General features: G+C 71.2%; 50 protein-coding genes (1 of these 50 running past the window's edge). 27 read left to right on the forward strand and 23 right to left on the reverse strand.

Annotation, left to right across the window (positions count from 1 at the left end):
• Positions 1–354 precede the first annotated feature (354 nt).
• The 7 genes from H504_RS0128065 to H504_RS0128095 all read right to left on the reverse strand — a co-directional run bounded on the left by H504_RS0128065 (position 355) and on the right by H504_RS0128095 (position 8,602).
• Positions 355–795 carry a response regulator gene (locus tag H504_RS0128065; RefSeq protein WP_026425506.1) on the reverse strand — a complete coding sequence of 147 codons (441 nt, stop codon included), beginning with the start codon at positions 793–795 and terminating at the stop codon, positions 355–357.
• Entirely contained in the window at positions 792–2,381 is a 1,590-nt protein-coding gene (locus H504_RS0128070; protein WP_084468305.1) for a sensor histidine kinase, read from the reverse strand. The genes H504_RS0128065 and H504_RS0128070 overlap by 4 nt, the downstream gene beginning before the upstream one ends.
• On the reverse strand, positions 2,378–3,541 hold the full coding sequence (locus H504_RS0128075; protein WP_157440682.1) for a PP2C family protein-serine/threonine phosphatase: 1,164 nt from the start codon (positions 3,539–3,541) through the stop codon (positions 2,378–2,380). Before H504_RS0128075 ends, H504_RS0128070 begins: the two co-directional genes overlap by 4 nt.
• A gap of 323 nt (positions 3,542–3,864) precedes the next feature.
• Positions 3,865–4,146: a hypothetical protein gene (locus H504_RS0128080; protein ID WP_157440683.1), complete on the reverse strand. Its 282-nt coding sequence runs from the start codon at positions 4,144–4,146 to the stop codon at positions 3,865–3,867.
• Positions 4,147–4,265: 119 nt separating this feature from the next.
• Complete coding sequence (locus tag H504_RS0128085) at positions 4,266–4,862, reverse strand: hypothetical protein (protein ID WP_157440684.1); 597 nt, start codon at positions 4,860–4,862, stop codon at positions 4,266–4,268.
• 70 nt (positions 4,863–4,932) lie between these two features.
• Positions 4,933–6,378: an SDR family NAD(P)-dependent oxidoreductase gene (locus H504_RS0128090; protein ID WP_026425511.1), complete on the reverse strand. Its 1,446-nt coding sequence runs from the start codon at positions 6,376–6,378 to the stop codon at positions 4,933–4,935.
• 985 nt (positions 6,379–7,363) lie between these two features.
• Positions 7,364–8,602, reverse strand: coding sequence for a GAF domain-containing sensor histidine kinase (locus H504_RS0128095; RefSeq protein WP_026425512.1), 1,239 nt, complete (start codon positions 8,600–8,602; stop codon positions 7,364–7,366).
• 188 nt (positions 8,603–8,790) lie between these two features.
• On the opposite strand from H504_RS0128095, the gene H504_RS0128100 reads away from it, so the two are divergent.
• Positions 8,791–9,234, forward strand: a complete 444-nt coding sequence (locus H504_RS0128100) for a DUF6319 family protein (protein WP_026425513.1) — start codon at positions 8,791–8,793, stop codon at positions 9,232–9,234.
• 179 nt (positions 9,235–9,413) lie between these two features.
• Positions 9,414–10,706, forward strand: coding sequence for a cytochrome P450 (locus tag H504_RS0128105; protein WP_026425514.1), 1,293 nt, complete (start codon positions 9,414–9,416; stop codon positions 10,704–10,706).
• On the opposite strand, the gene H504_RS0128110 is transcribed toward H504_RS0128105, so the two are convergent.
• The 3 genes from H504_RS0128110 to H504_RS0128120 form a co-directional block, all read right to left on the reverse strand.
• On the reverse strand, positions 10,693–11,901 hold the full coding sequence (locus H504_RS0128110; protein ID WP_245614502.1) for an NAD(P)/FAD-dependent oxidoreductase: 1,209 nt from the start codon (positions 11,899–11,901) through the stop codon (positions 10,693–10,695). The two genes, H504_RS0128105 and H504_RS0128110, sit on opposite strands and share 14 nt — an antisense overlap.
• Positions 11,902–11,965: 64 nt before the next feature.
• Complete coding sequence (locus H504_RS0128115) at positions 11,966–13,033, reverse strand: HAMP domain-containing sensor histidine kinase (protein ID WP_026425516.1); 1,068 nt, start codon at positions 13,031–13,033, stop codon at positions 11,966–11,968.
• Entirely contained in the window at positions 13,030–13,716 is a 687-nt protein-coding gene (locus H504_RS0128120) for a response regulator transcription factor (protein ID WP_026425517.1), read from the reverse strand. The genes H504_RS0128115 and H504_RS0128120 overlap by 4 nt, the downstream gene beginning before the upstream one ends.
• A 633-nt stretch (positions 13,717–14,349) precedes the next feature.
• Between H504_RS0128120 and hrpA the strand changes: the two genes are divergently transcribed.
• The gene (gene hrpA, locus H504_RS0128125; protein ID WP_026425518.1) at positions 14,350–18,255 is read left to right on the forward strand and encodes an ATP-dependent RNA helicase HrpA; all 3,906 of its coding nucleotides are present in this window, start codon (positions 14,350–14,352) and stop codon (positions 18,253–18,255) included.
• A 923-nt stretch (positions 18,256–19,178) separates the two neighbouring features.
• On the opposite strand, the gene H504_RS0128130 is transcribed toward hrpA, so the two are convergent.
• The gene (locus H504_RS0128130) at positions 19,179–20,099 is read right to left on the reverse strand and encodes a sensor histidine kinase (RefSeq protein WP_026425519.1); all 921 of its coding nucleotides are present in this window, start codon (positions 20,097–20,099) and stop codon (positions 19,179–19,181) included.
• Between the two features lie 188 nt (positions 20,100–20,287).
• Complete coding sequence (locus tag H504_RS0128135; RefSeq protein ID WP_026425520.1) at positions 20,288–20,923, reverse strand: DUF427 domain-containing protein; 636 nt, start codon at positions 20,921–20,923, stop codon at positions 20,288–20,290.
• A gap of 58 nt (positions 20,924–20,981) precedes the next feature.
• On the opposite strand from H504_RS0128135, the gene H504_RS0128140 reads away from it, so the two are divergent.
• A complete protein-coding gene (locus H504_RS0128140) occupies positions 20,982–21,755 on the forward strand; it encodes an ion transporter (protein WP_026425521.1) in 774 nt (257 codons plus the stop codon).
• 863 nt (positions 21,756–22,618) lie between these two features.
• Positions 22,619–23,665: an aminotransferase class V-fold PLP-dependent enzyme gene (locus H504_RS0128145; protein ID WP_169735475.1), complete on the forward strand. Its 1,047-nt coding sequence runs from the start codon at positions 22,619–22,621 to the stop codon at positions 23,663–23,665.
• On the opposite strand, the gene H504_RS37375 is transcribed toward H504_RS0128145, so the two are convergent.
• Both H504_RS37375 and H504_RS0128155 read right to left on the reverse strand, forming a co-directional pair.
• Positions 23,659–23,898, reverse strand: coding sequence for a hypothetical protein (locus tag H504_RS37375; protein WP_051386340.1), 240 nt, complete (start codon positions 23,896–23,898; stop codon positions 23,659–23,661). The genes H504_RS0128145 and H504_RS37375 overlap by 7 nt on opposite strands.
• The gene (locus H504_RS0128155) at positions 23,895–25,082 is read right to left on the reverse strand and encodes a S8 family serine peptidase (protein WP_026425523.1); all 1,188 of its coding nucleotides are present in this window, start codon (positions 25,080–25,082) and stop codon (positions 23,895–23,897) included. Before H504_RS0128155 ends, H504_RS37375 begins: the two co-directional genes overlap by 4 nt.
• 172 nt (positions 25,083–25,254) lie before the next feature.
• On the opposite strand from H504_RS0128155, the gene mshC reads away from it, so the two are divergent.
• Positions 25,255–26,481: a cysteine--1-D-myo-inosityl 2-amino-2-deoxy-alpha-D-glucopyranoside ligase gene (mshC, locus tag H504_RS0128160; RefSeq protein WP_026425524.1), complete on the forward strand. Its 1,227-nt coding sequence runs from the start codon at positions 25,255–25,257 to the stop codon at positions 26,479–26,481.
• Here mshC and H504_RS0128165 read toward each other — a convergent pair.
• Positions 26,461–27,630, reverse strand: a complete 1,170-nt coding sequence (locus tag H504_RS0128165) for an MFS transporter (protein ID WP_026425525.1) — start codon at positions 27,628–27,630, stop codon at positions 26,461–26,463. The genes mshC and H504_RS0128165 overlap by 21 nt on opposite strands.
• A 999-nt stretch (positions 27,631–28,629) precedes the next feature.
• A complete protein-coding gene (locus H504_RS0128170; protein ID WP_026425526.1) occupies positions 28,630–29,526 on the reverse strand; it encodes a PAC2 family protein in 897 nt (298 codons plus the stop codon).
• Between the two features lie 125 nt (positions 29,527–29,651).
• On the opposite strand from H504_RS0128170, the gene H504_RS37380 reads away from it, so the two are divergent.
• A complete protein-coding gene (locus H504_RS37380) occupies positions 29,652–30,359 on the forward strand; it encodes an HAD family hydrolase (RefSeq protein WP_035306586.1) in 708 nt (235 codons plus the stop codon).
• Positions 30,356–30,619, forward strand: coding sequence for a phosphoribosyl-ATP diphosphatase (locus H504_RS0128180; protein ID WP_026425527.1), 264 nt, complete (start codon positions 30,356–30,358; stop codon positions 30,617–30,619). Before H504_RS37380 ends, H504_RS0128180 begins: the two co-directional genes overlap by 4 nt.
• A 326-nt stretch (positions 30,620–30,945) precedes the next feature.
• Here the strand turns inward: H504_RS0128180 and H504_RS0128185 are convergent, their stop codons facing one another.
• Positions 30,946–31,821, reverse strand: a complete 876-nt coding sequence (locus H504_RS0128185; RefSeq protein WP_026425528.1) for a RecB family exonuclease — start codon at positions 31,819–31,821, stop codon at positions 30,946–30,948.
• 168 nt (positions 31,822–31,989) lie between these two features.
• Here H504_RS0128185 and H504_RS0128190 point away from each other — a divergent pair, with 168 nt between their 5' ends.
• Together H504_RS0128190 and H504_RS0128195 are read left to right on the forward strand one after the other, a co-directional pair.
• A complete protein-coding gene (locus H504_RS0128190; protein WP_026425529.1) occupies positions 31,990–33,120 on the forward strand; it encodes a site-2 protease family protein in 1,131 nt (376 codons plus the stop codon).
• Positions 33,121–33,187: 67 nt separating this feature from the next.
• Entirely contained in the window at positions 33,188–34,021 is an 834-nt protein-coding gene (locus tag H504_RS0128195; protein ID WP_026425530.1) for a tRNA (adenine-N1)-methyltransferase, read from the forward strand.
• A 54-nt stretch (positions 34,022–34,075) separates the two neighbouring features.
• On the opposite strand, the gene H504_RS42700 is transcribed toward H504_RS0128195, so the two are convergent.
• The 3 genes from H504_RS42700 to H504_RS39085 form a co-directional block, all read right to left on the reverse strand.
• Complete coding sequence (locus H504_RS42700) at positions 34,076–34,894, reverse strand: hypothetical protein (protein ID WP_051386341.1); 819 nt, start codon at positions 34,892–34,894, stop codon at positions 34,076–34,078.
• A gap of 3 nt (positions 34,895–34,897) precedes the next feature.
• Positions 34,898–35,596 (reverse strand): hypothetical protein, encoded by a 699-nt coding sequence (locus tag H504_RS39080; RefSeq protein ID WP_026425531.1) that lies wholly within the window; start codon positions 35,594–35,596, stop codon positions 34,898–34,900.
• Between the two features lie 229 nt (positions 35,597–35,825).
• The gene (locus tag H504_RS39085; RefSeq protein ID WP_026425532.1) at positions 35,826–36,593 is read right to left on the reverse strand and encodes an Rv0361 family membrane protein; all 768 of its coding nucleotides are present in this window, start codon (positions 36,591–36,593) and stop codon (positions 35,826–35,828) included.
• Positions 36,594–36,882: 289 nt separating this feature from the next.
• Between H504_RS39085 and arc the strand changes: the two genes are divergently transcribed.
• Both arc and H504_RS0128220 read left to right on the forward strand, forming a co-directional pair.
• Positions 36,883–38,703, forward strand: a complete 1,821-nt coding sequence (gene arc / locus H504_RS0128215) for a proteasome ATPase (protein ID WP_026425533.1) — start codon at positions 36,883–36,885, stop codon at positions 38,701–38,703.
• A gap of 247 nt (positions 38,704–38,950) precedes the next feature.
• Complete coding sequence (locus tag H504_RS0128220; RefSeq protein WP_026425534.1) at positions 38,951–39,628, forward strand: hypothetical protein; 678 nt, start codon at positions 38,951–38,953, stop codon at positions 39,626–39,628.
• On the opposite strand, the gene H504_RS0128225 is transcribed toward H504_RS0128220, so the two are convergent.
• The gene (locus H504_RS0128225; RefSeq protein WP_026425535.1) at positions 39,625–40,119 is read right to left on the reverse strand and encodes an NUDIX hydrolase; all 495 of its coding nucleotides are present in this window, start codon (positions 40,117–40,119) and stop codon (positions 39,625–39,627) included. The genes H504_RS0128220 and H504_RS0128225 overlap by 4 nt on opposite strands.
• A 76-nt stretch (positions 40,120–40,195) precedes the next feature.
• Here H504_RS0128225 and dop point away from each other — a divergent pair, with 76 nt between their 5' ends.
• The 5 genes from dop (at position 40,196) to H504_RS37400 (ending at position 44,838) form a co-directional block, all read left to right on the forward strand.
• A complete protein-coding gene (dop, locus tag H504_RS0128230; protein ID WP_026425536.1) occupies positions 40,196–41,710 on the forward strand; it encodes a depupylase/deamidase Dop in 1,515 nt (504 codons plus the stop codon).
• A 101-nt stretch (positions 41,711–41,811) separates the two neighbouring features.
• Entirely contained in the window at positions 41,812–42,006 is a 195-nt protein-coding gene (locus H504_RS0128235; protein ID WP_026425537.1) for a ubiquitin-like protein Pup, read from the forward strand.
• Positions 42,007–42,065: 59 nt separating this feature from the next.
• Complete coding sequence (gene prcB / locus H504_RS0128240; RefSeq protein WP_026425538.1) at positions 42,066–42,914, forward strand: proteasome subunit beta; 849 nt, start codon at positions 42,066–42,068, stop codon at positions 42,912–42,914.
• Positions 42,915–42,950: 36 nt separating this feature from the next.
• Positions 42,951–43,724 carry a proteasome subunit alpha gene (prcA, locus tag H504_RS0128245; RefSeq protein ID WP_026425539.1) on the forward strand — a complete coding sequence of 258 codons (774 nt, stop codon included), beginning with the start codon at positions 42,951–42,953 and terminating at the stop codon, positions 43,722–43,724.
• Positions 43,725–43,881: 157 nt separating this feature from the next.
• Positions 43,882–44,838, forward strand: coding sequence for a LysR family transcriptional regulator (locus H504_RS37400; protein ID WP_051386342.1), 957 nt, complete (start codon positions 43,882–43,884; stop codon positions 44,836–44,838).
• 464 nt (positions 44,839–45,302) lie between these two features.
• On the opposite strand, the gene H504_RS0128255 is transcribed toward H504_RS37400, so the two are convergent.
• The gene (locus tag H504_RS0128255) at positions 45,303–45,857 is read right to left on the reverse strand and encodes a GNAT family N-acetyltransferase (protein WP_245614485.1); all 555 of its coding nucleotides are present in this window, start codon (positions 45,855–45,857) and stop codon (positions 45,303–45,305) included.
• Positions 45,858–45,882: 25 nt separating this feature from the next.
• The gene (pafA, locus tag H504_RS0128260) at positions 45,883–47,241 is read right to left on the reverse strand and encodes a Pup--protein ligase (protein WP_026425541.1); all 1,359 of its coding nucleotides are present in this window, start codon (positions 47,239–47,241) and stop codon (positions 45,883–45,885) included.
• 130 nt (positions 47,242–47,371) lie between these two features.
• On the opposite strand from pafA, the gene H504_RS0128265 reads away from it, so the two are divergent.
• The 10 genes from H504_RS0128265 to H504_RS0128305 form a co-directional block, all read left to right on the forward strand.
• Entirely contained in the window at positions 47,372–48,877 is a 1,506-nt protein-coding gene (locus H504_RS0128265; protein WP_026425542.1) for a bifunctional phosphatase PAP2/diacylglycerol kinase family protein, read from the forward strand.
• Positions 48,878–48,967: 90 nt separating this feature from the next.
• Positions 48,968–49,942 (forward strand): helix-turn-helix transcriptional regulator, encoded by a 975-nt coding sequence (locus H504_RS0128270; protein ID WP_026425543.1) that lies wholly within the window; start codon positions 48,968–48,970, stop codon positions 49,940–49,942.
• Positions 49,939–50,910, forward strand: a complete 972-nt coding sequence (locus H504_RS0128275; protein WP_026425544.1) for a helix-turn-helix transcriptional regulator — start codon at positions 49,939–49,941, stop codon at positions 50,908–50,910. Before H504_RS0128270 ends, H504_RS0128275 begins: the two co-directional genes overlap by 4 nt.
• A gap of 93 nt (positions 50,911–51,003) precedes the next feature.
• Complete coding sequence (locus tag H504_RS42185; protein ID WP_084468315.1) at positions 51,004–51,249, forward strand: bacteriophage holin; 246 nt, start codon at positions 51,004–51,006, stop codon at positions 51,247–51,249.
• Positions 51,246–51,545 carry a Sec-independent protein translocase subunit TatA gene (gene tatA, locus H504_RS0128280; RefSeq protein WP_026425545.1) on the forward strand — a complete coding sequence of 100 codons (300 nt, stop codon included), beginning with the start codon at positions 51,246–51,248 and terminating at the stop codon, positions 51,543–51,545. Before H504_RS42185 ends, tatA begins: the two co-directional genes overlap by 4 nt.
• 106 nt (positions 51,546–51,651) lie before the next feature.
• The gene (gene tatC, locus H504_RS37405) at positions 51,652–52,581 is read left to right on the forward strand and encodes a twin-arginine translocase subunit TatC (RefSeq protein WP_084468362.1); all 930 of its coding nucleotides are present in this window, start codon (positions 51,652–51,654) and stop codon (positions 52,579–52,581) included.
• Positions 52,582–52,650: 69 nt separating this feature from the next.
• A complete protein-coding gene (locus H504_RS0128290; RefSeq protein WP_026425546.1) occupies positions 52,651–53,538 on the forward strand; it encodes a YegS/Rv2252/BmrU family lipid kinase in 888 nt (295 codons plus the stop codon).
• A 59-nt stretch (positions 53,539–53,597) separates the two neighbouring features.
• Positions 53,598–56,369 (forward strand): DEAD/DEAH box helicase, encoded by a 2,772-nt coding sequence (locus H504_RS0128295; RefSeq protein ID WP_026425547.1) that lies wholly within the window; start codon positions 53,598–53,600, stop codon positions 56,367–56,369.
• 216 nt (positions 56,370–56,585) lie between these two features.
• On the forward strand, positions 56,586–57,266 hold the full coding sequence (locus H504_RS0128300) for a DUF4333 domain-containing protein (RefSeq protein ID WP_026425548.1): 681 nt from the start codon (positions 56,586–56,588) through the stop codon (positions 57,264–57,266).
• Between the two features lie 37 nt (positions 57,267–57,303).
• Positions 57,304–57,671, forward strand: the start of a protein-coding gene (locus tag H504_RS0128305; protein WP_026425549.1) for a GNAT family N-acetyltransferase. The gene runs 832 nt beyond the window's last position; the window shows 368 of its 1,200 coding nt (coding positions 1–368); its start codon is at positions 57,304–57,306; its stop codon lies beyond the right edge, outside the window.

Raw genomic sequence — 57,671 nt, forward strand, 5'->3', positions numbered from 1 at the left:
ATGAGGGCCGACACAGGGGACTCTGAGCCTCGGCTGCGCCTCGGGTTTCGGCCTGGTCGCCTGGCGGCGACGCCGGCCCCGGGCGCCAGATAAATGCGAAGTGCCCGTTGTGGTGAAGTTGTTTTGTTTGGGGCCCCTAGCGGCAGCCTGGGTAAGGCAAAAAGGCGGGGCCACTGGAAAGCGTGGCCTTACCCGCCAGCCGGCTTAGGCCACCGCTCCCCCCAAACAAAACAACTTCACCACAACGGGCGGTTGGTGTCGGCGGGTCCCGAGGCGCGTGGGGTGGGTTGGCGGCCTTCGTCGATGTGGGGTGGCGGGTTTGTTTGTTTGTTTGGGGGACTGTGTGTTTTTTGTTTATTTTGGCAGCTTGACCACGGTGACGAAGAATTCGTCGATTTTCCTGATGATTTCGATGAAGCGGTCGAAGTCGACTGGTTTGGTGACGTAGGCGTTGGCGTGGAGTTGGTAGCTGCGGAGGATGTCCTCCTCCGCCTCTGACGTTGTCAGGACCACTACCGGGATCATTCGCAGTTCGGCGTCCGCTTTGATCTCCGCCAGTACCTGTCGTCCGTCGAATCTGGGGAGGTTGAGGTCGAGGAGGATGAGGTCGGGGCGGGGGGCGTCCGCGTATTGGCCTTCTCGGCGGAGGAATTGGACGGCTTGTTCGCCGTCTCGGACGACGTGGAGTTGGTTGCGGATTTTGTAGTGTTCGAACGCCTCCCGGGTCATCAGGACGTCACCGTCGTCGTCTTCGACGAGGAGGACGTCGATGACTTTGATGTCGGGGTCGTTCATGGGGTCTCCGATCGGGGGGCGTCGGGGGTGGCTGGGAGGGTGAAGCGGAAGGTGGTGCCGGTGTCCGCGTGGTCGAGCCAGATGCGTCCGCCGTGGTATTCGATGATTTTTCGGCACAGGGCGAGGCCGATGCCGGTGCCGGGGTAGGCGTCTTTGCCGTGCAGGCGTTGGAAGATGACGAAAACGCGTTCGGCGAACTCGGGTTCGATGCCGATTCCGTTGTCCGACACCGTGAACACGTGGTTGTCGCCGTCGGGTTCGGCGGAAACGTGGACGACGGGTGGGGCCTCGCCGCGGAATTTGACGGCGTTGCCGATGAGGTTTTGGAACACGGCTGTCAGCAGCGGCGCCTCGGCCAAGACCACGGGCAAGTCGCCGACCTCGACCACCGCGCCCGCGTCCTCGATCGCCTCGGCGAGGTTGGTCTGGGCCTGCGCGACCAGTTCAGCGCAGGACACCGGTGTCCGGTCCCGCGCGTGCCGCCCGACCCGGCTGAACGCCAGCAGGTCGTTGATCAGCACCTGCATCCGCTTGGCGCCGTCCACCGCGAAAGCGATGTACTGGTCGGCGCGTTCGTCGAGCTGGCCGGCGTAGCGGCGTTCCAGCAGTTGGCAGAAGCTGGCGACCTTGCGCAGCGGTTCCTGCAGGTCGTGCGAGGCGACGTAGGCGAACTGCTCCAGTTCCGCGTTCGACCGCTTGAGGTCCTCGGTGCGGGAGTCCAGCTCGGCGTTCACCTGCCGCTGCACCGACACCTCCGCCAGGATGCGCTTGCGCATCGAGTCGACGTCGCCCGCCAGTTCGGCGACCTCGCGCGGCCCGGTGACCTCGAGTTCGTGCTGGAAGTCGCCGTCCGCGACCCGCCGCACGCCCCGGGCGAGCTGCGCCAGCGGTCCGGCGACCGCGGCCCGCAATGCGATGGTGACCAGCAGGAACACGATCAGCAGCACCGCCGCGATGGTCACGCACACGACCACCAGCCGGGTCGCCGCGCTCGCCAGCGCCGCCCGGCCGTCGGCGCGGGCCACGTCCAGTTCGTGCTGCAGGCCGCCCACTGCGGCGCGGATCGCGTCGAACCGCTGTTTGCCCTGCTCCGACTGGTCGTCGCCGGGTGTGCCCGACGCGCTGATCCGGTCGATGGCGGGTTTGGCGTAGTCCGCGCGCCAGCGCTCCACGTCGGTCTCGATGCCGCGGATGCGGTCGAGCAGGTCGGTGCGCACCACGATGGTCTGCCGCAGCCGGTCGGTCGCGGCCCGCTGCCGCTCGATGCCGGAGTCGTACGGATCGAGGAACTCGGGTTTCGCGGTCAGCGCGTACCCGCGCAGCCCGGTCTCCTGGTCGACCAGGGCCGTGTCCAGCCGCAGCGCCTCTTGCACCGCCGGGTCGATCCGGTCGACGAGGGTGGTTCGCGCGTCGTTGAGGTCGACGATGGCCAGCGACCCGGCGATCACCGCGCCCGCGAACACCGCGACCAGCACGCCGATCGCCAGGGTCAGCCAGCGCCGCAGCGGCCACCGGGCGCCACCCCGGCTGGTCCGCGACCAGCGCGGCGCGATCTCCGCCGAGTCGGTGTCCTGCTCGGTGCTCACCGGTCGCCCACCCGGGTCAGCAGCATGGCGGCCACGTCGTCGGCCAGGTCGCCCTCGTTGAGGGCGCACACCTCGCGGATCAGGTCGTCGAGCACGGTCGTCCGCCAGTCCGGGTTCGCCGCGGCCAGGGCGCCCACCAGGTCGGTCAGCCGGGACACCCCCAGCCGCTCCGAGCCCGCGCCGGTCCGGCCCTCGATCAGGCCGTCGGTGTAGAGCAGCACGGACCACTGCTCGCCCAGGTCGATCGTCGCGGACGCCCAGGTCGTCGTCGACCGCACGCCCAGCGGCACCCCGACCGGCGCCGACAGCAGCCCCACCCGACCGCCCGCCACCAGCACCGGCGGCGGGTGACCTGCCAGCCGCAGCTCCGCGGTCCGCCGGTCCGGCGCCACCGACAGCATGCACACCGTCGCGAACAGGCCGTCCAGGTGCCGCTCGTGCACCAAGACCCGCTGCATGGTGGTCAGCACCTCGTCCACCGGCCGCTGCGCCAGCACCAGCGCCCGCCACGCCACCCGCAGGTACACGCCCAGCGCCGCCTCGTCCGGGCCGTGCCCGCAGACGTCGCCGATCACCGCGTGCACGGTGCCGTCCTCGGTCTCCACCAGGTCGTAGAAGTCGCCGCCGAGCAGCATCCGCTGCCGACCCGGCTGGTAGGTGAAGTCGCGGTCCAACCGCGGGTCGGACAGCACCGGCGTCGGCAGCAGGCCCCGCTCCAGCCGGGCCTTCTCCATCGCGTACAGCCGCTCCTCGCGCAGTTGCCGCTGGATCTCCTCGCTGCGCGCCCGCTCCACCGCGTACCGGATCACCCGGCTCAGCAGGTCACCGTCGACCTGCCCCTTCACCAGGTAGTCCTGGGCGCCCGCGGCCACCGCCGCCACCCCCTGCTGCTCGTCGGCCAGGCCGGTGAGCACCACGACGGCCACGCCGCCGCCCGCGTCCTCCAGCCTGCGCAGCGCCTGCAGCCCGGACGCGTCCGGCAACCCCAGGTCCAACAGCACGCAGTCCTGCCCGGCCAACAACGGCTGTGCCTCGGCCAGCGAGTGCGCCCTGGTCAGCCGGATCGGGGCGTTGACGTCCGCGAGCAGCTCCTCCACCAGCAGCGCGTCCCCCGCGTCGTCCTCGACGAGCAGGACGCGGACCACATCCCGCGATGCCACGACAGCATCCATACACACCGGCTTCCAGGCACTCTGGGCGTCAGTTCAGTCGCCAGATCGTAGCCGTGGACCAACCGGGTGGCCGCCGCGCACACGCCGAACGTGAACCAACCAACGGTCCAGACCACCTCGGAGCCCGGTGCGGGTGTGGGCCCGTGGCCCGCGGTGCTCCGCCGCGGTGCGTCCGCTCATCGCCGCCCGGACTCGTATTCCACTGAATCCAGGCGAGGAGCGTGTTTCGCTGTCACCGAAGACCTTCGGATTTCGCGCGATTCCCGGGGCCATTTCGCCAACGCGGGCGATGCCACTTTTGTCGGCTGAACTCAGCCCGCGTCGCGGCTCGGGGTCGGGCTGACCGCGGTGGCCGGGCTGCTGGCGAACGGGCGGCGGGCGCCCAGCCTGCGCGGGCCGCGGTGGCGGGGGCGGGGCGCCGGGGTGTGGGCGGCCGACCGGGGGTGCAGGCTCGCCGCCAGGCAGGCCACGGCGACACCGCCGAGCAGCATCGCGATCACGATCCACACGGTGGAGCCCGCGTGGACGGCCAGGGTGGCGCACGCGGCGGCACCCGCCGCGGCGAGGAAGCCCTCAAGGAAATATCTGCGCACGGTGACCACTGGCCTCTCGGTTCGTCTCGCCGAGGGAGTACCCGGTTTGCCGTGGTTCACGCGTCCCACTTTGGGTCCACTGTGGATGGACCTGGGCCGGGTCGGGCTGTGCACGCCGCTCATGTGTTGTTGGTCGCCGAGACGGTCAGGTTCTGCGACACCGTCTTCGCGTCCTTGGGCCAGACGGTGTACACGTGCGTGGTCTTGCCGGGGGTCGTGTCGCACGGGAACTGGAGCTCCAACTGGCCCGACGCCGGGTAGTCGCTGCCGTACGAGCCGTACATGTTCGGGCTGTCCACCGAGATCGCCACCCCGCTGGCGCCGGAGACCTTCCACGAGATCACCACGGGGGCGCCGGGGTTGGAGTACGGGGCGCCGGGCTTGGCCAGCACCGGGCACGCGGGCTTGCTCACCACGGTGAAGCTCAGGATCTTCGGGCCGCTGGTCGCGGGCTTGGTGGTGGTCGTGGTCGTCGTCGTGGTGTGGCGCGTGGTCGTGGTGGCGGTGGTCGGGCGGTGGCTGCCGGACACCGCCGAGTTGTCGCCGGAGTCACCGTTGTTGTCGACCGCGCTGTTGTCCACCTGCTGCGCCGTGCCCGCCGTCGTCGTTGTGGTGACCGCGGGCTTGGCGTCGGCTTCCTGCACCGTGGTGCACCCCACCGCGCCCGCCGCCATTACCGCGCCGATGAATAAACCCCCGAGTGCGCTTTTCCGCATGGTCCCCACCTCGCTGTTTCGTCCCTGCTTCCGTCCACAAAGACGCGTCGGGGTGGGCGAGGTTGCGGATCTACCAGGGCGAGGGCGCGTAATCCTTCAGGAAGCAGCCGAAGACGTCCTCGCCCGCCTCGCCGCGCACGATCGGGTCGTACACCCGGGCGGCCCCGTCGACGAGGTCCAGCGGCGCGTGGAACCCCTCGTCGGCCAGCCGGACCTTCGTCGGGTGCGGCCGCTCGTCGGTGATCCAGCCGGTGTCGACGGCGGTCATCAGGATGCCGTCGGTCAGCATCTCCTGGGCGCTGGTGCGGGTCAGCATGTTCAGCGCGGCCTTGGCCATGTTCGTGTGCGGGTGGCCGGGCCCCTTGTAGGCGCGGCCGAACTGGCCCTCCATCGCGGACACGTTGACCACGTACTTGCGGCGCGCGGCCGCCGCCGCCATCGCCGGGCGCAACCGGCTGACCAGGATGAACGGCGCCGTCTGGTTGCACAGTTGGACTTCCAGCAGCTCCAACGGGTCGACCTCGTGCACCCGCTGCACCCAACTGTTCACCGGCAGCAGGTCCGGCACCAGGCCCCCGGCGTCGATCGCGGTGTTCGCGGCGATCCGCTCCAGGCTCGCCGACCCCGCGGTGAGCGCCAGCGCGGTCACCGGGTGCACCTCGTGCGGGGTGTGGTCGACCGCCCCGACCAGCGCGGCCGGGTGCGCCGCGCTCGACTCGCCCAGGGTCAACACCTCCGGCAGCGGGCCGTGCGGCAGCGGGTCGGACTCGGCGGCGGCCAGCGGACCGTACGAGCCGGGGGAGCGGCGCACCGTCTGCGCGGCGTTGTTGATCAGGATGTCCAGCGGGCCGTTCGCGGCGACCACGTCGGCCAACCCGACCACCTGGGCCGGGTCCCGCAGGTCGACCCCGACCACCCGCAGCCGGTGCAGCCAGTCCGCCGAGTCCGGCATCGCGGCGAACCGGCGGACCGCGTCCCGCGGGAACCGGGTGGTGATCGTCGTGTGCGCGCCGTCGCGGAGCAGCCGCAGCGCGATGTACATGCCGATCTTGGCCCGGCCGCCGGTGAGCAGCGCGGTCCGCCCGGACAGGTCGGCGCGGGCGTCCCGCTTCGACCGGTTCAGCTCGGCGCAGTCGGGGCAGAGCTGGTGGTAGAAGGCGTCAACCCGGTGGTAGCGGCGCTTGCAGGTGTAGCAGCCGCGAGCCCGGAGCAAGGTCCCCGCCGAGGCACCGGGGACGGTGGAAACCAGCGGAATGCCCTGCGTCTCGTCGTCGATGCGATTCGGCGCCCCGGTCGCGGTCGAGGCGGTGACAGCCCGATCGGCCGCCGTCACCGCGGCCCGCTTCGCCGACCTCCGACGCTTGCGCACCGACTTGAACACCCCCGCCGTCGCCCGCCGCACCGCCACCGCGTCGGGGTGCTCGGTGGGCAGCTCATCGACCTCGGCCAAAACCTCCAGGCACAGACGCAGCCGCTCCGGATCGATCCCCGGCCCGAGGTCATCGGGCTCGTCCACTGCCGTCACCACTGCCCATCCCCACGTTCGACTGAAGCCCCAACTGTAGAAGCGGCACACCCGTGATCGACCGCGCACCCCTGCTCCCGGCGCCTTTGACTTCCTTCTTGTCAGAGGCCGTGATCCACATTCAGCTATCAAGATAATGGACTTTGGTCCGGTTGGTGGGCGCTGCCGGGGACGGGGGATCGAGCTGCCAAAGACCGACCCGGACGGGGAGCCAGTGGACTTGGAGAGCCCGGGTCTGTTGGACGCGGACTAGGCGGAGGACGCCGGTGGTTCGGTGAACCTGGAGAGCCGGGGTCTGCTGGAAGCGGTGTGGATGCGCTGCCTGGTGTTCCGGTGAGATCCGGGGAGCCTGGGTCTGCTGGAAGCGTGGGCGAATACGACCGGTGTTCGGTGAGACCTGGAAAGCCAGATCCACTGAGCGGGCCGGAGGCGGCGGCTGGTGGTCCGGTGGGACCCGGACGGCCCGGATCTCTTGGAAGGGGAGTGGATGGGGCGGCCGGTTGTCCGGGGAGCCGGGTCTGCTGGGAGCGGAGTGGCTGGCCGGTGTCCGATGAGGCCCGGAAAGCCTGAGTCCGCTGAGTGCGGAGTGGGTGACGGCGCCGGGCGGTTTGTCAGTCCTGTCGAGGAAACTGGATTCGGGGGCCGCTCCGCACGGTTGATCTTGCCGAGGCCTGCATGCGGTGCTGTCGCTGACCAGTTGACGCGGCGGAGATGCTCAGGAGTCAGGACCAGGATTGCTGGTTGTCAGCGGCGAGCCGAGACCTGAGACGGTCGGGTCCGGCGAGCCGGGAAGCAGCACGACTGTCAATGAGCCAGTACGCGGTCAGTGAACCCGACTCGCCTCGCGTCTGCTGAGAGCGGAGTAGGTGACGGTACCCGGCGGTTTTGTCGGTCCCGCTGAGGAGGCTGGATTCGGGGGCTGCTCAGCGCGGTTGATCTTGCCGAAGCCTGCTCACTGCTGTCGGAGAGCAGAGCGTCACCACCAGGGGCGGTCCTCGTCCTCCGGCCCGTTCGCGGGCACCAAGACCTCGAACACCGCCCCGCCACTCGGCGCCGGGAAGGCCCGGATCGTGCCGCCGTGTGCCTCGACGATGCCGCGGGTGATGGCGAGACCGAGGCCCGCGCTGCCGGAGGCCCGTTGCTGGGGGACGTCGAACTGGACGAAGGGTTCGAAGATGGCGGCGAGGCGGTCCGGGGGGACGCCGGGCCCGTGGTCGCGGACGCTGATCGTCGCCCAGTTGCCGTGCAGTTCGCCGGTGACCTCGACGGCTGTGTCCGGTTCGGAGACGCGGACGGCGTTGGCCAGCAGGTTGGTCACGACCTGCACCAGCCGGTCGGCGTCGCCGCGCAGGTAGATGCCGTCCGGGCAGGCGACGGCGACCGGGACGTTGGCGGTGCGGCTGGCGTGGCCGACCGAGTGCATGGCCTGGTCGAGCACGTCGACCAGGGCGACCTTGGCCAGCCGGAGCCGCAGGTCGCCGCGGCGCATGTGGTGCAGGTCGAGGACGTCGGCGGACATCCGGACCAGCCGGTCGGAGTTGCGGGCGGCGATGTCGACCAGCTTGTGCAGCCGCGGTGACAGTTCGCCGAAGTCGCCGGAGAGGGCCATCTCCAGGGAGCTCTGGATCGACGTGAGCGGGGTGCGCAGCTCGTGGCTGACCACGGACATGAAGTCGGCGCGGTCGCGGTCGGTGTCCTGCTCCCACTGGGTGGCCTGCACGACCGCGCACTCCAGTTCCACCCAGGCGGCCAGGTCGCGCAGCAGGCCCCGTTCGGCCTCGTCGAGCCTGCGCGGGACGCGGTCGACGACGCACAGCGTGCCCACCAGGTGACCGGACGGGGCCGCGATCGGCTGACCGGCGTAGAACCGGATGTGCGGGTCGCCGAGCACGTGCGGGTTCTGCGCGAACCGGGGGTCCTCGGTGGCGTCCGGGACCTCCATCAGGGTCGGCTGGGCGATGGCGTGCGAGCAGAACGACACGCCGCGGTCGGTCTGGTCGGCGTCGAGGCCGACGCACGACTTGAACCACTGCCGGTCGACGTCGACCAGGCTGACCAGGGCGATCGGCACCCCGAGCAGCTTCTGGGTGAGTCTGGTGATCCGGTCGAACCGCTCCTCGCGCGGGGTGTCCAGCAGCCGCAGCGCCTTGACCGCGGCCAGCCGCTGGATCTCCGAGTCCCACCCGGCGGCGGCTTCCCACCCGGCACCTGCCACGCCGTGCTCCCTTCCCGACGACTCCCCGTCGTTTCCGAGTATCAAGGCGCTGACCAGGCCATTCACCCCTCAGCCGCAGATGCGCCCGATCGAGTGAACCCGGGGAGACGGCCACCCGGCGATCTCGAACAGGCGAACGAGTGTTCTAATTCACCGGATTCACCAGGCGTCGTGAGAGGGAGTGGATCTTGTCCACCGAGATCGAGACCGAGCAGGCGGAGAACGCGGTCGGACCGGCCGAGTCGACCGGGTCGGCGGAGTCGCCCGCGCCGCAGGCCGCGCCCGAGCAGCCCGCCGACGAGCAGGCCGCGCCCCCCGCCAGGAAGCCGAGGGTGCAGCGCGCCCAGAGCACCGCGAAGAAGACCCGCACCGTCGAGCTCACCCTCACCGTCACCGGCACCGCCGATGGCGAGTGGCAGGCCGAGCTCAGCCAGGGCGGCAAGCGGGTCCTGCAGGGTCTGACCATCCCCGCGGCCGCCGTGTCGCGGGCCGCCGCCGAACTGCACGAGGACATCGCCAAGACGATCGAGTCGGTCCTGGACACCGCGCGTGAACAGCACCGGGCTCGGATGGAGGAGCTCGAGGCGGAGTTGTCGAAGGTCAAGGCGGCCCTGGCCGAGCTCCAGGACTGACCCCCGCACGATCACGGGCCGCCCACCGGGGAACCGGTGGGCGGCCCGTGTCGCGTCTTCGCACCGGCGGGTCCTCGTTGGCCGGAATCGGTCGTCGGGTTACTCGACCCGGTTGATTCCGCGTGCGTCTGCCCGTGCACTCGTGGGACGGTGGGAAACCCCAAACCGTGGAGACGGCGATGGTCGTGCGTGGTCGGGCCGGTGGGGCGTTGCCGTTGGTCGGGCACGCCCACCGGTTCCTGGTTGATCCGTTCCGGTTCCTGCGTTCGCTGCCCGCCCGCGGCGACATCGTGGACCTCAGGCTCGGGCCCCAGCGGGTGGTGATGGTGTGCGAGCCCGCGCTGGTGCGCCAACTCCTGGTCGATGACCGGGTTTACGACAAGGGCGGCCCGTTCTTCGACCAGTTGAACGCGGTCCTCGGCGAGGGGATGGTCAACTGCCCGCACAGCGCGCACCGGCGGCAGCGGCGGATGGCGCAGCCCGCGTTCCGCCGCGACCGGTTGCCCGGGTACGCCGAGGTGGCGCTCGACCGGGCGGTGGCGTTGGCCGGGTCGTGGCGGTCCGGCCAGGTGGTCACCGTGTTCGACGGGTTGTTCGCGTTGATGGCGGAGGTCGCGACCGAGACGATGTTCGGTGGTCTGCTCACGGCGGCGGACCGGGCCGCGGTCGGCGCGGACTCCCGGATGATGATGGACGCGTTGCTGGTGCGGATGTTCACCCCGCCCGGCTTGCGGCGCCTGTTGCCCGGGGCGCGTCGGTTCGACCGCGCGTCGGTGCGGTTGCGGCGGCGGGCCGTCGAGTTGGTCGCCGCGTACCGGGCGTCCGGTGTGGACCACGGTGATCTGATGTCCGTGTTGGTCGCCGGGGAGGACTGGGGTTCCGACGAGGAGTTGGTCGACCAGGTCGTGACGTTCTACGTCGCCGCGACCGAGACCACCGCGAGTGTCCTGACGTCCGTCCTGCACGTCTTGGCGCACAACCCTTCGGTACAGGGGAGAGTCCGCGCCGAAGTCCTGGCGAACGGACCGGCCACAGTGGACTCCTTGGACCGGTTGACCTACACCGCGAACGTCGTCAGCGAGGTGTTGCGGCTGTACTGGCCAGGCCTGTTGCTGACCCGTGAGGTCACCGAGGACACCGAGTTGGGCGGGCACCCGCTGCCCAGGGGAACCTGTGTGGCATACAGCCCATACGTCCTGCACACGAGAGCAGACCTGTTCCCCAGTCCCGATTCCTTCGACCCCGACCGGTGGGCGGGTGATCACGGCAGGCCGCAGGACCGGTTCGTGCCGTTCGGGGCCGGTGCGCGGATGTGCATCGGGGACCGGTTGGCGCGGATCGAGGCGGTGGCGGTGTTGGCCGCGGTCGTGTCGCGGTGGGACGTGCACCCGGTGACCGGTCCGGCGTTCCGGCCGTCGCACGGGATCACACCGCACCGGCGGGGGTTGCGGGTGCGGGTCACCGCGCGCTGAGGACCGCCTTGGCCGCGCGCCTGCCGGACACGAGGGCGCCCTGGATGGACGGGGTGTCGCGGTGGTCGCCGCAGACGTACACATTGGAGCCGAGCGCGACCGGCTGCCGCAAAGGTCCTGTGTGGACGGGTAGGGCGTCCGGAACCCGGTATGTGCGGACGTGTTGCCACGCCGAGGTGTCCTGGTGGTACATCGCCGCGAGGTGTTCGCGCACAACGGCCTCGCCGGGGTCTTCGTTACCCACCACAGTGGACGACACGAGCACCGCTCCCGGCGCGTATTCCGGTGCGGCGTTGGTGAGGACGATGCTGTTGGTCACCGGTCCGCGTTTCTCCGCGTCGAGCACCAGCGCCGCCTCGGCGACGGGCGGGAAGTCCGCGAGGTGGTAGTAGGTGACGCAGCCCCGGGTCCGTGGCGCGGGGATGCCCAGCAGGGAGTGCGCCGCGGGCCCGCCGACGGCGACGACCACGTGTCGCGCGGTGATGGTGCCGAAGTCGCCGGTGACCTGGCCGGGGGTGACCTCGCGGATCGGGAAGCTGTACTTGACCGCGTCCGTCGGGAGCGCCGCCGCCAACTGGTCGGGGACCGCGCGCATGCCACCCGCCGGGATGCCGATCGTGCCGCGGGCGAAGGAGCGCACCACGAACTCGGCGAACCGGCTGGGCACGGTGAGGTCGGGGTCGAGGAACACCCCGGACAGGAACGGGCGGACGAACCGTTCCAGGATCGGCCCGGTGATGCCGTACCCGGCGAGTCGGGCGCGGAAGGGGCGGTCGTCGCGGTCGCGGATGGTCTTGGCGGGCGCGGCGGCCAGAGCGGCGGCGTAAGCGCCGAGCATGAACTTGCGGGTGAGTGAGCCGATGGGGGCGCGCAGCGTGTCGCGCAGGCCGCCTGGGTCGCGCCGCGGGTCGGTCACCAGGTGCAGCCCGGCGGAGTCGCTGATCAGGGCGCCGTGCACGAACGGCCGCAGCCGCAGGGCGTCGACGTCGAGCAGGTCGCGCACGGCCGGGTAGCCGATGTTGAGGACCTGGAAGCCGCGGTCGAGGTGCAGGCCGTTCACCCGGTCGGTGCGGACCCGGCCGCCGGGTGCCTCGTCGCCGTCCAGCACGATCACCTCGCGGCCCGCGTCGACCAGGGTCTTGGCCGCCGCCAGTCCGGCCAGTCCGGCTCCCACCACGACGATCTCGGTCTGCATCGGCACGTCGCCACCGTAGCCGAGACGATCGTGGTTCCCCGGTTATCGCGGTGGGACGGTCGCGTCAGGTCGGTCGCGTCCCGGTTGGCGCGGCAACGGTCGGCGGGTCGGTCGGCAGGGTGATCCGAATGCGACAGCCGCGGTGGGAGTCGACGACGGCGATGGTGCCGCCGTGCAGTTCCACCACCCAGCGGGCGATGGACAGGCCGAGCCCGGTGCCGCCGCCGCGGGCCTTCTCGCCGCGGGTGAACCGGCGGAACACCAGGTCCCGTTCGGCGACGGCGATGCCCGGCCCCTCGTCGCGCACCTCCAGCGCCAGCCCCGCGTGCGTCCGGGCGGCGGTCAGCCACACGTTCCCGTCGGCCGGCCCGTGCCGCGCGGCGTTGTCCAGCAGGTTGACCAGGACCTGGTGCAGCCGTTCCCGGTCGGCGACCACGGCGGCCGTGCCGACCGCGGTGGTGAACCGCACCGACCGCCCGGCGCCGACGGCGTTGACCCCGGCCTCGGCGACGACCTCGTCGAACAGTTCGGCGAGGTCGATCCGCTCGCGGACCAGCGGCTGCGCGCCCGCGTCGATCCTGGACAGGTCCAGCAGTTCGGTGACCAGCCTGCTCAGCCGCACGGTCTGGGCGAGCGCGGTGCGCAGGGTGGCCGGGTCGGCGCTGCTGACCCCGTCGACGACGTTCTCCAGCACGGCCTGCAGTGCGGCGATGGGGGTGCGCAGCTCGTGCGAGACGTTGGCGATGAGCTCGCGGCGGTTGCGGTCGGCGGCGTCGAGGTCGGCGCTCATCTGGTTGAACGCCCGGCTGAGCTCGCCGACCTCGTCGCGGGCGGTGACCCGGATCCGGCGGGAGTAGTCGCCGCGGGCCATCGCGCGGGCCGCGGTGGTCATGTCGCGCAGCGGGCGGGTCATGCCGTGCCCGAGGACCTGGGAGACGAACACGGCGCCGAGGACGGCGACGGTGGCGGTGGTCGGCGGGATCCAGCCCTCGTTGAGCCAGAAGTAGAGCAGGCCGGTGACGCCGGAGGCGACCAGCAGGATGCTGATCTTCAGCTTGATCGAGCGGACCGGGTCCAGCGGCCGGGGCAGCCACTCCAGCAGGGTGGCGGCGTGCGCGCGCAGGGTGCTCACCGGGCGACCTCCAGGGCGTAGCCGACGCCGTGCACGGTGCGGATGAGGTCGGCGCCGAGCTTGCGGCGCAGCGCCTTGACGTGGCTGTCGACGGTGCGGGTGCCGCCCGCGTCACCCCAGCCCCAGATCTCGGCGAGCAGCCGCTCCCTGGGCTGCACGGCGCGCGGCCGGGCGGCCAGGTAGGCGAGCAGGTCGAACTCGATCGGGGTCAGGTGCGCCTCGACCCCGGCCCGCCGGACCCGCCGCTGCACGGTGTCGACCTCCAGGTCGCCGACCACGGTGGGACCGGTGTCCGGCTCGGCCGCCGCGGCGCGCTCGACCCGGCGGAGCAGGGCGTGCACCCTGGCGACGAGCTCGCGCGGCGAGAACGGCTTGGTCATGTAGTCGTCGGCGCCGACCCCCAGGCCGACCAGCAGGTCGGTCTCGTCGTCGCGGGCGGTGAGCATGAGCACCGGGACCGGCCGCTGGGCCTGCACCCGGCGGCACACCTCCAGCCCGTCGAAGCCGGGCAGCATGACGTCGAGGACCAGCAGGTCGGGGCGGACCCTGGCGGCCGCGTCGACCCCGCCGGGGCCGTCGTGGGCGAGGTCGACGTCGAAGCCCTCGGCGCGCAGCCGGGCCGCGATCGACTCGGCGATGGTGTGCTCGTCCTCGACCACCAGGACCCGTCGTCTGTTCCCCATGGGGTGACAGGGTAGGCAGCGGGTGTGTGGTCCGGTGGCGTGACTTGTGCAGGTTGTGTGCGGGGTGACCCGGTAGGCGGAGCCGGGCGGGTGACAGACGGTGCACATCCGGTTCCTTGCCCGTGCCGCGCACGCGCTCGCGCAACAGCACCGCCGTGGCAATTCGTCGCGGAGGTTCCAGGAGGCCAGAGGAGTCCAGCCCGCAGGAGCGGGCTCGGGGTATCTACAGCAGGTCGACCTATTTGTTCTCGATTTTCGTCCCTCTAGGCGACTGGCGTAGTGCTGAAAGTCTGATCCCCACGCTCACCGCATATATCTCCGAGGTAGGTTCCGGTCGAACGGCGAGAACTCTCAATCGGGCACTCGTCCTCGGCGAATCGAACCTCGACACAGCGGGCCGAGGCATATCGGGCAGTCTGCGGGCGGGCGGAGTCGGCTTGACGTTCCAGGAGGGTGTGGCGCACCTTCGGCGCTTGCTCGTGTCGGCCCAGCCCGGGGCTCCTGCCGGGTAGGTTTCGACCGGCCGTGCGTCCGGCCCGGCCCCTGATGCGCGGTGTGACCGACCTGGCCACACGATCGAGCGGGGAAACCGAGGTGAAGCGCGGGCGGTCCATTGCCTAGGCTGGGGGGCAAATGAGTACCGACACCCCGCTTGCCCAGGCCGACCTGCGCGCCGCCCTGCCCGAGTTGATGCTGCGGGACGAGCGGCGGCTGGCGCGCAGGCTGGACGGGCTGCGCAAGACCCGCGACCCGGCGCGCAGGCAGGCCGCGCTCGGCAAGCTCGCCGAGGAGGTCGAGGCGGCCCGGACGCGGGTGGCCAACCGGCGCGGGTCGGTGCCTGCGGTCAAGTACCCGGAGGAGCTGCCGGTGTCGCAGCGCCGGGCGGACATCCTGGCGGCGATCCGGGACAACCAGGTCGTGATCGTGGCGGGGGAGACCGGGTCGGGCAAGACCACGCAGTTGCCCAAGATCTGCCTGGAGCTCGGGCGCGGGGTGCGCGGGTTCATCGGGCACACCCAGCCGCGGCGGATCGCGGCGCGCACGGTGGCCGAGCGGGTCGCCGAGGAGGTCGGCACGCCGCTGGGGGAGACGGTCGGCTGGAAGGTGCGGTTCACCGACCAGGTCGGCGACCGGACCCTGGTGAAGCTGATGACCGACGGCATCCTGCTCGCCGAGATCCAGCACGACCGGCTGCTCTCCGCCTACGACACGATCATCATCGACGAGGCGCACGAGCGCAGCCTCAACATCGACTTCCTGCTCGGCTACCTGGCCCGGCTGCTGCCGAGGCGGCCGGACCTGAAGATCGTGATCACCTCGGCCACCATCGACCCGGAGCGGTTCGCCCGGCACTTCGGCGACGCGCCGATCATCGAGGTGTCCGGGCGGACGTACCCGGTGGAGGTGCGGTACCGGCCGCTGGTCGACCCGGAGGACCCGGACGCCGACCCGGACCGGGACCAGACCCAGGGGATCCTCGACGCGGTCGATGAGCTGTGCGCCGAGGGGCCGGGGGACGTGCTCGTGTTCCTCTCCGGTGAGCGCGAGATCCGGGACACGGCGGAGGCGTTGGCGGGGCGGAACCTGCGCAACACCGAGATCCTGCCGCTGTACGCGCGGTTGTCCAGCGGTGAGCAGCACAAGGTGTTCCAGGCGCACACCGGTCGCCGGGTGGTGCTGGCCACCAACGTCGCGGAGACGTCGCTGACGGTGCCGGGCATCAAGTACGTGGTCGACCCGGGCACGGCGCGGATCTCCCGGTACAGCAACCGGTTGAAGGTGCAGCGGCTGCCGATCGAGCCGGTGTCGCAGGCGTCGGCGAACCAGCGCAAGGGCCGCTGCGGCCGAACGTCGGACGGCATCTGCGTCCGGCTCTACAGCGAGGACGACTTCCTGGCGCGGCCGGAGTTCACCGACCCGGAGATCCTGCGCACCAACCTGGCGTCGGTCATCCTGCAGATGAGCGCGGCCGATCTCGGCGAGATGGCGGACTTCCCGTTCATCGACCCGCCGGACCGCAGGCACATCGCCGACGGCGTGCAGTTGCTGCAGGAGCTGGGGGCGTTGGACCCGGCGGAGAAGGACCCGGGCAAGCGGCTGACCCCGTTGGGGCGCAAGCTGGCGCAGTTGCCGGTCGACCCGAGGTTGGCGCGGATGGTCGTCGAGGCGGACAAGGCGGGGTGTGTCGCCGAGGTCATGGTGATCGCCGCCGCGCTGTCCATCCAGGACCCCCGGGAGCGGCCGCAGGACAAGCAGCAGGCGGCGGCGGAGAAGCACGCCCGGTTCGCCGACCCGGACTCGGACTTCCTGAGCTACCTGAACTTGTGGGAGTACGTGCGGGAACAGCAGAAAGAGCTGTCCGGCAACAGGTTCCGCAGGCAGTGCAAGGCGGAGTACCTGAACTACCTGCGCATCCGCGAGTGGCAGGACGTCCATTCCCAGCTCCGCCAGATCACCCGCCAGCTCGGCGTCACCCCGAACGAGGTGCGGGCCGATCCGCGCAACGTCCACATCGCACTGTTGTCGGGTTTGTTGTCGCACATCGGGTTCCGCGACCCGGCGGGCAAGGAGTACGTCGGCGCCCGCAACGCGCGGTTTGCGGTGTTCCCCGGGTCGGCGCTGTTCAAGAAGCCGCCGCGCTGGGTGATGGCGGCCGAGCTGGTGGAGACCACCCGGTTGTGGGGGCGGATCTGCGCCCGCGTCGAACCGGAGTGGGTGGAGCCGCTGGCCGAACACCTGGTGCGCCGCGTGTACAGCGAGCCGCACTGGGAGGCGCGGCAGGGGTCGGTGGTCGCCACCGAGCGGGTCACCCTGTACGGCCTGCCGATCGTGGTCGACCGCAAAGTCCACTACGGACGGATCGACCCGGAGGTGTCGCGCGACCTGTTCATCCGGCACGCCCTGGTCGAGGGCGACTGGCAGACCAGGCACCACTTCTTCCGGGACAACCGCGCCCTGCTGCGCGAGGTCGAGGAGCTGGAGAACCGGGCCCGCCGCCGCGACATCCTGGTCGACGAGGAAACCCTGTTCCAGTTCTACGACCAGCGCGTCCCCGCCGACGTCGTCTCGGCCCGGCACTTCGACACGTGGTGGAAGCAGGCGCGGCGGGAGACCCCGGACCTGCTCACGTACTCGAAGTCCATGCTGGTCAACGACACCGCGGGCGACATCCGCGCCCAGGACTTCCCGGACACCCTGCGCCAGCACGGGCTCGCGCTGCCACTGACCTACCGCTTCGAACCCGGCCGCGCCGACGACGGCGTGACCGCCCGCGTCCCGATCGCCGTCCTCAACCAACTCGACGGCGACGGGTTCTCGTTGCAGGTGCCGGGGCAGCGGGAGGAGGTGGTGACCGCGCTCATCCGGTCGCTGCCGAAACCGCTGCGCCGCAACTTCGTCCCCGTCCCGGATTTCGCCAAGGCCGTCGTCCGCCGACTCGCCGACGACGAGGAGTCCCTCACCGACGCCATCGCCCGCGAACTCAAGGCCCTGACCGGCGTGGTCATCCCGCGCGACGCGTGGCAGTTGTCCGCCGTCCCCGACCACCTGCGCACCACGTTCCAGATCGTCGACGGCGACAAGACCTTGGCCCAGGGCAAGGACTTGGTGGCACTGCGCGACCAGCTCAAATCGCAACTGCGCGCCTCGCTGGCATCGGCCACAGTGGACCTGGAGAAGACCGGCCTGACCTCGTGGACCATCGGCACCCTGCCCAAGGTCGCCCGCACCGAGCAGAACGGCCTCGTCGTCACCGCTTACCCGGCCCTGGTCGACGAGGGCGACACGGTGGCCGTGCGGATGCTCGACACCGCCGCGGACCAGCAGGCGGCCACGTGGCAGGGCACCCGCCGCCTGCTGCTGCTCAACGTCCCCTCCCCGACGAAACACGTCGTCCGCGGCCTGTCCAACCAGGCGAAACTCGCCCTCTCGCACAACCCCCACGGCGGCGTCCCCGCCCTCCTCGCCGACTGCGTCAACGCCGCCGTCGACCACCTGATGACCCGGGCAGGCGGCCCCGCCTGGGACGAACAAGCCTTCACCCGACTGCGCGACACCGTCCGCCAGGGTCTCAACGAGACCACAATGGACACCCTCGACCAGGTCCGCAAGGTGGTGATCGTGTGGAACGAGGTCCAAACCAGACTCTCCCGCACCCGAGGCCCGATCTTCACCCAGCCCCTGGCCGACATCCGCGAACAACTCGCCGGACTCATCTACCCCGGTTTCGTCGCCGCCACCGGCACCCCCCGCCTCCCCGACCTCGAACGCTACCTCCGCGCCATCGACCGCCGCCTCGACAAACTCCCCGAACGCCCCGACCGGGACACCACGTGGATGCACACCATCCAAGACCTCGAAGACGCCTACCACGACCTCCTCGACCAATTACGCCCCAGCACCCACGACACCCCCGAAGTCCGCGCCATCCGGTGGATGATCGAAGAACTCCGGGTCTCCTACTTCGCCCAGACCCTGGGAACCCCAACCCCCGTCTCCGACAAACGCATCCTCAAAGCAATCCAACAACTAACCCCCTAACCCGCAGGCCCCCGTTCTGAGCAGCCCCCAAATCCAGCCTACCCCCCCCCCCCGACAAGCCCCGCCCACCAACCCACCCCTGTGCACCCCCGACAACCATGTGGACAACCCCACACACCGATGTGCACCGCCCACCCACATCTCCATGTGCACCGGTTGCCCACACAACGCATCTGGACAACCAGCCCACACCAGCATGTGCACGAACTCCCATGTCACACACCAAATGTTGGCCCCGAACCACCCGCGCCCTGACTCCCTCCAACCCATGTGTGCGAACTATCCACTCCGCACATCAATGTTGCTCCCAAGCACACGTGCATTCGTTGCCACAGCCACATGTGCGTGAACTATCCACACCGCTGGCAAATATCCGACCCAGTTCACATGTGCACCGGTCGCCCACATCGCAGGTAACGGTATTCACCCCGCCACATGTGGACGAGCAATCCACATCCGCCGCACCCATCCACCGCTCGTCCCCGTGCGCCCCGCCGCCCATTGATCACCACTAGACTCGATTCGGGGGCTGCGCAGCCCGGTTGATCTTCGCCGCGATATCGGTCCGAGCCCCGCCCGGCGACCCGACCGCGTATGTGGGTAGACCGCCCACATGCCCCCAGTTCGAGCACCGGATCGCCGGCGAGTTGTCCACATCTGCCCAACTCATCCACCGGTCGGCTTTTGGTTCTGCCTCGCGGGTTCGGCAGTCGTTAGGCTGGATTCGGGGGCTGCGTTGTGCGAGTTGCACTCCGCCCTGACCGTGGGCCGCCGGACGGCAGTGGTGGACGAGTTATCCACATTCGTCTGGGCTATCCACTGGTCTGCCGCGTTGTCTGCTCGTGCTGGCGAGCGCTACTAGGCTGGATTCGGGGGCTGCTCAGACCGGGCCGATGTCGCGCACCCCAGGTCCGCGACCGCAGTCAGCGGCGGACGGCCAGGCGGACGACGGTGCCGCGGTTCGGGGTCGAGCGGATGCTGACCAGGTCGCACAGTTGGTTCGCCAGCCACACCCCCCGGCCGCCCTGCACCGACGGCTGCGGCGCGATCCGCCCGACCAGCGGGTTGGTGATGTGGCCGCTGTCACTGATCTCGCAGACCAGGGTGTCCGCGTCGGTCCACAACCGGAGGGTGCCGCGCTCGCCGCCGTGGCAGATGCTGTTGGTGACCATCTCGTTGGTGGCCAGCGTCAGGTCGAGGGCGCGGTTGCGCGGCAGGCCGAAATCGCGGGCGCGGACGCTGACCAGGTCGCGCAGCTCCGGCAGGTCGTCCAGGCAGAAGTGCACCATGTCGCTGACCGGACCCGGGTCCGGTAGGCCCGCCACGAACACGTCGAGCGCGAAGCCGTGGTCGAACGCCGGGCTGACCGCGCGGGCGCCGTCGGTCACCACCGGGTGCGTGTTGGCGACGGAGCCGAGCACCTCGCCGGGGACGCCCGTGCCGTCGAACAGGCACAGCAGCCGCGGGCCGGGCTGTTCCTCGAACGCCAGGTTCACCAGGGCCTCGTGCAGCACGACCTCGGCGTACTCGGCGGCGGCGCGGCCGGGCCAGGCTGACTCGCCGAGACCGCGGACCGGGCGGTCGCCGATCTCGGCGACTTGGGCGCGGATGGTCGGGATCAGCCGGGCCGGGTTGCGGCCGATCTCGGTGGCGTCGACGAACCGCACCTCGTCGGCCTGCGCGCCGAGCGCGTCGCGCAGCAGCTTGGCGCCCGTGGGCGGTAGCAGCGCGAACACGGCCTCGCCGGAGTCCAGGCCGGCTCGGGCGAAACCGGCGGCGCCGTCGACGTACCCGGGTTCGTCGCGGTAGACCAGTGCCTCGTGGGCGAAACCCGGTGCGCTCATGCGGTCACGTCCTCGAACCTGGATGGCCGTCGGGGGCGCGGAGACCGGGTTCCCACCGCCCGCCGCTCGGGCACGTCACGTACCCGGCGAATCCTACCCGGGTGGTCACCGCCGGGGCGACCGGTCCGCGAGCGATCCACGACTGTTGTGTGGAAACAACATAGGCGGTTGGTTGGTTATCCGGTGACCTACTTGTCCACAGTGGACTGATCGACGCCGTCGACGACCAGCCGGGTCCGCTCCGGGTAGAAGCACACCAGCCCGGCGACCTTCTGGCTCTCCGGCAGCGGCGACCGGTAGCACCACACCGCGTCCCGGTGCGCGACCCCGTCGACCACCACGTCCCAGTACGTCGCCGTCCCCTTGTACGGGCACCTGGTCGTGGTCGCCGACGGCCGCAGCAGGTCCATCCGCACGTCGACCAGCGGCAGGTAGAACCGCGCGGGCAACCCTGTCTCGAACAACACCTTCGGCCGCCGCGACTCCGCCACCCGCGTGGCGCCGACCTCGACGACAACGTGCCGCGACGACTCCAGGACGTCGACCCTGGTGTACGGGTCGCGGGCGTGCACGTAGACCGGCTCGTCCTCCTCGAACCAGTCGTCCACCGCGTCCCAGGCGACCCGCACCAGTCCCGCCAACTCCGGCTCGTCCGGCACGTGCAGCGCCCCCGGCGGGACCAGGTCCACGCGCACCTGCGCCACCGGGAAGTAGTACGTCGGGTACTGCCGCTCCCACACCAACCGCGGCGCGGCCGAGTCCACCACGACCACACCACCGCGCACCGCTCGCACCCGCTTGGGGGACCGCTCCACCCTCAGCACCCCACCGACGGTACCCGTGAAGTGGCCTGCGCGGAGCGGTCGTGGGAGGTTTCCACCCATGGTGATCGCCCCGCCGCCCCGCAGGCACCGCGTCTCGCTGGACGACTGGCTGATGCTCCTGCTGGGCGCCGCCGCCGTCGGACTGCTCGTGTACCGCGCCTTCTGGCACCCGCCCGCCCACGTCGAGCGGATCGTGTTGTGGACCGACCGCGGCCTGTGCGCTGTGTTCGCCGTCGAGTTCGTGGTGCGGTGGTGGCAGTCCGGTTTCACCCGCCGGTTCGCGCTGGTCAACTGGTACGACCTGGTCGGCATGATCCCCGTCGCGCACGTGTGGGTCCGGGTGTTCCGGCTGCTGCGCGTGGTCCGCATCGGCGTGCAGTTGACCCGGCTCGCGCGCCCTGTTGACCGGTCGGTGGGGGAGGAGTTGGCCCACCGCGCCATGTCCCGCTTCGGCGGCACCCTGATCGACGTGGTGAAGAAGCCGCTGACGGTGGCGGTGCTGGCGGAGGTCGCCTCGGTGCTGCGCACGGGCCACTACGCCCGCAACCTCGCCAGCGCCCTCGACGAGAACCGCGCCGAGATCCGGGCCATGGTCCTCGACAAGATCCGCCAAGACCCCACCGCGGGCCGCCTCCGCCGCCTCCCCTTCCACGACGAGATCATCGGCGCCGTCACCGACGCCACCCTGCGCGTGGTCCTCGAAATGCTCGCCGACCCCCGCACCGACGAACTCATCTCCGACCTCCTCCGCGAAAACCTCACCCAAATCCGCGAAGCCGTCCACACCGACGCCCACCGCAACCTCCCCGACCCCACACCCCCCGACCGCTGACCCGCCGCCCCCACCCGCCACAAGATCAAACCGACCAGAACGCCCCCAAATCAAGCCTAGCCCCGAAAAAGCGACCAAGGCACACCCGACAACCACGGTGGACAAGACGCCACGATGTGGACAACTCCCACGCAACGCGTTGTGGACGAATCATCCACAACGACATGTGGACGAGTCGCCCACAGCGGAATGTGCATGAATCATGCACACAGCGAATGTGGACGAGTCAGGGCGCCGGGCAATGTGGATGAGTAGTGCACAACCGAAATGTGTGTGGGGGTGCGGCAGAGGATGTGGATAGGTCGTGCACCGGGGGATGTGGGTAATCGACCCACAGGGGGAAGTGGAGATGTCGCGTGCCTGGGATCTGCGGTGAACGGTGTACGGCTGGGATGTGGGCAAGTCGCGCACCGGGAAGGTGGATGTGTTGTGCACGGCCGGATGTGGATGTGCCATGCACAGGGATGTGTGAGTGGTCCGCGGCCGGGTGTGGGCGGGTGGTGCACAAGGGTGTGCCGGGCGGTGCCTGGTGGGTGTGGATGGGTGGTGCACAGGAGATGTGGGTGAGCGGTGCGCGGCGGGGGTGTGGGTGTGTCGTGCACAAGGATGTGGGGGAGGGGGTGTCGGTGGGGGGAGGTTGTCCACATGGCGGTTGGTGGTGCACGGCTGGTCAGTGTGTGCGTTGAAGTGTCGGGGGGTGTGGGTAGGCTGGAATTGGGGGCTGCTCAGGGTGAGGGGATCTTGGGGAGATCACCCGGATGCGGGTTTCGGGGTGGCGAATCCCTGCCAGGATGGGCCGTGTGGTTGACAATCGATTCCCGTTGGACCCTGGCCGCCGCCATCTGAACCTGGGGGCGATCGGGGTGGCGCCGCATGAGGTGTTGGCGGCGAAGGCGGATTACCTGCGGCAGGCGAACACCAATCCGATCCGTTTTCACCAGGTTGACACCATCCCGCTCGTCGAGCGCGCGCGGGAGGTGGCGGCCGGGTTCCTCGGGTCCGCGGATGTCGCCTTGGTGCACAACACAACCATGGCGGCGGCGACGGTGTTGGGGGCGGTGCGGTTCGTCAAAGGTGACGAGATCGTGGTGTCGAACCACTCTTACCCGGCGGTGACAATCGCGGCGGGAGCGCGGGCGCGGGTCCGTCAGATTTCGTTCCCGGTGACGGCGACGGACGACGAGATCGTTGAGGCATTTGCCCGAGGTGTCAACGAGAACACGAAACTTGTGATCGTGGACGCGATTTCCTCGGCGACGGCATTGGTGTTGCCGGTTCGTGGAATTGTTGAAGCCGTCGGGCCGGTTCCGGTTTTGGTGGACGCGGCGCACGCGCCGGGGCACATTGATCAGTTGCCCGCGGATACCGGGGCGGATTTCTGGGTCGGCAACTTCCACAAGTGGGCGTATGCCGCGCGCACCGTCGCCGGGTTGTACGTCGCCCCGCGGTGGCGGGACACAATTCGGCCTCTCGTGCCGTCGTTCCTGCACCAGGAAGGGTTCCCGCGCGGGTTCGACCACCTCGGCACCATGGACTACTCGGCGTGGATGGCGTTGCCGGAGGCGATGTCGTTCTGGCATTCGATCGGCGGTTGGGACGCGGTCGCGGAGACGGCGCGGTTGTTGGACAAGGGGGTCCAGGTGGTCGCCGACGCGCTGGGTGTCGCGGGGCAGGTGAGCGAGAACCACGCGCCGTTGATGCGGTTGGTGGCGTTGCCGGACGGGTGGGTCACCGGTGAGGGCGACTGCCTCCGCTTCTACGACGCGCTCAGCACCCGCTACGGCATCGAGGCCGTCCCGAAGTGGTTCGACGGGCGCGGCTACCTGCGGCTGTGCGCGACCCCCGCCAACCGCGAAGAGGACTACCAGGCGCTCGCCGAGGTCCTCGCCGGTGGCTCACCGCTTCACTGAACCCCCTTGCCCGGGTGCGGAACCGCGAACCCCGGGCCCGCCCGCTCCACACCGTCCACACCGGACACGGCGCGCAACGCCGCGAACGCGCCCTGGTCGGCCGCGCCGGTGATGGTGGCGATCTCCGGCAGGACGCGGTCGACCCGCATCCCGGCGGATTCCAGCGCCGCCACCACCGCCGTCAGCCGACCGAGCGCGTCGTCCCCGACGGTCACCAGGACCGGGACGGTCACGGAGCCTGCACCAGACCGGCGCCCACGTCGGTGGACGGCAGCGCGAGCCTGCGCGCCAACTGCTCCAGCCGCGCCCACAGCGCCCAGCCGCGCGCCCCGGTGGCCTGCGCGAGCAGCGCAGCCACCCCGGCCACGTGCGGGGTCGCCATGCTGGTCCCGCTGATCGTGTTGTGCAGCTTCGGCCGGGGCCACGACGAGTACACGTCGACCCCGGGGGCGACGACGTCGACCGCGCCGATGTTGTCGACCGTGCCGCAGGAGAACCAGCCGAGCGTGCCGGTGACGTCGATCGCGCCGACCGCCAGCACCGACGGGCAGTTCGCCGGGTGCCCGACCGGTGCGATCAGCCCGTCCTGCCTGCGCGACTCGTTGCCCGCGGCCGCCACGATCAGGGTGCCCTGCGCCAGCGCCCGGCTCGCGACCCGCTCGTAGGTCTGCGAGTACGGGGTGCCCGGCGCCACCGCCGCGCCCAGCGACATCGACACGACGTGCACGTTGTTCGACACCGCCCACGCGATGCCGGACAGGATGCCGCCGTCCGCGCCGGACCCGGCGTTGCTCAGCACCTTCCCGGCGAAGATCTCCGCCTCGTAGGCAAGCCCGTAGCCCGGCCCGCCGCCGGGTTGCCGCGGCCCGGCCGCCGTGCCGATGCAGTGCGTGCCGTGGCCGTGCCCGTCGGCGGCGGTCTCCCCGGTGACGAACGACGTCGTGGTCACCGCGCGGCCAGCGAACTCCGGGTGCTCGGCGTCGAACCCGGTGTCGAGCACCGCGATCCGCACGCCCGCCCCGGTGGCCTGCGAGCCGGGCGCCCCGACCGCCTGCAACCCCCAGGTGAACACCGACTGGTCGACCTCGGGTACCGGTGCCGCCTCGGCCGCCGCGCTGATCGCGAACACCCGGCGCTCCGCTTCCAGCGCCGCGATCGGCCCCGGCTCGTCGACCGCCCGGCTCAGCGCGCTCACCTGGTCCGGGTCGGCGTCGACCACGGCGACGCCGAGCCGGTGCAGCACCACGCCGTCCGGTGCGGGGAAGTCCGTGGCCGCCGCCTCGGCGGTGCTGGCCACCCGGATCCCGGCGATCCGGTTGAGCTCCCTGGTCCCGGCCGCGGCGGCGTCGTCCTCCAACAGGACGAGGTAGCGACCGGTGTGGGTGTCGTCGGGGGTGGTGTCCTCCGGATTTGTCATGGTTGCGCCTCTTCCTCCATGCGAGCCCCTTAGAAGGGTGATCGCCCCACCGAGGAATATGTAAGCTGCGTCACACTTTTGTCGCAGCGCTTGCCCCACTGGACTACCCGGACGGACGTCCACCCCGTGGCCACATCCCCGTGGTGCGCCCCGGGACGTTTACTGTCGAACCATGCAGACCTGGCAATCCCACCCGGTGCCGCGGGTAGCAGGCACGCCCCGTCCGCTGCGGCTGTTCGACACGGCCACGGCCGGGGTCCGCCCCACGGCGCCCGGCCCGACCGCGACGATGTACGTCTGCGGGATCACCCCGTACGACGCGACGCACCTCGGCCACGCGGCCACCTACCTGGCCTTCGACCTGGTGCACCGGCAGTGGCTGGACAACGGCCACGAGGTGCACTACGTGCAGAACGTCACCGACATCGACGACCCGCTGCTGGAGCGGGCCGAGCGCGACCGGGACGACTGGGTGGTCCTCGGCATGCGCGAGACGGCGCTGTTCCGCGAGGACATGGTCGCGCTGCGGGTGCTGCCGCCCCGCGAGTACATCGGCGCCGTCGAGTCCATCCCGGAGATCGTGACCGCCGTGGCCAAGCTCCTCGTCGACGGCTCGGCCTACCGGGTGGACGACGCGGAGTTCCCGGACGTCTACTTCGACCACACCGCGACCGGCCGCTTCGGTGCCGAGTCCAACTACGACGAGCCGACCATGACCCGGTTCTTCGCCGAACGCGGCGGCGACCCGGACCGGGCGGGCAAGCGGCACCCGCTGGACGCGCTGTTGTGGCGGGCCGCCCGCCCCGACGAACCCAGTTGGGACAGCGAGCTCGGCGCGGGCCGCCCCGGCTGGCACATCGAGTGCAGCGTCATCGCCCTCAACCGGCTCGGCACCCCGATCGACCTGCAGGGCGGCGGCTCGGACCTGATCTTCCCGCACCACGAGTTCAGCGCCGCGCACGCCGAGTCGCTCACCGGGCAGCACCCGTTCGCCCGGCACTACACGCACGCCGGGATGATCGCCCTGGACGGTGCGAAGATGTCCAAGTCGCGCGGCAACCTGGTGTTCGTGTCCCGCCTGCGCGCCGACAACGTCGACCCGATGGCCATCCGGCTCGGGCTGCTCTCCGGCCACTACCGGCAGGACCGGTCGTGGACCGCGGACGTCCTCACCGAGGGGCAGGCCCGACTGGCCCGCTGGCGCGCGGCCGTCACCGCCGACGCGGGCGCCCCCGCCGACGACGTGATCGCCCGGCTGCGCGACCACCTGTCCAACGACCTGGACACCCCGCAGGCACTCGCCGCGATCGACGGGTGGGCCGCTCAGGGCGGTACCGACCCGGCCGCGCCCGCCGCCGTCCGGACCGCTGTGGACGCTCTACTGGGGGTCGCGCTCTAACCCGGGGGTCTCCCCAACGCGGTCGACGCGGCGGGGAGACCCCTTGCCCAGCAACAACACCGCCGACCCGGACACCAGGACCGCCGGGACCACGAACCCCAGCCACGGCGTCACCTGGTAGAGCGGCGTGAACGCCAACGGCGAGAGCGCCGCCCCGGTGAACCGCAGCGACTGCACCACCGACACCGCGCCCGCCCGGTTCGGACTGTCCCCGCTCAACACCAACGAGTTCACCCCGGTCAACACCAACTGCGCGGCCACCCCCGTCGACGCCCAGAGCACGGCGACCGCGGGCAGCCACGGCACCGTCCCCACCAACGCCACCGGCACCGCGCCCGCGACGGACCCGATCAACACGGCCCGCCGCCCGCCGATCTTGTCGATACCCCGCCCCACGAACCGCGCCGACAGCAGCCCCACCACGCCGAACCCGGTCAACACCAACCCGCGCTCGGCGGCGGTCAACCCGAACCGGTCCTGCGCGCGCAACGCCAGCAACACCGACATCCCACCCAGGCACGCCCACCCGACCAACGCCAACCACCCGGCCTTGAGCACCGACGGCCGCCACGCCGACCGCAACGTGCTCGCACCCCGCTGCGGCGCCCGCATCCGCTCCGGCAACCCCGCGAACGCCAACGTGGCCGACACGACCGCGACCCCCACGAACGCCAGCCGCCAGTTCACCTCCGCCGCCACCCCACCCAACAACGGCGCGCTCGTCTGCCCCGCCGCCTGCAACGACGCGAACAACCCCAACGCGCGCCCCAACCGCTCAACCGGCGTCACCGTCGCGATCGCCGCGAGCAACAACGGCGTCGTGAACGCGTTCGCCCCACCTTGCACCGCACGAGCGACAAGAAACCCCGGATAGTCGCCCGCGATCGCACACCCGAGCGAGGACACGACGTAGACGAGGTAAGCGACCATGACACTGCGCGCCGCGCCCCACCTGGCCCCAAGAGTCCCGGAAAACAACATCAACGCGGCGAACGGGACCAGGTAGGCGGTGAGGGAGTAAGAGGCGGTCTGGGTGGAGACACCGAAGTCACGCCCCAACTCGGGCAACATAGACGTCGTCACACCACCCGCGAACGGCCCGAGAAACCCCCCGGCGTAGAGCGCGGCGAGCGTGACCTTCCGCCTCACCGGCTTGTCGCTTTCGGACTACGCCAACGGCAGAACGGCTGACGAACCCACCCGCCCTCGTCGCCCGTGCCGCCTAGTCTTGAAACCGGGGGCTGCTCTGTCCGGTTGATCTTGGGTGCCGATGGTGCGAGGTCGACGACATCCGCCAGCCAAGCCGCTGGCCGCCCCGGGTCCTGGTCGCCGACAGTTCGACCGTCTCGGCGTTGTCCGCTCTGCCGAGAGCGGAGTGGGTGACTTGCGCGGCCGTTTTCGTCGCCCCTGCCATCTAGGCTGGAATTCGGGGGCTGTTCTGTGTGGTTGATCTTGAGCGCTGGTGGTGCGGGGTCGATGACACCGACCGGCCAAGTCAAGGGCCGACTCGGGTTCCGGTCGCCGGCAGTTCGACCATCTTGGTGTTGTCTGGTCTGCTGCGAGCGGGGCGGGTGACTTGCGTGGCCGTTTTCGTCGCCCCCGCCATCTAGGCTGGAAATCGGGGGCTGCTTTGTATGGTTGATCTTGAGCGTCGGTAGTGCGAGGTCGACGACACTCAACAGCCAAGCCGCAGGCCGACCCAGGTTCCGGTCGCCGGCAGTTCGACTGCCTCGGCGTTGTCCGGTCTGCCGAGAGCAGAGCGGGTAACAGGCGCGGCCGTTCCTGTCGTCCGCACCGCCAAGGCTGGAATTCGAGGGTTGCTCTGTCCGGTTGATCTTGGGTGCCGATGGTGCGGGGTCCACGACACCGACCAGCCAAGCCGAAGACCAACCCGGGTCCCGGTCGCCGGTAGCTCGGCTGCTTCGGTGTTGTCCGGTCCGTCGAGAGCGGAGTGGGTGACAACCGCGGCTGTTTCCGTCACCCCTGCCATCTAGGCTGGAATTCGGGGGCTGCTCAGCACCGTTGATCTTGCCCGCGGCCCGCCCCAGGCCAGTTGATCTTTGTGGGTCCCACCGGTGACGATCGGGCGCGGTGGTGGGCCCGCCCCAAGCTGGGGCGGGGATCGAGACGTGGTTCACCGAGCCGTGGTCACACCCCGGTCGGTCCAGGGCCTGACCCGCCCCGCCCAGGCCCCGGCCGCCGCCTCCGCAGGTACCGCTCGAACTCCGCCGCGATCACGTCGCCGCTGGTTTCGTTGAGGGTGTCCTCCGCGTCGCCGCGTTCCTCCAGGGCGCGCACGTAGTTGCGGACGTCCTCGTCCTCCTCGGCCATCTCGCTGACCGTCTGCTGCCACTCCTCCGCCTGGTCCGGCAGCGCGCCCAGCGGGACCTCGACGTCGAGGACCTCCTCGACCCGGTGCAGCAGGGCGAGGGTGGCCTTCGGCGACGGCGGTTGCGACACGTAGTGCGGGACCGCCGCCCAGATCGAGATCGCGGGGACGCCCGCGCGCACGCACACGTCCTGCAGGATGCCGACGATGCCGGTGGGCCCCTCGTACCGCGAGCGCTCCAGGCCGAAGCGGGCGGCGGAGGTGGCGTCGTAGGCGGTGCCGGTCACCGGGACCGGGCGGGTGTGCGGGGTGTCGGCGAGCAGCGCGCCCAAGGTGACCACGGTGGTGATGTTCAGGTCCTCGATGTGCCCGAGCAGTTCCGAGCAGAACTTGCGCCACCGCATGTTCGGTTCGATGCCGTGCACGAGCACCACGTCCCGGTTCGACCCGGGCGGCCTGCACCGGTAGAGCCGCGTGGTGGGCCAGTCGACCCGCCGGGTCACCCCGTCGACCAGGCGCACCGTGGGGCGGGTCACCTGGAAGTCGTAGTAGTCGTCCGGATCGATCTCCAGCAGCGGGCTGGCGTCCCAGGTCAGCTGCAGGTGCTCGATCGCGGTGCTGGCCGCGTCGCCCGCGTCGTTCCAGCCCTCGAAGGCGGCCACCATGACGGGGTCGACGAGTTCCTGCTCGGCCGGGGGCTCGCGGTCGGCAGCCATCTGCGGGTCGTCCGGGTCGGTCACCCGGCCAGCCTACGGCCACCGGCCCCGGGGCGGAGATCGTAGGCTGGGGACATGCCGCCCGGACCCCCTGACCGGTCGGGTTCGACGAGGAGGCCGCCCCCGTGACCGGACCGTCCACTGTGGATGGCCTGCCCGCCGCCGTGCTCTGGGACATGGACGGCACCCTGCTCGACTCGGAGAAGCTGTGGGACATCCCGCTGGGTGAGTTCTCCCGGAAGCTGGGCGCGCCGCTGGCCGAGTCGACCAGGACCGCCATGATCGGCAGCAACGTCCCCACCAGCATGCGGCTGCTCTACGCCGGTGCCGGGGTCGTCCCCACCGACGACGACATCACCGCGGCGGTGGACTGGGTCCGCGCCCGGATGCTGGAGCTGTTCGAGACCCGCCTGGTCTTCCGCCCCGGCGCCCCGGAGGCGCTGCGGGCCGTGCGCGCGACCGGGCTGCCGGTCGCCCTGGTCACCTCCACCGAACGCGTCCTCACCGAGGTCGCCCTGGACACCATCGGCCGCCACCACTTCGACGTCATCGTCTGCGGCGACGAGGTCGACGGCCGCAACAAGCCGTTACCCGACCCCTACCTGCGCGCCGCCGAACTCCTCGGCGTCGACCCCACCGCGTGCCTGGCTGTCGAGGACTCACTCACCGGCACCGCCGCCGCCGTCGCCGCGGGCTGCACCGTGCTGGTCGTCCCGTGCGAGGTCGACGTCGAACCCGGCCCCCGCCGAGTCCTGCGCGACAGCCTCGTCGGCCTGGACGAGGCCCTGCTGCGCGACCTCGTCACCGCCGGGTGGCAGGATCGAGTCCCGTGAAGACCTTCGACGAACTGTTCGCCGAGCTCAGCGACCGCGCCAAGAACCGCCCCGCGGGCTCCGGCACGGTCCAAGCCCTCGACGCGGGCGTGCACGCCCAGGGCAAGAAGGTCATCGAAGAGGCGGGCGAGGTGTGGATCGCCGCCGAGTACCAGACCGACGCCGAGCTGGCTGAGGAGATCTCCCAGTTGCTCTACCGCGTCCAGGTCCTGATGCTCGGCCGCGGCATCACCCTGGACGACGTCTACAAGTATCTGTAGGTCGCCGGTTCACGGTGGAGATCAACAGCGCTGAGCAGCCCCCGAATCCAGCCTAGGTGTGGGCGGCGACAAAACCGGCCACCGCGATCACCCGGTCCGCTCTCGGCAGACGGACCGGCTGGGGAACCAAGCCTCCCAGGCACGCAGGCACGCAAACACGCAGGCACGCAGGCACGCAGGCACGCAGGCACGCAGGCACGCAGGCACGCAGGCACGCAGGCACGCAGGCACGCAGGCACGCAGAGCCGCGGCCGACCGAGCCGCGGCAGCGGCGGCGGTGTTTCGTGGGCCGGGAGTCGGTGGTGCGCACCAGGAGGCGGGGTGGGCTAGTCGGCGCGGTCCAGGGCGGACTCCTCGCCGGGGTCGGGTTCTGGCCAGCCGGGGTAGGCCGGTGGGGTGCCGCCGAACTCGGGGCAGCGGGACTGGTGGGAGCACCAGTCGCAGAGGCGGGAGCGGTTGGGGCGGAAGTCGCCGGTGCGGCCCGCGCGGAGGATGGCGTCCCAGATGGCGTCCAGGGTGCGTTCGAAGCGGGCCAGTTCGGCCTCGTCCGGGGTGTAGGCCAGGGACTGCTGGTCGGCCAGGTACATCAGGCGGAGTTGGCGGGGGACCTCGCCGCGCAGGCGCCAGACGGCCAGGGCGTAGAACTTCATCTGGAACAGGGCCTTGGCCTCGCCGATCTCGCGCGGGGCCGCGCCGGTCTTGTAGTCGACGACGCGGATCTCGCCGGTGGGGGCGACGTCGAGCCGGTCGATGTAGCCGCGGAGCAGGACGCCGGACGGCAGCTCCGTCTCGACCAGCAGTTCGCACGCGTCGGGTTGCAGGCGGCGGGGGTCTTCCAGGGCGAAGTAGCCGTCGATCAGGCGGGACGCGGACGCCAGCCATTCGGCCGGGTCCTCGCCCTCGGCGAAGATCTCACCCAGCACGGGCTGCTGCTCCAGCAACTCCGTCCAGGTGGGGCCGAGCAGGGCGTGCGCGGTGTCCGGTACGCGTTCGGCGGCGGGCAGCCCGTAGAGCCGTTCCAGCACGGCGTGCACCACGGTGCCCCGGACCTGCGCCTTCGTCGGGGTCTCGGGCAGCCGGTCCACCGCGCGGAACCGGTAGAGCAGGGGGCACTGCTTGAAGTCGCCCGCGCGGGACGGGGACAGCGCCGGTCGTCGCCGGGCCACCCGGGTGGGTTCGACGGTCGTGGTGTCCGCGGTCATGCCCTGACCCTACTGTCGACCACCGACAGCCCCGGGACGGCCACCGCCCGTGTCGGTCCGTGTCCGGTTCCAGTCAGTCCCCTCGACAGGAACCTGTCGATCCGGGCAAGCCGCCCAAGCGGGTGCGGATCACCCGGTTCCCACACGATCGCGGTTACCCTCGGCGGGGTGTCGAGCACCGCGCACACCCTGCGCGCACCGGGCGGCGGCCTGCTGCTGTTCCGCTACAGCGGCGTGCCGGTGGTGCTCGCGCCGTCCTGGTGGCTCGGGTCGCTCGCGGTGATCGTGTTCTACGCCCCGCTGGTGGACAACATGATGCCCGCGGCCGACGCCGTCACCTCCGTGCTGCTGGCGTCGGCGTTCGCCGTGCTGCTCGGTGCCTCTGTGCTCGCCCACGAACTTGGTCACTGCGTGGTCGCGCTCCGGTTGGGCCTACCAGTGCGGAGACTGCGGTTGTTCCTCTTGGGCGGACTCGCCGAGATCGCCCGCACCCCGCGCCGCCCCGGCCACGAGGGCGTGGTTGCCGCCGCCGGGCCCGCGGTGTCGATCGGGCTGGCGGGGCTGTGCGGTCTCGCGTTGTTGGCCATCCCCTCGGGCGGACCGGTCTGGCTGCTGGTGCTCGAGTGCGCGTTCGCCAACACCGCTGTCGCCGTGTTCAACCTCCTGCCCGGCCTCCCGCTCGACGGCGGCCGCATGCTCCGCGCCGGTGTCTGGGCCATCACCGGGCGCCGGGGCGCCGGCACCCGGGCCGCGGTCGTCGGCGGCTGGCTGGTCGCCGGGCTGCTGGTGGTCTGGGCGGTCATCGGCATGGCCGGGGCGAGCCCGGACCGGTGGCTGCGGCTGGGGGTCTGCCTGCTCACCGCCTGGTTCGTCGTCGCTGGCGCGGGCGGCGAGTTGGCCGCCGAGCAGCGCCGCGGTTGGCCGGAGGGTCTAGCGCTGGCCGACCTCATCCGGCCGGTGCTGCAACTGCCCGCGGAAAGCCCGGTCGCCGACGCGCTTGCCGCCGCGGCGGGCCGCGGGGTCGTACTGGTCCGCGCGGACGGCGTCGCCGCCGGGCTGCTTGACGAGAACGCCGCCCGCGCGCTGGCCGCCACCACCCCGTTCGCCCCCGCCGAACGCGCCGCCGAACCCATCCGCCCCGAGTCGGTGCTGCTCGCCTCCGAACCGGGCGAGGAGATCGCCGAACGCGTGCTGGAGACCGCCGCCTGGCAGTTCGTCGTTGTCGACGACGAAGGTCGCCCGGCCGGGGTGCTGCGCCGCGAAGACCTCACCAACGCCCTGCGCGGCCAACCCCGCTGACCAGCGGCCCCGGCCGCTCTGCGAGGATTTCCCGTCGGTCAACAGGTTGCGGAAGGCGGGGCGTTCGGTGTCGGCACGCAGGGTCAGCGGTCCGTTCGAGGCAGGGGACCGGGTGCAGCTCACCGACCCCAAGGGCAGGCACTACACGCTCGTGCTCGAACCGGGGGAGAAGTACCACACCCACCGCGGCGCCCTCGCCCACGACGACATCATCGGCCAACCGGAGGGCTCGATCGTCAGCTCCGTCGCCGGGACCGCGTACCTGGCGCTGCGGCCGCTGCTGTCGGACTACGTGCTGTCCATGCCGCGCGGCGCCCAGGTGATCTACCCGAAGGACGCCGCCCAGATCGTCATGCAGGGCGACATCTTCCCCGGCGCCCGGGTCTTGGAAGCCGGCGCGGGGTCCGGCGCGCTCACCTGCTCGCTGCTGCGCGCTGTTGGACCCGGTGGCACCGTGACCTCTTACGAGATCCGCGCCGACCACGCCGAACACGCCGAGCGCAACGTCGTCGAGTTCTACGGCGAGCACCCCGCCAACTGGACGCTCACCGTCGGCGACCTCGCCGAGCACACCGGCGAGGTCGACCGGGCCATCCTGGACATGCTCGCCCCGTGGGACGTGCTGCCCACCGTCGCGACCAACCTGATCCCCGGCGGCGTCCTCGTCGTCTACGTCGCCACCACCACGCAGTTGTCCCGGGTGGCCGAGGCGCTGCGCGAACAGACCTGCTGGACCGAGCCGTACGCCTGGGAGACCCTGGTCCGGCCGTGGCACTCGGTCGGCCTCGCGGTGCGCCCGGAGCACCGGATGATCGCGCACACGGCGTTCCTGATCACCGCCCGCCGCCTGGCCGACGGGGTGGTCACGCCCCGCCCCCAGCGCCGTCCGTCCAAGGGCTGAAGACGACAGTGGCCGGGTGGACAGTCCCACCCGGCCACGATCAACACCTACCGACTACAAGGACACACACCAGCCCTTGGACTTCTTCTCGAAGACGATCGGGAAGTCCAGGGGCGCGCTGCCGCCGATGGTCACCTGTGTGTCGACCTTGCCGTTGCTCTCGCCGTAGGTCTCCGGCTGGCCGACCACGGCCACCTTGCCGCCGCTGGGCGCGACGCTGGTGTACATGATCCCGGCGTCGGTCCCGGCGCAGGTCAGCGACTTCGCGGTGGCCTCGTCCTTGTTGTTGACCGCCTCGACGTACTTCGCGCCCGCCGCCTTGAGGTCGTCGCCACCGCCGCCGGTCGACCCGCTGTCCGCGGTCGTGGTGGGACTGTCCTCAGTGGTGGTCTCGTCCGGGTCGGTGGTCGTGGTGCGCGGCGCCTTGCGGGAAGTCGTGCTGGGCGCGCTGGTGCCGCCGCCCGTGCCGGGCTGCGCGGTGTTCTTGTCGTCCTTGGACAGCAGGAAGTACGCGCCGACACCACCGCCGCCGAGCACCAGCACCGCCGCGACGACGATCGCGATGACCTTGCCGTTGCCCTTCTTCTGCGGTCCACCCGGGGGCTGCTGCCCGTAGCCGCCGTACTGCTGCTGTTGCCCGTACGGGTCGAACTGCTGCGTCGGGTAAGGCTGCTGCCCGTAACCCTGCTGCTGCGCGTACGGGTCGTACGGCTGCTGAGGCTGCTGGGGTTGCTGGCCGTACTGGTCCGGGTACGGCTGCTGCTGCGGTTGCTGCTGGCCGTACGGGTCCTGCTGGTACGGCTGCTGGGGCTGCTGGCCGTAGGGATCCGGCTGCTGCCCGTACGGGCCCGGCTGCTGCGGTGGGTAGGTCATGGGTCAGGCCGCTTCCTCGCCGCAGAACCGCCACTCGCCGGATTCCTTGACGATCTTGATCTTGATGCTGGTGGTCTTGTCTTCCTCGCCCGTCTTGGCCAGCACGAGGTCGAGGGTGGCGGTCGCGGTGCTGCTGCTGACCGTCGGCTTGCCCTTCTCGGTCGCCGTGATGTCGTACGGCGCGAGCTGGGACTCCAGGGACTTGGTGTCCGTGCCGTACTTGCTCTTGTACGCCGAGCACGCGTTCTCGGTCACCGAGGAGAAGCTCTTGGACTCGTACGCCTGGATGTAGTCGTCCACCACGTTCTGCGGGCCGGAGGAGTCGTCGCTCCCGTTGTCCTCGCTGGTCTTCGGGCTCGACGACTTGGGCGTCGTCTTGGGCGCCGTGGTCGTGGTCCCGCCCGCGGTGGGGGTGGACTTGGAGTCCTTGGTGAGGAAGTAGACGCCGACCGCGCCGCCGCCGAGCACCAGCACCGCGATGAGCACGATCGCCACGATCTTGCCGGTGTTCTTCGGCTTCGGCGGCTGACCGCCGGGGCCGGGGAAGCCGCCCAACCCCTGGTACTGGCCCTGCTGCGGGAACGGCGCCGACGGCGGGCCGTACGGGCCGGGCGGGGGCTGGTGCCCCGGGGGGTTCCCGTAGCCGCCGGGCTGCTGCGGCTGCTGTCCGTACGGCCCCGGCTGCTGCGGAGGGTAGGTCATGGCTGTCCCTGGCTTCCTTGCTGCTGGTCGCCGCGGCGAGCGGCTCGTGCGGGGAGTAGACGGCCGGGTGGGCTACCGCGTTCCACCGCCGACCGTATCCCGTCGGGGAAACACATGGTATTTGCCGCCCGTCCGGGGATCCGACCTGGGCCGGGGCCCGGTCGGCCTCGATCGGGTGACGAATTGAACACGGCCCGGCCGCGAGCGCGGTTCGGACCACCCGGGCCGGTCAGCCGCTGAACTTGTCCACGCACCAGGTGCCGTTGGCCTTCTTCAGCCGCAGCCGCACGGTCCTGGTCTCGCCCTCGACCTTCGCGCTGATGGTGGCCGTCGCGGTGTCCCCGGTCTCGGTGACGTCCTGCACCTTCGGCTCGGTGACCTGTGCCTGGTCCTGCTTGGCCTGGTCCGCGGTGACCTTGTCGTCGGCGTTGCAGACCAGTTTGTTGTAGGCGTCGGCGTCGCCGCTCACCAGCGCGTCCAGTATCGCCTCGGTGGTACCGCGGGCCGAGCCGGTGTCCGAGCCGCTCAGCGTCAGCACCAGCGTCACCACCACGCCGATCACGACCAGGCCGCCGCCCGCCAGGATCCACGGCAGCCGGTTGCGCCGCTGCGGATACGGCTGCCCGTACTGGTTCTGCGGGTAGCCGGGCTGCTGCTGGGGGTACGCGCCCTGCGGCGGGTATCCACCCTGCTGGGGGAACTGTCCCGGTGGGACCTGTCCGGCCGGGAACTGGCCCGGCGGGACCTGACCCGGCGGGGGGAACTGGCCCGGGTGCGGCTGGTGACCCTGGGTGAACTGCCCGGATTGTGGGAACTGGCCCGGTTGCCCCGGCTGCTGCGGGTGGGCGGGCTGCTGGGACTGCCCGTGCGGGTCCTGGCCGGGGAAGGCGTCCGCGGGCAGGAACCGGGTCTGCTCCGGGAACTGCCCCGCGCCCCCGCCCTGGTCACCGGGGTGCGGCGACGGGGAGGAGGACGGGTCCTGCGGCGGGTGGGTCATCGGGCATCGGGCTTTCTGGCTGGGGCGACGGGGGCCGCGGCCGACGGGGACCGCGCTGAACCCTAGCTCGCGGACCCCGGTGAACGCGGGCGGATCACCCGCGCGGTCGGCCTAACGCACCGACGCTCGGTAACGCTTGTCCGGTTCCCGCGAACACCGGGATGGCGCATGCTGTGCGTCCGAGCGGGTGTTGCGCCGCGGTGACACGCGAGTTCAGACATGTCGATGCTCTGTCCTTGTCGGTGATCGCCGGTACCGTAGGGGTACGAGTTCGGGAGGAGGTGCCGACATGCAGCACGATCGTCCCGGCAGTCGGCCAGATAACGCCGACGATGAGCACGGTGGCGCGGTGGACCCTGGGCGCGAGCGCCCCGACCGGTCCGAGGCCGCGCAGATCCGTTTCCTCGAAGAGGAAGTCGCTCTGTTGCGCCGGAAACTGACGGAATCGCCACGGCACTCGCGGCTGCTCGAGCAGCGGCTGGCGGAGGCGACCGAGCGGGTGAGCCAGCTCACCGAGCGGAACGCCAAGCTGGTCGACACGCTGCGTGAGGCACGCAGCCAACTGCTCGCACTGCGCGAGGAGGTGGACCGCCTCGCCCAGCCGCCCAGCGGCTACGGGGTGTTCCTGGAGGGCCACGACGACGGCACCGTCGACGTGTTCACCGCGGGCCGCCGGATGCGGGTGTCGGTCTCGCCCGCCGTCGAGTCGGACGCGTTGCGCCGCGGCCAGTCGGTGCGGCTCAACGAGGCACTCACCGTCGTCGAGGGTGGCGGGTTCGAGCGCACCGGCGAGGTCTCCACCCTGCGCGAGCTGCTGCTCGGCGAGGGTGAGGACATCGCCTCCCGGGCGCTGGTCGTCGGGCACGCCGACGAGGAGCGGGTGGTCTGGCTGGCCGACCCGCTGACCCAGACCCCGCTCAAGCCGGGCGACTCGCTGCTGGTCGACGCGAAGTCCGGGTACGCCTACGAGCGGGTGCCCAAGGCCGAGGTCGAGGACCTGGTGCTGGAGGAGGTGCCGGACGTCGACTACACCGACATCGGCGGCCTGTTCCGGCAGATCGAGCAGATCCGCGACGCGGTCGAGCTGCCGTTCCTGCACAAGGACCTCTTCGCCGAGTACGAGCTGCGCCCGCCCAAGGGCGTGCTGCTCTACGGCCCGCCCGGCTGCGGCAAGACGCTGATCGCCAAGGCGGTGGCCAACTCCCTGGCCAAGAAGGTCGCCGCGTCCCGCGGTGAGGAGGCGCCCAAGGACGCCAAGTCCTACTTCCTCAACATCAAGGGCCCGGAGCTGCTGAACAAGTTCGTCGGCGAGACCGAGCGGCACATCCGGCTGATCTTCCAGCGGGCCCGGGAGAAGGCGTCCGAGGGCACCCCGGTGATCGTGTTCTTCGACGAGATGGACTCGATCTTCCGCACCCGCGGCAGCGGCGTCTCCTCCGATGTGGAGACCACCATCGTCCCCCAGTTGCTCAGCGAGATCGACGGGGTCGAGGGCCTGGAGAACGTCATCGTGATCGGCGCCTCCAACCGTGAGGACATGATCGACCCGGCCATCCTGCGTCCGGGCAGGCTCGACGTGAAGATCAAGATCGAGCGGCCGGACGCCGAGGCGGCCAGGGACATCTTCTCCAAGTACCTCACCGCGAACCTGCCCATCCACGCCGACGACCTCGCCGAGTTCGGCGGCGACAAGTCCGTCTGCGTCGACGCGATGATCCAGCACACCGTCGAGCGGATGTACGAGGAGACCGAGGACAACCGGTTCCTGGAGGTGACCTACGCCAACGGGGACAAGGAGGTGCTCTACTTCCGCGACTTCAACTCCGGCGCGATGATCCAGAACATCGTGGACCGGGCGAAGAAGGCGGCCATCAAGTCCGTGCTGGACACCCGCCAGCCGGGCCTGCGGGTGCAGCACCTGCTCGACGCCATCGTGGACGAGTTCGCCGAGAACGAGGACCTGCCCAACACGACCAACCCGGACGACTGGGCGCGCATCTCGGGCAAGAAGGGCGAGCGGATCGTCTACATCCGCACCCTCGTCACCGGGAAGAACCAGGAGTCGGGTCGGGCGATAGACACCGCGACCAACACCGGCCAGTACCTGTAGTCGGCCCTTGACGAGTGGGCCCGGCCATCGCGGCCGGGCCCACCGTCGTGTCCAGACGGGTCCAGTGCAGACCCTGGCACCCACCGGCGACACGAGCGCCAACACGGGGTGAACCCGCTGGGAAGCCCCGCGGGCGCGGTGGCGATGAGCCCCGAGCGGCGCGGTGGCGATGGGGCCGGGCGGGCCGTGGTGATCGGGAGCGGTACCGTCGCGGGTGATCACCCCGCCTCCCCAGAAGGACTGACCGTTGCCCCGGGTCCGCGCCCTCGTCTGCCTGGCCGTGCTGCCCCTGACCACCCTGGTCGCCTGCGGCGACGGCCCGGCGAACGACCTCTACACCTACTACGACGACCCCACGTCGTCCGCCAGGGCCGCCGCCACCCCGGCGCCCGCCACCGGCACCCCCGTGCCCACGACGACGTCGGCCACCCCGGACCCGGTCACCACGGTCACCACCGCCGCCATGTCGGCCGACGACCTGGCCGCCGAAGAGGTCCAACCCGGCCCGGTCGACCCGGCCCCGGCCACCACCCTGCCCGACTGCGCGGTGCCGTTGGGTGCAGGCACCGCTCGGGAGACCAGTTGGACCTACTCCAGCGGCGCCCGCCTCACCCAGATCGTCCTGGCAGGCGCGGCGGCGCCCACCGCCGTCACCACCGCCCGTGCCGCGCTGACCTGCAAGTCCTTCCGGGCGGGCGGGGTCGCCTACCAGATCGAGAAGACGACCCTGGCCGCGTTGCCCGGCGCCACCGACCAGTTGAGCTGGTGCGCGTCGGCTCCCGGCAAGGCGACCTGCACGGTCGTCATCGCCACGGACACGCTGGTCACCGCCGTGACAGTCGAGGCGAGCACCGCCGCCCGCGCCAAGTCGGCCATCGCGCGGGTCGCCCCGAAGGCGGCCGAGGCGTTGGCGCGGGGCATCTAGCCCATTCGGCGGAACCACTCCTCGATCGCCGCGCGGCCATCGGGGACGAACGGCCACCCGGGGTCCGCCAGGCGCTCCCGCAGCTCCGCCAGGGGCATCCACCAGCCCTCGGCGACCTCGCTCGGCTGGTGGGTCACCGGGCCGTCCCAGCGGGCCTCGTACGCCGACAGGTGCACCCGCACCGGGGGCAGGTCCACCGGCAGGGTGAACAGCGGCGTCAACGTCACCCCGCGTACACCCAGCTCCTCCGCCAGTTCCCGCTCCGCGCACTCGTCCACCGACTCTCCCGCCGCGACCACGCCGCCCGCCCAGCAGTCGTGCACGCCCGGGTAGACGTCCTTCCACGGGGTCCGCAGGTGTACGTAGACGCGCAGGCCGTCCACCGACCGCAGCAGGACCGACGAGCAGGCGTGCCACAGGCCCTCGGCGCGCATCCGGGACCGGGGGACCGCGCCCACCGCCACGCCCGCCGCGTCGTACAGCGCGACCATCTCCATGGCACACACGGTAACCGGGCGGAATCGGTGTCACGGCGAGCGGCGGCCCTCGGACCCGTAGGCTGGGCGCATGCGGCGGATCATGGGAACCGAGGTCGAGTACGGCATCGCGGTGCCGGGCGACCCCACGGCGAACCCGGTGTTGACATCGACCCAGGTCGTGCTGGCCTACGCCGCGGCGGCGGACATCCCGCGCGCGCGCCGGGCCAGGTGGGATTACGAGGTGGAGTCGCCGCTGCGCGACGCCCGCGGGTTCGACCTCGGGGTGCCCGGGATGGCACCGAACGACCCGGACGTGGAGGACCTCGGCGCGGCCAACGTCATCCTCACCAACGGCGCCCGCCTCTACGTCGACCACGCGCACCCCGAGTACTCCGCCCCCGAGGTCACCAACGCCCGCGACGCGGTCATCTGGGACAAGGCGGGGGAGCGGGTGATGGAGGAGGCCGCGATGCGCGCGGCCACCGTCCCCGGCCAGCCCCGGCTGCAGCTCTACAAGAACAACATCGACAACAAGGGCGCCAGCTACGGCACCCACGAGAACTACCTGATGGCCCGCGGCACCCCGTTCGTGTCGGTGATCGGCGGCCTCACCCCGTTCTTCGTGTCCCGCCAGGTCGTCTGCGGGTCCGGCCGGGTCGGCGTCGGCGCCTCCGGCGAGGAGGCCGGGTTCCAGCTCTCCCAGCGCGCCGACTACATCGAGGTCGAGGTCGGCCTGGAGACCACCCTCAAGCGCGGCATCATCAACACCCGCGACGAGCCGCACGCCGACGCCGACAAGTACCGGCGGCTGCACGTGATCATCGGCGACGCGAACCTGGCCGAGACGTCGACCTACCTCAAGGTCGGCACCACCGCCCTGGTGCTGGACCTGATCGAGTCGGGGGTCCGGTTCGACCACCTCAAGCTCGCCGACCCGGTCCGCGCCGTGCACGTGCTCAGCCACGACCCCACGCTCAAGGCGACCGTCGAGCTGGCCAACGGCCGCAAGTTCACCGGCATCGACCTGCAGCAGGCCTACCACGAGCTGGTCTCCGAGTACGTGGACCGCGCGGGCACCGAGGTCGACCGGGTGTCGCTGGACGTGCTGCGCACCTGGGGCGAGATCCTCGACGCGCTGCGCCGCGACCCGATGGAGTGCGCCGACCGGCTCGACTGGCCCGCCAAGCTGCGCCTGCTGGAGGGCTTCCGGGCCCGCGACGGCCTCACCTGGTCGTCGCCCCGGCTGCAGTTGGTCGACCTGCAGTACTCCGACGTGCGGCTGGACAAGGGCCTCTACAACCGGCTGGTGGCCCGCGGCTCGATGCGGCGGCTGGTCACCGAGGAGGAGGTGCGCGCCGCGGTCACCACCCCGCCGCTGGACACCCGCGCCTACTTCCGCGGCCGCTGCCTGGAGCGCTACCCGACCGCCATCGCCGCCGCCTCCTGGGACTCGGTCATCTTCGACCTCGGCCGCGATTCGCTGGTGCGCATCCCCACCCTGGAGCCGTTGCGCGGTACGAAGGCGCACGTGGGGGCCCTGCTGGACGCGGCGGGCACCGCGGAGGAGCTGGTCGACGCGCTCACCGGCGCCGCCCGGCACTGAGCCGCCGCGCCGCCGGGATGATCAAGGCCCGGCGCGGTTGACGACGAATGTCGGTCCCACTGGGTAGTGTTCCCAGTAGCAGTCGAACACCGGGAGGCCACATGTCCCAGGAGCAGACCCAACGCCAAGGCGGCGGGGACGGCGACGATGGCGTCGAGGAGACCACGGCGGCCGGGCAGGAGCGCCGGGAGAAGCTCGGCGACGACACCGACGCCATCCTCGACGAGATCGACGACGTGCTGGAGGAGAACGCGGAGGACTTCGTCCGCGCCTACGTCCAGAAGGGCGGCGAGTAGGCAGCGCCCCGGCGCGCGCCCACTGGTCCCCGACCACCGCGACAGGATTGAAAGAAGGCATGGAACACACCTCCTCGTCCCGGCAGTGGGGGACCTCGCTCCCGGCTGCCTACCTGACAGCGGGAACGTCGTCGTTCGTCGACTTCCTGCGCGTGCAGGCACCCGAACTGCTGCCCGGTGCCCGCGGGATCGCCGCCAGCCCCGTCGACGGCATCCCGCACGGTACGACGATCGTCGCCGTCAGCTTCGACGGCGGCGTCCTGATCGCCGGTGACCGGCGGGCCACCGCGGGCAACCTGATCGCGCAGCGGGACATCGAGAAGGTGTTCCTGACCGACGACTACTCGGCGGTCGGCATCGCGGGCACCGCGGGGCTGGCCGTCGAGATGGTCCGGCTCTACGCCCTCGACCTCGAGCACTACGAGAAGATCGAGGGCGTCGGGCTGTCCCTGGACGGCAAGACGAACAAGCTGGCCAGCCTGGTCCGCGGCAGCCTCGACATGGCCCTGTCCGGGCTCGCGGTGCTGCCGCTGTTCGTCGGCTACGACCTCGACGCCGCCGACCCGGCCAAGGCGGGCCGGATCGTGTCGTTCGACGTCACCGGCGGCCGTTACGAGGAGCGCGCCGGGTACCACGCCATCGGCTCCGGCTCGGTGTTCGCCCGCTCCGCGCTCAAGAAGCTCTACCGGCCCGGCAGCGACCGCGACACGGCGGTGCGGGCCGCGGTGGAGGCGCTCTACGACGCCGCCGACGACGACTCGGCCACCGGCGGACCGGACCTGGCCCGCGGCATCTACCCGAGCGTCGCCACCATCACCGCCGACCTCGGCGCGACGCGGCTGTCCGAGGAGGAGACCGCCGCGGTGACCGCCGCCGTCGTCGCCGACCGCGCCGAGCAGCGTGGCTGACCCGTTGACCCCCGACGTGCGCAAGGAGCCATCCCCGTGACGATGCCGTTGTACGCCTCGCCCGAGCAGTTGATGCGCGACCGCTCGGAGTACGCCCGCAAGGGCATCGCCCGGGGCCGCAGCGTCGTCGCGCTCAAGTACGCCGACGGGGTGCTGTTCGTCGCCGAGAACCCGTCGGCGGCGACGCTGCACAAGGTCTCGGAGATCCACGACCGGATCGGGTTCGCCGCCGCGGGCCGCTACAGCGAGTACGAGAGCCTGCGCCGCGGCGGCATCCGGCACGTCGACCTGTGGGGCTACTCCTACGACCGCCGCGACGTGTCGGCCCGGCAGTTGGCGAACGTCTACGCGCAGACGCTGGGCACGGTGTTCACCGAGCAGGTCAAGCCGCTGGAGGTGGAGATCTGCGTCGCCGAGGTCGGCGCCACCTCCGCCCAGGACCAGCTCTACCGGCTCACCTACGACGGTTCCATCGTCGACGAGCCCCGGTTCCTGGTGATGGGCGGCCAGACCGAGCCGATCCTCGCCGCGCTGCGGGAGGACTTCGCCGACGACCTGCCGCTGGCCGACGCGGTCCGGCTGGCCCTGTCCGTGCTGAGCGCGGGCCCCCAGCCCAACGGTGCCGCCGAGAACGGGCCGACCAGGGACAAACTGGAGGTCGCCGTCCTCGAACGGCACCGCCCGCGCCGCTCCTTCCGCCGCATCCAGGGCGCCGCGCTCACCGCGCTGCTGCCCGCCGAGGAACCCGCGGCGGACCCGGCGGACCAGCCGGTCACCGACGTCGAGCTGCCGGACACCCCCACCGAGTGAGCTTTCCGCCCGCACCGCCCCGGCCACCCGCCGGGGCGGTGTCGGTTGCCGAGGACGCAACCCCGGGTTCCACACGCCGCCACCGCGAATTGTGCTGATGTAGGCAAGAACCCCCCGGAAGTTTGCATAACGCCATCGCAACGGGCATAACGTTGGTGTGAGCGAGTTGGAACTCCGTCATCTCCGCGTCATCCGCGCGGTCGCCGACGCGGGCAGCCTGTCCAAGGCCGCGGTCCGACTCGGCGTGTCCCAGCCCGCGCTGACCGCGCAGTTGCAGCGCCTGGAGCGGCGGGTCGGCGGCCTGCTGTTCGCCCGCACCGGCACCGGCGTCGTCCCCACCGAGCTCGGCAGCTACGTGCTCTCCGCCGCCCGCGCCCTGCTCAACGAGGTCGACGACCTGATGGCGGGCATCCGGCAACGCACCCAGGCAGGACTGCGCTCCGGCCAGGTCCGCGTCGGCGGGGCACCCGGCCTGGTGGTGCCCCTGTTCGCCGCCGCCATCGCCGCCCGCCTCGACGGCGCCGAGACCAGCATCGACATCGACATGCACCCGGCGGAGCTGGTCCGCAAGGTGGTCGAACACAAGGTCGACTTCGCGGTGCTCGAGGAGAACCCCGGCCTGGGCACCAGCCTCCCACCCGGCCTGAACAGCCGAGTCATGTTCCGCGCCCCGCTGTTCCTCGCCCTCGCCGCCGACCACCCGCTGGCCACCCGCCCCGAGATCGCCCTCGCCGACCTGGCCACCGACAGTTGGGTCATGCCGCCGATGGCCGAGGGCACCGAGCAGTTGGCGTTCACCCGCGCCTGCACCGCCGCCGGGTTCACCCCGATCATCAAGCACCAGATGTCCGACACGACCACCACCCGCGCCCTCGTCCAAGCGGGAGCGGTGACCCTGGCCAAACCGGTGGCCCGGGAAGGCAACGGCATCGTCGTCCGCCCCATCGCCGGAACCCCCCTGCGCCAGGACATCGTCCTGGTCTGGCACGAAGACAACGCCTTACCCGGCGCCGCCGCCCAAGCCCCCAAAGCCCTCCTCGACGCCTACGCCAAACTCACCGACACAAACCCCCTCTTCGCCGCCTGGTGGGCCGAGGCCCACCCCACCGACTGACCCCCAACCGACTCCCCACCGATCGATGCCCCGACCGACAATCCCGCAGGCCGCAGCCGCGCCCAACCGACCCTGCTCCCACCCAGGCGCCCAACCCCCGCCAGGCGGCCCCCACCCTTCCCGGGGGGCGTCCCCGAGGCCAGTCTACCGGGGTGGCAAGGTCAACAGGGGGTGGCGGGATGGTCTGTGGACGGCCGGGCGGAGTGTGGACAACTCGGCCCGAGTTCTTCCTCCCGCGCGATGGACCTCGCCGATCTCGGGCGGGCGTTCCAGGCTGTCCGGTACGCGACCCCGCCGAACAAGACAGCGTCGGATTGGCCAAGTCCCGGGGGCCAGGTCGTCGGGGTGAAGTGATCTAGGGGTGGCGAAGGTGTGCACCCAAGGAGGGCGGCCGGAGTTGTCCACATCTCGGCGGGCTGTCCACAGGCCTTGACCGAGCGGTTCCGCCAGCAACCCGCCGTCGCCTAGGCTGGAAATGGGGGCTGCTCAGCGCGGGCCAAGAACGCCGCGCGGGTCAACCGCCACCGGACGTCGACCGCGTCCCGCGCGGGCGAGGTCCGCGGCACCGGCGTCCGGCTCACCTCCACGAACCCCAACCGCCGCGGAATGGCCCCGCTGCGGACGTTCGCGGTGTCGTGCACGATCTCCACCCGGTCGATGCCGGGCACGGCGAACGCGGCGGCCACCACCGTCCCGGTCGCCAGGGTCATCAGGCCACGCCCCTGGTGTTCGCGGCGCACCCAGTACCCGATCTCCAGCCCGCCCGCCCCGATCCGGGCGTGCAGCGCGCAGCGGCCGATGATCTCGCCCGCCAGGGTGATGCCGTAGCCGAAGGCGGTGCCGCGCTCCCAGTCCGCCTCGGTGTCGGCCACGTGCGCGCGGACGGAGTCCTCGGTCGGGTCGTCGGCCGCCCACGCCAGCCACGGCCGCAGGTGGTCGACCTGCGCGGCCAGCGTCTGGAGCAGCGCCGGGACGTCGGGCTCGCCGAGTCGGCGCAGGACCAGCGGGGGAGCGGTCAACAGAGCGGGAGGGCACCGCACGGGTTTACAGCGATGCGATCAGCCGCTCCACCCGCTCGTCGACCGCCCGGAACGGGTCCTTGCACAGCACGGTCCGCTGGGCCTGGTCGTTGAGCTTGAGGTGCACCCAGTCGACGGTGAAGTCGCGGCCCGCCTGTTGGGCGGCGGCGATGAAGTCGCCGCGCAGCTTGGCCCTGGTCGTCTGCGGCGGGGTGTCCTTGGCGGCCTCGATCTCGCCGTCGTCGGTCACCCTGGCCACCAGGTCCTTGCGCTGCAGCAGGTCGAAGATGCCGCGGCCGCGTCGGATGTCGTGGTAGGCGAGGTCGAGTTGGGCGATCCGCGGGCTGGACAGCTCCAGGTCGTGCTTGGCCCGGTACCGCTCCACCAGCCGGTGCTTGATCGCCCAGTCGATCTCCCGGTCGATCCTGGACAGGTCCTGCGCCTCCACCGCGTCCAGCACCCGGCCCCACATCTCCACCACCCGGGTGCCCACCGGGTCCGGCGAGCGGCGGGCGACGTGCTCGACGGCCTTCGCGTGGTACTCGCGCTGGATGTCGAGCGCCGAGGCCTCCCGGCCACCGGCCAGCCGCACCGGCTTGCGGCCGGTCAGGTCGTGGCTGATCTCCCGGATGGCGCGGATCGGGTTGTCCAGGCTGAAGTCCCGGAACTGCACCCCGTCCTCGATCATCTCCAGCACCAGGTTCGCGGTGCCCACCTTGAGCAGCGTGGTGGCCTCGGACATGTTCGAGTCGCCGACGATCACGTGCAGCCGCCGGTACCGCTCCGCGTCCGCGTGCGGCTCGTCCCGGGTGTTGATGATCGGCCGGGACCGGGTCGTCGCGCTGGACACGCCCTCCCAGATGTGCTCGGCCCGCTGCGACAGGCAGTACACCGCGCCGCGCGGGGTCTGCAGCACCTTGCCCGCCCCGCAGATCAACTGCCGGGTGACCAGGAACGGCAGCAGCACGTCGGCGATCCTGGAGAACTCGCCCGCCCGCGTGACCAGGAAGTTCTCGTGGCAGCCGTAGGAGTTGCCCGCCGAGTCGGTGTTGTTCTTGAACAGGAAGATGTCCCCGCCGATGCCCTCGTCGGCCAGCCGCCGCTCGGCGTCGACCAGCAGGTCCTCCAGGATGCGCTCGCCCGCCTTGTCGTGCGTGACCAACTGCACCAGGTCGTCGCACTCCGCGGTCGCGTACTCCGGGTGTGACCCGACGTCCAGGTAGAGGCGTGAGCCGTTGCGCAGGAACACGTTCGACGAACGCCCCCACGACACCACCCGCCGGAACAGGTACCGCGCGACCTCGTCCGGCGACAGCCGCCGCTGCCCGTGGAACGTACAGGTCACGCCGAACTCGGTCTCGATGCCGAAGATCCGCCGCTGCATCCTGTAAGCCTAGGCGTAAAAACCCCCGACGACCGTGCGCCGTTCGGGGAGGTCCACATTCTGTTACGGAATTTCGCCGTTGGTCGACTCGACCGGCGGCGTGAGCACGGGTCGGGTTGAATCTACGATCATGTTCGGACATGTTCGCCGCACCGGCCGCCAGGTGGGCCGGTTCGACCAGCGGTTGATGCGCGCCAGTGCCGCGATTCCCGCCACCCGGGGCGACGACGCGCTCAAGGCGTTGTCCAAGTCGGCCAACAAGGGGCGACTCTGGTTCGGGGTCGCCGCGTTGCTCGCCCTCCGCAAGGGCTCGACCAGGCGCGCGGCGCTGCGGGGGGTGGCGGCCATCGGTATCGCCAGTACGTCGGCGAACCTGATCGGCAAGAACCTCTTCCCGCGCAGGCGCCCGGCCGCTGAACTGCTGCCGGAGCACCGGCGGTTGACCCGGCGGCCGACCAGTTCGTCGTTCCCGTCCGGCCACTCGGCCTCGGCGGTTGCGTTCACGGCCGCCGTGACGATGGAGAGCCCGGCTGTGGGCATTGCTCTGGCCCCGCTGGCCGCCGCCGTCGCCTACTCGCGCATGCACACCGGGGTGCACTGGCCGACCGACATCGCCGCCGGTGCCGCCATCGGGGTCGGCGCGTCGTTCGCGACCCGGCACTGGTGGCCGAAGGCGCCCGAGGGGCCCGCGCACGTCACCGCGACCGTCGACCTGCCCGCCCTGGATGACGGCGACGGGCTGATCGTGCTGGTCAACCCGAACTCCGGCGGTGGCGGCACCGACCCGTCCGACGAGATCAAGTCGGCCTGGCCGCGCGCCACCGTCATCTACCCGGAACCCGGCCGCGACCTGGTCGAACACCTGTCGTCGGAGATCAGTGCCTCGCCCAACGACATCCGGGCCGTCGGGGTGGCCGGTGGGGACGGAACGGTGGCCGCCGTGGCCACCGTCGCCGCCGAGTTCGACCTCCCACTTGTCCTGATCCCGGCGGGGACCCTCAACCACTTCGCCCGGGACGTCGGTGTCGAGACCACCGCGGAGTCGGTGGCGGCGGTGCAAAAGGGGACCGGGGTCCAGATCGACCTCGGCGCGGTCGAGATGAACTCGGTCGACGGGCGGGCGCACCGCTGGTTCATCAACACGGCGAGCCTCGGCGGCTACCCCGAGATGGTGCGGCTGCGCGAGTACCTGGAGTCCCGGAAGTGGCCGAAGTGGCCCGCCGGGGCGGTCGCGCTGGTGCGCACCCTGCGCCGCGCCCAACCGATCCGGCTGGAGCTGAACGGGAAACCGCTGTTCGTGTGGATGCTGTTCGTCGGCAACGGCAGCTACGCCCCGAAGGGCTTCGCGCCGACCAGCAGGCCCGCGCTGGACACGGGTGTGCTCGACCTGCGCTACCTGCGGGCCGACGTCCCCTACTCCCGGGCCAGGTTCGTCCTGGCCACGCTGACCCGGACCTGGGGCACCAGCCACGTGTACCGCCAGCACGACGTGACGTCGATCCGGGTGCGCCTGCTCGACGGCCACAAGCGCATCGCCACCGACGGCGAGGTGGGCGAGTTGGCCGACGAGTTCGAGTTCACCGCCCGGCCGGGGGCGTTGTCGATCTACCGGGCCGACGACGCCGCGGCGCGCTGACGGTCGACCCGCCGGATCCCGCCGAAAGTCGCACGGGTGTTCGAGGGTGTCGGCGCACCGGCGGGCCGGTCGGCACGTTAAGGTGCCCCGGTGTCCGTCGCACGCGCCGAACGTCTGGTCAACCTGGTGCTGTGCCTGTTGTCCACTCGCCAGTACCTGAGCGCGGAGCGGATCCGGGGGATCGTGCCCGGCTACGCCGACGCGCCGACCGACGACGCCTTCTTCCGGACCTTCGAGCGGGACAAGACCGAGCTGCGTGAGCTGGGCATCCCGCTGGAGGTCGGCCGCAACCTGGTGTCCGACACCGTGGACGGCTACCGCATCGCCCGCCGGGACTACGAGCTCGGCGAGATCGACCTGGCGCCGGACGAGGCGGCGGCGGTGGCGTTGGCGGTGCGGTTGTGGGACTCGCCGGAGCTGGTGGGGGCGGCGCACGGGGCGTTGCTGAAGCTGCGGGCGGCCGGGGTGGACGTGGACCAGTCGGCGCCGACGGTGGTGGAGTCGAAGGTGCGGACCACCGAGCCCGCGTTCGGTCCGCTCCTCGCGGCGGTCCAGGCCGGTCAGGTGGTGTCGTTCGACTACCGCAGGCCCTCGCCCGCCGAGCTGAGGGAACGCACGCTGGAGCCGTGGGGCGTGGTGTCCTGGCGCGGCCGGTGGTACGTCGTCGGGCACGACCGGGACCGCAAGGCGCCGAGGTGTTTCCGGTTGTCCCGTGTCGTCGGTGAGGTGCGGAAGGTGGGTCGGCCGGGCGTGGTGCGCAGGCCGGAGGGCGTGGACCTGATGGGGTTCGTCGCCGACACGCACGCGGAGCCGCCGCGGTTGTCGTCGGCGTCGATGTGGGTGGCCGAGGGGCGCGCGGCGGGGGTGCGCAGGCGCGGCAAGGTCGTCGAGGCGCGCGAGGTCGACGGGGTCCCCGGGCACGTCATCGAGATCGACCTGCACTACCCGGACGCGGCCGCGGGCTGGCTGGCCGGTTACGGCGCCGATGTCCTGGTGCTCGAGCCCGAGGTGCTGGCCAAGTCGGTGCGGGAGCGGCTGTTGTCCGCTGCGGGCGGTGTCCGGTGACGGCCGCGCAGGAACGGCTGCCCCGGCTGCTGGCGCTGGTCCCGTACCTGCTGGCCCGCCCCGGCATCCTGATCGAGGAGGCCGCCGCCGACTTCGGCGTGTCGGCCCGGCAGTTGCGCAAGGACCTGGAGCTGCTGTGGATGTGCGGGCTGCCCGGCTACGGCCCGGGTGACCTGATCGACATCTCGTTCGCCGAGGACACCGTCACCGTCGCGTTCGACGCCGGGATGAGCAGGCCGCTGCGGCTCACCGGCGCGGAGGCCACCGCGCTGCTGGTGGCGCTGCGGGCGCTGCTGGAGACCCCGGGTGTCGCCGACGCGGACGCCATCCGCCGGGCCGTCGCCAAGATCGAGTCGGCCGCGGGCCAGGCGCAGCCCGCCGGGGTCGCGGTCGGTCTCGGGGTCCGGGAGGGTGCGAGCACGGCGCAGGTGCGCGAGACCGCGCAGTCCGCGGTGCGCGACCGCCGGGCGCTGCGGATCACCTACTACACCGCGTCGAAGGACGAGGTGACCGAGCGGACCGTGGACCCGATGCGGGTGCTGATCGTCGACGGCCGCGGCTACCTGGAGGCGTGGTGCCGCCGGGCCGAGGACGTGCGGTTGTTCCGGCTGGACCGGATCGACCAGGTCGCCGTGCTCGACGAGCCCGCCGCGCCACCCCCGTACGCGCGGCCGACCGACATCTCCGAGGGGCTGTTCCAGGCCGCCCCCGACCAGCGGACCGCCCGGCTGGTGCTGCGGCCCGCCGTGCGCTGGATGGCCGAGTACTACCCGGTCGAGGACGTCGAGGAGCTCGACGACGGCAGGCTGCGGGTGCGGATGCGCTATTCGGACACCTCCTGGATCGTCCGGTTGCTGCTCGGCCAGGGCGGTGACGTGCTGGTCGAGGAACCGGCGGAACTGGCCGACCTGGTCCGCGCGCAGGCGGACGCCGCGATCGCCAGGATCGATAAACACCGGTCTGCCTGAAAAGGTGTTGTTTCCCGTCAATTCCGTGTCAGTTTCATCGAATACCGGTGGCGGCTCTGGGTCGGGTACGGGGCCGGGCGGTACAGTCCCCCGGTGCCTTACCTGCCGAGTGCCGCGCTGCTCTTGATCGGTTGCGCGCTGCTGGGCGTTTTCCTGGTCCGCGCCCTGCGCGTGGCCGGACGCGCCCGGTCCGTCCTCGCGGCGACTAGGGCAACGGTTGGAGACCAAACCGGCCTCCTGCGAGCCCGCGCAGCCGGTGTGCGGGTCGCGGTGGCTGAAATGAGGCGCTCTCCTCGCGTATCATCGGCGGGGCGAGGCGAGACTGGAGGACGGTCGTGAACCTGGGACCCTGGGAAATCCTGATCATCGCGGTGGTGGTCGTGCTGCTGTTCGGCGCGCGCAAGATGCCGACGATGGCGCGCTCCCTCGGGCAGTCGATGCGCATCCTGAAGGCCGAGACCAAGGGCATGCGGCACGACGACGAGGACGAGCGCCCGGCCGCAGCGCAGCAGGCTTCCACCGCGCTGCCCGCCGCCAAGCCGGAGCAGACCCCCGAGCAGATGCGCGCCGAGATCGACGCGCTGCAGCGCAAACTGGCCGAGCAGCAGGCCCAGGGCCAGCAGAACGCGGGCTGAGAGAAAGCCGGTCCCCACGGTGGACAGCGACGAGTCGCCCCGCCGGGAGAACGGTCGCCGCGACCGGCGCAGGCTGCGCAGTCGCAGGCACAATCCCGACGGAACGATGTCCCTGAAGGATCACCTGTACGAACTGCGCAGCAGAGTCGGCTGGGCGATCCTGTTCATTCTCCTCGGTGGAGTCTTCGGCTTCATCTGGTACGCGGTCCCGCTCGGCCCGATCCCCTCGCTGGGTCGGATCCTGCTGGACCCGTACTGCCAGTTGCCCGCGAGCGCGCGGTTTTCCCCGAACGGGTCGTGCCAGCTCCTGCAGACCCAGCCGTTCGAGGCGTTCATGGTGCAGTTCAAGGTGGGTGTCGCCGCGGGCATGGTGGTGACGGCCCCGCTGTGGCTCTACCAGTTGTGGGCGTTCATCACCCCCGGCCTGTACGCCAAGGAACGCAAGTTCGCGTCGCTGTTCGTGACGTTCGCGTCGCTGCTGTTCGTCGCGGGCGGGGTGCTGGCGTTCTTCGTGATCCCGCAGGGGCTCAGCGTGCTGGTGGTGGGCTTCGGCGGCGACACGTTCGTCACCGCGCTCAACGCCAGCGCCTACATCTCGTTCGTGCTGGTGATGCTGCTGATCTTCGGGGTCAGCTTCGAGATCCCGCTGATGATCGTGATGCTGAACCGGATCGGGATCCTGCCGTACGCGAACCTGAGCAAGTGGCGGCGCGGGATCATCTTCGCCATCTTCGTGTTCTCCGCGTTCGCCACGCCGGGCACCGACCCGGTGTCCATGGTGGCGCTGGCGATCGCGATGACCGTGCTGGTGGAGTTGGCGATCCAGCTCTCCCGGATCCACGACCGGGGCAAGGCGCGCCGCGAGACCGCCGAGGACCCGTACGCCGGGCTGGCCGACGACGAGGCCACCCCGTTGAAGTTCACCTCCGAGCCGGTCTCCCGGTCCGACCTGCCCGCGGAGGAACCGGCGGAGTCGCCGGGCGTGCCCGCCCAGCCGCGTGGTGAGTCCTCCGGTGGGTTCGACGACGTGACCTGATCCGCCTGCCCGCTCGGCCGGGCCTGTACGACGTGGGTTTGGCCGAGCGGGAGGTGAGCGGTGGGTCTGGTGGGCTTGCGGGCGGCGGTGGCGGTGCACCCCAGCTCCGGGCACGGCGCCGCCGCGCGGGTGCTCGACGACGTGGTCGCGCGGATCCGCCCGGTCGTCGACACCCTGACCGTCGTGTCGGCGGAGACCGTCGCCGAGTCCCGCGCACTCATGCTGCGCGCCAAGGACGCCGGGCTGGATGCGCTGGTCGTCGTCGGCGGTGACGGCTCGGTCCACCAGGGGATCCAGTTCTGCGCGGACCACGACGTGGCCCTGGGCATCGTCCCCGCGGGCACCGGCAACGACCTGGCCCGCGCCCTCGGCGTCCCGACCCGGCCCGTCGCGGCCGCCGACGCCCTCGCCGCCGCCCTGGCCTCGGGCGCGCGGCGGAGGATCGATCTGGGCAGGCTCGACGGCGGCCCGTGGTTCGGCAGCGTGCTGTGCGCCGGGTTCGACTCGGCGGTCAACGAGCGGGTCAACCGGATGCGCTGGCCGCACGGCCGCCGCCGCTACGACCTGGCCATCGTCGCCGAGCTCGCCACCCTCAAGCACCGGCGGCTGGTGGTGGAGACCGAGGGCGACCGGGTCGAGCTGACCGCCACCATGGTCGCCGTCGGCAACACCGGCTACTACGGCGGCGGCATCCCCGTCTGCCCCGCCGCCGACCCCGCGGACGGCCTGCTGGACGTCACCGTGGTGGGTGCCGCGGGCAGGCTCGACCTGCTGCGCATCCTGCCGACCCTGCGGACCGGCGACCACGTCCGGCACCGGTTCGTCCAGACCCTGCGGGCGCGTCGGGTGGCGCTGGAGCCGGGTAACGGCTGGACCGCGTACGCCGACGGGGAGCGCCTGGGTCCGCTGCCGGTGGTGGTGGACTGCGTGCCCGGCGCGTTGACCGTCATCGGCTGATCACCGGCCGGTCCGCAAGTCGGGCGACGGTTGTCGGTCTGATGTGGAAGTCTTGGGGTGTGTCCGCCAGTTCATCCCGCACTCCGGCGCAGGCGTACGCCGCATCCCGGGAGCGCACGAGCAACCCCAAGCTGGCGGAGTTCGCCGCCGAGCTGTCGTTCGACCTCGACCCGTTCCAACGCGACGCCTGCGCCGCCCTGGAAGAGGGCCACGGCGTGCTGGTGTGCGCGCCCACCGGTGCCGGTAAGACCGTGGTCGGCGAGTTCGCCGTGCACCTGGCCCTGAGCGAGGGCCGCAAGTGCTTCTACACCACCCCGATCAAGGCGCTGTCGAACCAGAAGTTCGCCGACCTGACCGCCCGCTACGGGCCCAAGTCGGTCGGCCTGCTCACCGGCGACACCGCGGTCAACGGCAACGCGCCGGTGGTGGTGATGACCACCGAGGTCCTGCGCAACATGCTCTACGCGCGGTCGTCGGCGCTCGACGGGCTCGGCTACGTGGTGATGGACGAGGTGCACTACCTGGCGGACAGGTTCCGCGGCGCGGTGTGGGAAGAGGTCATCCTGCACCTGCCCGAGTGGGTGAACCTGGTCAGCCTGTCGGCCACGGTGAGCAACGCCGAGGAGTTCGGCGAGTGGCTGGTCGAGGTCCGCGGCGACACGACCGTCGTGGTCGACGAGCACCGGCCGGTGCCGCTGTGGCAGCACATGCTGGTCGGCGGCCGGATGCTGGACCTGTTCGCGGGCGACGGTGGCGACGCGGGCGACGACCAGCAGCGGATCAACCCGCACCTGGTCCGGCGCACCGAGGAAGTCGGCCGGGTGCACGCCCCCTGGCACAACCCGCGCGCGAAGGGCGGCCGGGCCGCGGGCGCGCGCGGGCCGCGGTTCAAGCCGCCGAGCCGGGTCGAGGTGGTGCAGCGGCTGGACGCGGCCGGGCTGCTGCCCGCGATCGTGTTCGTGTTCAGCCGGGCGGGCTGCGAGGCCGCGGTCACCCAGTGCGTGCGGTCCGGGCTGCGGCTCAACAACGAGGACGAGGTCGCCGAGGTCCGCCGGATCGTCGACGCCAAGACCCGCGACCTGCCCGACGCCGACCTCACGGTCCTCGGGTTCTGGGAGTGGCGGGAGGCGCTGGAGCGCGGGTTCGCCGGGCACCACGCCGGGCTGCTGCCCGCGTTCAAGGAGACCGTGGAGGAGTTGTTCGTCCGCGGCCTGGTCAAGGCGGTGTTCGCGACCGAGACACTGGCGCTGGGCATCAACATGCCCGCCCGCACGGTCGTGCTGGAGCGGCTGGTCAAGTACAACGGCGAGGCGCACGTCGAGCTGACCCCGGGGGAGTACACCCAGCTCACCGGGCGGGCCGGGCGGCGCGGGATCGACGTCGAGGGCCACGCCGTCGTCGTGTGGCAGCCGGGGGTGGACCCGAAGTCGGTGGCCGGGCTGGCCTCGACCCGAACGTACCCGCTGCGTTCGTCGTTCCGGCCCGGCTACAACATGGCGGTCAACCTGGTCGAGCGGCTCGGCGCCCGGCAGGCCAGGGAGATCCTGGAGCAGTCGTTCGCCCAGTTCCAGGCCGACCGGTCGGTGGTCGGGCTGTCCCGGCGGCTGGAGCGCAACCACGAGGCGCTGGCGGGCTACGCCGAGTCGATGGCCTGCCACCTCGGCGACTTCCCCGAGTACGCGGCGCTGCGCAAGCAGATCGCCGACCGGGAGAAGGCGCTGTCCCGGCAGAACAGCGCGGCCCGGCGCGCGGAGGCGGCGGCGTCGCTGGAACAGTTGCGCAAGGGCGACGTGATCGCGGTGCCCGCGGGCCGCCGGTCCGGACTGGCGGTGGTGATCGACCCGGGGCTGGACCCGATGGGCGAGCCGCGGCCGCTGGTGGTCACCGAGGACCGGTGGGCCGGTCGGCTGTCCGTGTCGGACTTCCCGGCGCCGGTGGCCGCGCTGGGCCGGGTCCGGCTGCCCAAGCAGGTCGACATCCGCTCGCCCAAGTCCCGCCGCGACCTGGCGTCCGCGCTGCGCGAGACCGGCATCGAGGTCCCCGCCCGGGAGCGGCGCCGGTCCGGGGCGGACGACGACGCCGAGGTGGCGGCGCTGCGCCGGGCGATGCGCGCGCACCCGTGCCACGGTTGCCAGGACCGGGAGGCGCACGCCCGTTGGGGCGAGCGCTACCACCGGCTGCTGGCCGAGACCGAGCAGGTCGAGCGCAAGGTCGCCGCGACGACGCACTCGCTGGCGCGCGCGTTCGACCGCATCCGCGCCCTGCTGGCCGACCGCGGCTACCTGGCCCCCGGCGCCGACGGCGAACAGGTCGTCACCGAGCACGGCCGCAGGTTGGCCCGCCTCTACAGCGAGTCCGACCTGCTGGCCGCCGAGTGCCTGCGCAACGGCGTCTGGGACGGCCTCGGCCCGGCCGAGCTGGCGGCGGTCGTGTCGGCCCTGGTGTACGAGGCGCGCCGGGACGGTCCGTTCGAGGCCCGGGTGCCCGGCGGCGCGGTCACCGACGCGCTGACCGCGACCGCGCGGCTGTGGGCGGAGCTGGAGGCCGACGAGCGGCACCACCGGCTGGACCGGACCCGCCAGCCGGACGCGGGCTTCGCCTGGACGGTCTACCGGTGGGTGCGCGGCGAGTCGCTGGAGAAGGTGATCACCGCGGCCGAGTCGGCCGGGCAGGAGCTCTCCGCTGGCGACTTCGTCCGCTGGTGCCGCCAGGTGATCGACCTGCTCGACCAGATCCGCGATGTCGTCGGCGCGGACAACCCGGTCGGCAAGGCCGCGGGCGAGGCCGTCCGCGGCATCCGCCGCGGCGTGGTCGCCCTGGCCACGTCCTGACCCGGGACGATGGAGCGGTGGTTGTGGTGGCGGGGCTTGGTGTCAAGCCGGGAACGATGCCGGGTGGGGAAGAGGGGGGTGGGTGGTGGGAGGAAGTGTCACAGGTGACTTGGTTGCGGATCTCCCGTGGGCTGGGTGTGGTGGGTACGAGATCCTATGGTTTGATCGCGCGCAGTGGCGTGCGGCGGCGCGACCTCGATCTGGCGGAGGCGAGTGATGAGCAGCCCCTACGGGCCGTCCGGGCAGGACCCGCAGCAGCAGTGGGGCGGTCAGCAGCAGCCCCCCTACGGACAGCCGTCCGGTACCCCCTCCGGCGGGTTCCCCGCGCAGGGCTACCCGCAGCAGCAACCGGGCTATCCCGGTTACGGCCAGCCGCAGCAGCCGTACGGGGACCCGAACCAGCAGCAACAGCCTTACGGTGACCCCAACCAGCAGCAGTACGGCGGTTACGGGCAGCAGCCGCAGCAGCAGTACCCGGGCCAGTACGGCCAACAGCCCCAGTATGGCCAGCAACCGCAGCAGTACGGCCAGTACCAGCCGGGCTACCCGGGGAGCCTGCCGCAGGAGAAGAAGAAAAGCGGCGCCTGGATCTGGATCCTGGTCGGCGTGCTCGTGGTGATCGTGGGCGCGGTGGCGGTGCTCGGGTTCGTCAAGCCGGGCTGGTTCAACAAGAAGGTCTTCGACGTCAGCGCGGTCCAGTCGGGCGTGAAGTCGATCCTGACCGACAAGTACAGCGTGGACAACGTCGACTCGGTGAGCTGCCCGGCGGACCAGGAAGTCAAGAAGGACAACCAGTTCACCTGCAAGGTCACCATCGGCGGCCAGGAGAAGTCGGTCACCATCACCGTGCGCAACGACAACGGTGAGTACGAGGTGGCCCCGCCGAGCGACAAGTGAGTCGCTTCCGGGCGTGGTGACGGGGGAGGATCTCGGCGTGACCGACGTCGAAGTCCGCCCCCTCGCCGAGTCCGAGCTGCGCGCCGCGCTCGACCTGTTCCGCGTCGCCCTGCACCGCACCGCCATCCCGGACGAGCAGTGGGCGGCGGTGCGGCGTTCGTTCGAGCCCGGCCGCACCCTCGGCGGTTTCGTCGACGGCACGCTCGCGGGTACCGCGCTGTCCTGGACGTCGGATTTCGTGGTGCCCGGTGGCGCGGTCGTGCCGATGGCGGCGGTGACCAGGGTCGGTGTGCGCACTGACTTCCGGCGGCGTGGGGTGCTGACGGCGTTGATGCGCCACCAGTTGGCCGACGCCGCCGAGCGCGGTGAGGTGTTGGCGACGCTGCGCGCCACCGAGCCGGTCAT

The organism is Actinokineospora inagensis DSM 44258 (assembly GCF_000482865.1).
Taxonomy (GTDB): Bacteria; Actinomycetota; Actinomycetes; order Mycobacteriales; family Pseudonocardiaceae; genus Actinokineospora; species Actinokineospora inagensis.

Coding starts and splice junctions, on each gene's coding strand:
- H504_RS0128065 (WP_026425506.1), bottom strand. CDS start 795: ATGAACGACCCCGACATCAAAGTCATCGACGTCCTCCTCGTCGAAGAC.
- H504_RS0128085 (WP_157440684.1), bottom strand. CDS start 4,862: ATGCGGAAAAGCGCACTCGGGGGTTTATTCATCGGCGCGGTAATGGCG.
- H504_RS0128105 (WP_026425514.1), top strand. CDS start 9,414: ATGGTCGTGCGTGGTCGGGCCGGTGGGGCGTTGCCGTTGGTCGGGCAC.
- H504_RS0128110 (WP_245614502.1), bottom strand. CDS start 11,901: ATGCAGACCGAGATCGTCGTGGTGGGAGCCGGACTGGCCGGACTGGCG.
- H504_RS0128120 (WP_026425517.1), bottom strand. CDS start 13,716: ATGGGGAACAGACGACGGGTCCTGGTGGTCGAGGACGAGCACACCATC.
- hrpA (WP_026425518.1), top strand. CDS start 14,350: ATGAGTACCGACACCCCGCTTGCCCAGGCCGACCTGCGCGCCGCCCTG.
- H504_RS0128130 (WP_026425519.1), bottom strand. CDS start 20,099: ATGAGCGCACCGGGTTTCGCCCACGAGGCACTGGTCTACCGCGACGAA.
- H504_RS0128140 (WP_026425521.1), top strand. CDS start 20,982: ATGGTGATCGCCCCGCCGCCCCGCAGGCACCGCGTCTCGCTGGACGAC.
- H504_RS0128155 (WP_026425523.1), bottom strand. CDS start 25,082: ATGACAAATCCGGAGGACACCACCCCCGACGACACCCACACCGGTCGC.
- mshC (WP_026425524.1), top strand. CDS start 25,255: ATGCAGACCTGGCAATCCCACCCGGTGCCGCGGGTAGCAGGCACGCCC.
- H504_RS0128170 (WP_026425526.1), bottom strand. CDS start 29,526: ATGGCTGCCGACCGCGAGCCCCCGGCCGAGCAGGAACTCGTCGACCCC.
- H504_RS0128185 (WP_026425528.1), bottom strand. CDS start 31,821: ATGACCGCGGACACCACGACCGTCGAACCCACCCGGGTGGCCCGGCGA.
- H504_RS42700 (WP_051386341.1), bottom strand. CDS start 34,894: ATGACCTACCCACCGCAGCAGCCGGGCCCGTACGGGCAGCAGCCGGAT.
- H504_RS39080 (WP_026425531.1), bottom strand. CDS start 35,596: ATGACCTACCCTCCGCAGCAGCCGGGGCCGTACGGACAGCAGCCGCAG.
- H504_RS39085 (WP_026425532.1), bottom strand. CDS start 36,593: ATGACCCACCCGCCGCAGGACCCGTCCTCCTCCCCGTCGCCGCACCCC.
- arc (WP_026425533.1), top strand. CDS start 36,883: ATGCAGCACGATCGTCCCGGCAGTCGGCCAGATAACGCCGACGATGAG.
- H504_RS0128225 (WP_026425535.1), bottom strand. CDS start 40,119: ATGGTCGCGCTGTACGACGCGGCGGGCGTGGCGGTGGGCGCGGTCCCC.
- dop (WP_026425536.1), top strand. CDS start 40,196: ATGCGGCGGATCATGGGAACCGAGGTCGAGTACGGCATCGCGGTGCCG.
- H504_RS0128235 (WP_026425537.1), top strand. CDS start 41,812: ATGTCCCAGGAGCAGACCCAACGCCAAGGCGGCGGGGACGGCGACGAT.
- prcB (WP_026425538.1), top strand. CDS start 42,066: ATGGAACACACCTCCTCGTCCCGGCAGTGGGGGACCTCGCTCCCGGCT.
- pafA (WP_026425541.1), bottom strand. CDS start 47,241: ATGCAGCGGCGGATCTTCGGCATCGAGACCGAGTTCGGCGTGACCTGT.
- H504_RS0128265 (WP_026425542.1), top strand. CDS start 47,372: ATGTTCGGACATGTTCGCCGCACCGGCCGCCAGGTGGGCCGGTTCGAC.
- tatC (WP_084468362.1), top strand. CDS start 51,652: ATGTCCCTGAAGGATCACCTGTACGAACTGCGCAGCAGAGTCGGCTGG.
- H504_RS0128300 (WP_026425548.1), top strand. CDS start 56,586: ATGAGCAGCCCCTACGGGCCGTCCGGGCAGGACCCGCAGCAGCAGTGG.